General features: G+C 66.7%; 53 protein-coding genes (3 of these 53 only partly in view). 24 read left to right on the forward strand and 29 right to left on the reverse strand.

Annotated elements, in window-relative coordinates:
- Window positions 1-75, reverse strand: partial view of a Y-family DNA polymerase gene (locus tag AC4GYU_RS02570; protein WP_491085340.1) — the 5' portion only. It extends 1524 nt beyond the left edge of the window; 75 of the gene's 1599 nt are visible here — the first part of the coding sequence; it begins with the start codon at window positions 73-75; the stop codon falls past the left edge of the window.
- Window positions 1-664, reverse strand: the 5' portion of a protein-coding gene (locus AC4GYU_RS02575; protein WP_491085341.1) for an ImuA family protein. 2 nt of this gene lie to the left of the window's left edge; the window shows 664 of its 666 coding nt (coding positions 1-664); it begins with the start codon at window positions 662-664; its stop codon straddles the left edge of the window (only 1 of its three bases is visible, at window position 1). Before AC4GYU_RS02575 ends, AC4GYU_RS02570 begins: the two co-directional genes overlap by 77 nt.
- Window positions 665-830: 166 nt before the next feature.
- A complete protein-coding gene (locus AC4GYU_RS02580) occupies window positions 831-1355 on the reverse strand; it encodes a DUF305 domain-containing protein (RefSeq protein ID WP_491085342.1) in 525 nt (174 codons plus the stop codon).
- A gap of 151 nt (window positions 1356-1506) precedes the next feature.
- A complete protein-coding gene (gene fumC / locus AC4GYU_RS02585) occupies window positions 1507-2898 on the reverse strand; it encodes a class II fumarate hydratase (RefSeq protein ID WP_491085343.1) in 1392 nt (463 codons plus the stop codon).
- 187 nt (window positions 2899-3085) lie between these two features.
- Window positions 3086-3571: an SspB family protein gene (locus tag AC4GYU_RS02590; protein WP_491085344.1), complete on the reverse strand. Its 486-nt coding sequence runs from the start codon at window positions 3569-3571 to the stop codon at window positions 3086-3088.
- A gap of 51 nt (window positions 3572-3622) precedes the next feature.
- Between AC4GYU_RS02590 and AC4GYU_RS02595 the strand changes: the two genes are divergently transcribed.
- Both AC4GYU_RS02595 and AC4GYU_RS02600 read left to right on the forward strand, forming a co-directional pair.
- Complete coding sequence (locus AC4GYU_RS02595) at window positions 3623-4000, forward strand: HIT domain-containing protein (protein ID WP_491085345.1); 378 nt, start codon at window positions 3623-3625, stop codon at window positions 3998-4000.
- Between the two features lie 94 nt (window positions 4001-4094).
- Window positions 4095-5720, forward strand: a complete 1626-nt coding sequence (locus AC4GYU_RS02600; protein ID WP_491085346.1) for an amino acid permease — start codon at window positions 4095-4097, stop codon at window positions 5718-5720.
- A gap of 74 nt (window positions 5721-5794) precedes the next feature.
- Here the strand turns inward: AC4GYU_RS02600 and AC4GYU_RS02605 are convergent, their stop codons facing one another.
- Window positions 5795-6787, reverse strand: coding sequence for an adenosine kinase (locus tag AC4GYU_RS02605; protein WP_491085347.1), 993 nt, complete (start codon window positions 6785-6787; stop codon window positions 5795-5797).
- Between the two features lie 104 nt (window positions 6788-6891).
- Here AC4GYU_RS02605 and AC4GYU_RS02610 point away from each other — a divergent pair, with 104 nt between their 5' ends.
- Window positions 6892-7248 (forward strand): hypothetical protein, encoded by a 357-nt coding sequence (locus AC4GYU_RS02610; RefSeq protein ID WP_491085348.1) that lies wholly within the window; start codon window positions 6892-6894, stop codon window positions 7246-7248.
- Here AC4GYU_RS02610 and queG read toward each other — a convergent pair.
- On the reverse strand, window positions 7226-8284 hold the full coding sequence (queG, locus tag AC4GYU_RS02615; protein ID WP_491085349.1) for a tRNA epoxyqueuosine(34) reductase QueG: 1059 nt from the start codon (window positions 8282-8284) through the stop codon (window positions 7226-7228). The genes AC4GYU_RS02610 and queG overlap by 23 nt on opposite strands.
- A 56-nt stretch (window positions 8285-8340) precedes the next feature.
- Here queG and AC4GYU_RS02620 point away from each other — a divergent pair, with 56 nt between their 5' ends.
- Window positions 8341-9273, forward strand: a complete 933-nt coding sequence (locus tag AC4GYU_RS02620) for an ABC transporter ATP-binding protein (RefSeq protein ID WP_491086866.1) — start codon at window positions 8341-8343, stop codon at window positions 9271-9273.
- Entirely contained in the window at window positions 9270-10475 is a 1206-nt protein-coding gene (locus AC4GYU_RS02625; protein WP_491085350.1) for an ABC transporter permease, read from the forward strand. Before AC4GYU_RS02620 ends, AC4GYU_RS02625 begins: the two co-directional genes overlap by 4 nt.
- Here the strand turns inward: AC4GYU_RS02625 and AC4GYU_RS02630 are convergent.
- Complete coding sequence (locus tag AC4GYU_RS02630; RefSeq protein ID WP_491085351.1) at window positions 10472-11053, reverse strand: GGDEF domain-containing protein; 582 nt, start codon at window positions 11051-11053, stop codon at window positions 10472-10474. The genes AC4GYU_RS02625 and AC4GYU_RS02630 overlap by 4 nt on opposite strands.
- A gap of 123 nt (window positions 11054-11176) precedes the next feature.
- Here AC4GYU_RS02630 and purE point away from each other — a divergent pair, with 123 nt between their 5' ends.
- The 3 genes from purE to AC4GYU_RS02645 all read left to right on the forward strand — a co-directional run bounded on the left by purE (window position 11177) and on the right by AC4GYU_RS02645 (window position 13240).
- On the forward strand, window positions 11177-11650 hold the full coding sequence (gene purE, locus AC4GYU_RS02635) for a 5-(carboxyamino)imidazole ribonucleotide mutase (RefSeq protein WP_491085352.1): 474 nt from the start codon (window positions 11177-11179) through the stop codon (window positions 11648-11650).
- Window positions 11647-12702, forward strand: coding sequence for a 5-(carboxyamino)imidazole ribonucleotide synthase (locus AC4GYU_RS02640; RefSeq protein ID WP_491085353.1), 1056 nt, complete (start codon window positions 11647-11649; stop codon window positions 12700-12702). The genes purE and AC4GYU_RS02640 overlap by 4 nt, the downstream gene beginning before the upstream one ends.
- A gap of 85 nt (window positions 12703-12787) precedes the next feature.
- Entirely contained in the window at window positions 12788-13240 is a 453-nt protein-coding gene (locus AC4GYU_RS02645) for a hypothetical protein (protein ID WP_491085354.1), read from the forward strand.
- A gap of 60 nt (window positions 13241-13300) precedes the next feature.
- Here AC4GYU_RS02645 and AC4GYU_RS02650 read toward each other — a convergent pair whose 3' ends face one another.
- Window positions 13301-16105 (reverse strand): M16 family metallopeptidase, encoded by a 2805-nt coding sequence (locus AC4GYU_RS02650; RefSeq protein ID WP_491085355.1) that lies wholly within the window; start codon window positions 16103-16105, stop codon window positions 13301-13303.
- Window positions 16106-16271: 166 nt separating this feature from the next.
- Between AC4GYU_RS02650 and lepA the strand changes: the two genes are divergently transcribed.
- A complete protein-coding gene (gene lepA / locus AC4GYU_RS02655; protein ID WP_491085356.1) occupies window positions 16272-18095 on the forward strand; it encodes a translation elongation factor 4 in 1824 nt (607 codons plus the stop codon).
- A 30-nt stretch (window positions 18096-18125) separates the two neighbouring features.
- Here the strand turns inward: lepA and AC4GYU_RS02660 are convergent, their stop codons facing one another.
- The 5 genes from AC4GYU_RS02660 to AC4GYU_RS02680 form a co-directional block, all read right to left on the reverse strand.
- A complete protein-coding gene (locus tag AC4GYU_RS02660) occupies window positions 18126-20474 on the reverse strand; it encodes a DUF7933 domain-containing protein (protein ID WP_491085357.1) in 2349 nt (782 codons plus the stop codon).
- Between the two features lies 1 nt (window position 20475).
- Window positions 20476-25551, reverse strand: a complete 5076-nt coding sequence (locus tag AC4GYU_RS02665) for a hypothetical protein (RefSeq protein WP_491085358.1) — start codon at window positions 25549-25551, stop codon at window positions 20476-20478.
- Between the two features lie 83 nt (window positions 25552-25634).
- Window positions 25635-26714 (reverse strand): hypothetical protein, encoded by a 1080-nt coding sequence (locus AC4GYU_RS02670; protein ID WP_491085359.1) that lies wholly within the window; start codon window positions 26712-26714, stop codon window positions 25635-25637.
- 79 nt (window positions 26715-26793) lie between these two features.
- Complete coding sequence (locus tag AC4GYU_RS02675; protein WP_491085360.1) at window positions 26794-27249, reverse strand: hypothetical protein; 456 nt, start codon at window positions 27247-27249, stop codon at window positions 26794-26796.
- A gap of 18 nt (window positions 27250-27267) precedes the next feature.
- Window positions 27268-28263, reverse strand: a complete 996-nt coding sequence (locus AC4GYU_RS02680; RefSeq protein WP_491085361.1) for a DUF11 domain-containing protein — start codon at window positions 28261-28263, stop codon at window positions 27268-27270.
- A gap of 293 nt (window positions 28264-28556) precedes the next feature.
- On the opposite strand from AC4GYU_RS02680, the gene AC4GYU_RS02685 reads away from it, so the two are divergent.
- Window positions 28557-28733, forward strand: a complete 177-nt coding sequence (locus tag AC4GYU_RS02685) for a YegP family protein (protein WP_491085362.1) — start codon at window positions 28557-28559, stop codon at window positions 28731-28733.
- Here AC4GYU_RS02685 and AC4GYU_RS02690 read toward each other — a convergent pair.
- From AC4GYU_RS02690 to AC4GYU_RS02700, 3 genes are read right to left on the reverse strand one after another with little or no spacing between them, the layout of a single operon-like run.
- Window positions 28730-29110 (reverse strand): response regulator, encoded by a 381-nt coding sequence (locus tag AC4GYU_RS02690; RefSeq protein ID WP_491085363.1) that lies wholly within the window; start codon window positions 29108-29110, stop codon window positions 28730-28732. The two genes, AC4GYU_RS02685 and AC4GYU_RS02690, sit on opposite strands and share 4 nt — an antisense overlap.
- Window positions 29107-30669, reverse strand: a complete 1563-nt coding sequence (locus tag AC4GYU_RS02695) for a GAF domain-containing sensor histidine kinase (RefSeq protein ID WP_491085364.1) — start codon at window positions 30667-30669, stop codon at window positions 29107-29109. The genes AC4GYU_RS02690 and AC4GYU_RS02695 overlap by 4 nt, the downstream gene beginning before the upstream one ends.
- Window positions 30666-30944 (reverse strand): Hpt domain-containing protein, encoded by a 279-nt coding sequence (locus tag AC4GYU_RS02700; RefSeq protein WP_491085365.1) that lies wholly within the window; start codon window positions 30942-30944, stop codon window positions 30666-30668. The genes AC4GYU_RS02695 and AC4GYU_RS02700 overlap by 4 nt, the downstream gene beginning before the upstream one ends.
- Window positions 30945-31110: 166 nt before the next feature.
- Here AC4GYU_RS02700 and AC4GYU_RS02705 point away from each other — a divergent pair, with 166 nt between their 5' ends.
- The 5 genes from AC4GYU_RS02705 to AC4GYU_RS02725 all read left to right on the forward strand — a co-directional run bounded on the left by AC4GYU_RS02705 (window position 31111) and on the right by AC4GYU_RS02725 (window position 33845).
- On the forward strand, window positions 31111-31809 hold the full coding sequence (locus tag AC4GYU_RS02705) for a response regulator transcription factor (protein WP_491085366.1): 699 nt from the start codon (window positions 31111-31113) through the stop codon (window positions 31807-31809).
- Between the two features lie 165 nt (window positions 31810-31974).
- A complete protein-coding gene (locus AC4GYU_RS02710; RefSeq protein ID WP_491085367.1) occupies window positions 31975-32418 on the forward strand; it encodes a helix-turn-helix domain-containing protein in 444 nt (147 codons plus the stop codon).
- 50 nt (window positions 32419-32468) lie between these two features.
- Window positions 32469-32828, forward strand: coding sequence for a hypothetical protein (locus AC4GYU_RS02715; RefSeq protein WP_491085368.1), 360 nt, complete (start codon window positions 32469-32471; stop codon window positions 32826-32828).
- Between the two features lie 35 nt (window positions 32829-32863).
- On the forward strand, window positions 32864-33304 hold the full coding sequence (locus AC4GYU_RS02720; RefSeq protein WP_491085369.1) for a hypothetical protein: 441 nt from the start codon (window positions 32864-32866) through the stop codon (window positions 33302-33304).
- A 67-nt stretch (window positions 33305-33371) separates the two neighbouring features.
- Complete coding sequence (locus tag AC4GYU_RS02725; protein ID WP_491085370.1) at window positions 33372-33845, forward strand: hypothetical protein; 474 nt, start codon at window positions 33372-33374, stop codon at window positions 33843-33845.
- A gap of 8 nt (window positions 33846-33853) precedes the next feature.
- Here AC4GYU_RS02725 and AC4GYU_RS02730 read toward each other — a convergent pair whose 3' ends face one another.
- The 6 genes from AC4GYU_RS02730 to AC4GYU_RS02755 all read right to left on the reverse strand — a co-directional run bounded on the left by AC4GYU_RS02730 (window position 33854) and on the right by AC4GYU_RS02755 (window position 40624).
- Complete coding sequence (locus tag AC4GYU_RS02730; RefSeq protein WP_491085371.1) at window positions 33854-34033, reverse strand: hypothetical protein; 180 nt, start codon at window positions 34031-34033, stop codon at window positions 33854-33856.
- Window positions 34034-34170: 137 nt separating this feature from the next.
- Window positions 34171-34866 carry a 2,3-diphosphoglycerate-dependent phosphoglycerate mutase gene (gpmA, locus tag AC4GYU_RS02735; protein ID WP_491085372.1) on the reverse strand — a complete coding sequence of 232 codons (696 nt, stop codon included), beginning with the start codon at window positions 34864-34866 and terminating at the stop codon, window positions 34171-34173.
- Window positions 34867-34872: 6 nt separating this feature from the next.
- Complete coding sequence (locus tag AC4GYU_RS02740; RefSeq protein WP_491085373.1) at window positions 34873-36000, reverse strand: M14 family metallopeptidase; 1128 nt, start codon at window positions 35998-36000, stop codon at window positions 34873-34875.
- A gap of 18 nt (window positions 36001-36018) precedes the next feature.
- On the reverse strand, window positions 36019-37527 hold the full coding sequence (gene hutH, locus AC4GYU_RS02745; protein ID WP_491085374.1) for a histidine ammonia-lyase: 1509 nt from the start codon (window positions 37525-37527) through the stop codon (window positions 36019-36021).
- Window positions 37528-37583: 56 nt separating this feature from the next.
- Entirely contained in the window at window positions 37584-37910 is a 327-nt protein-coding gene (locus tag AC4GYU_RS02750) for a winged helix-turn-helix domain-containing protein (RefSeq protein WP_491085375.1), read from the reverse strand.
- A gap of 2 nt (window positions 37911-37912) precedes the next feature.
- Entirely contained in the window at window positions 37913-40624 is a 2712-nt protein-coding gene (locus AC4GYU_RS02755) for a TonB-dependent receptor (protein WP_491085376.1), read from the reverse strand.
- Between the two features lie 325 nt (window positions 40625-40949).
- Here AC4GYU_RS02755 and AC4GYU_RS02760 point away from each other — a divergent pair, with 325 nt between their 5' ends.
- The gene (locus AC4GYU_RS02760) at window positions 40950-43376 is read left to right on the forward strand and encodes a PAS domain S-box protein (protein WP_491085377.1); all 2427 of its coding nucleotides are present in this window, start codon (window positions 40950-40952) and stop codon (window positions 43374-43376) included.
- Here the strand turns inward: AC4GYU_RS02760 and hutU are convergent.
- From hutU to hutI, 3 genes are read right to left on the reverse strand one after another with little or no spacing between them, the layout of a single operon-like run.
- A complete protein-coding gene (gene hutU / locus AC4GYU_RS02765) occupies window positions 43373-45040 on the reverse strand; it encodes a urocanate hydratase (protein WP_491085378.1) in 1668 nt (555 codons plus the stop codon). The two genes, AC4GYU_RS02760 and hutU, sit on opposite strands and share 4 nt — an antisense overlap.
- 32 nt (window positions 45041-45072) lie before the next feature.
- Window positions 45073-45468, reverse strand: coding sequence for an MAPEG family protein (locus AC4GYU_RS02770; protein WP_491085379.1), 396 nt, complete (start codon window positions 45466-45468; stop codon window positions 45073-45075).
- Between the two features lie 18 nt (window positions 45469-45486).
- Window positions 45487-46701 (reverse strand): imidazolonepropionase, encoded by a 1215-nt coding sequence (gene hutI, locus AC4GYU_RS02775; RefSeq protein WP_491085380.1) that lies wholly within the window; start codon window positions 46699-46701, stop codon window positions 45487-45489.
- On the opposite strand from hutI, the gene AC4GYU_RS02780 reads away from it, so the two are divergent.
- Window positions 46700-47641, forward strand: coding sequence for an arginase family protein (locus tag AC4GYU_RS02780; RefSeq protein WP_491085381.1), 942 nt, complete (start codon window positions 46700-46702; stop codon window positions 47639-47641). The genes hutI and AC4GYU_RS02780 overlap by 2 nt on opposite strands.
- Here the strand turns inward: AC4GYU_RS02780 and AC4GYU_RS02785 are convergent.
- The 3 genes from AC4GYU_RS02785 to AC4GYU_RS02795 form a co-directional block, all read right to left on the reverse strand.
- On the reverse strand, window positions 47638-49209 hold the full coding sequence (locus tag AC4GYU_RS02785; protein WP_491085382.1) for an ATP-binding protein: 1572 nt from the start codon (window positions 49207-49209) through the stop codon (window positions 47638-47640). The genes AC4GYU_RS02780 and AC4GYU_RS02785 overlap by 4 nt on opposite strands.
- A 95-nt stretch (window positions 49210-49304) precedes the next feature.
- Window positions 49305-50321: an ATP-dependent DNA ligase gene (locus AC4GYU_RS02790; RefSeq protein ID WP_491085383.1), complete on the reverse strand. Its 1017-nt coding sequence runs from the start codon at window positions 50319-50321 to the stop codon at window positions 49305-49307.
- Window positions 50318-51088 carry an exodeoxyribonuclease III gene (locus AC4GYU_RS02795; RefSeq protein ID WP_491085384.1) on the reverse strand — a complete coding sequence of 257 codons (771 nt, stop codon included), beginning with the start codon at window positions 51086-51088 and terminating at the stop codon, window positions 50318-50320. The genes AC4GYU_RS02790 and AC4GYU_RS02795 overlap by 4 nt, the downstream gene beginning before the upstream one ends.
- A 109-nt stretch (window positions 51089-51197) precedes the next feature.
- Between AC4GYU_RS02795 and AC4GYU_RS02800 the strand changes: the two genes are divergently transcribed.
- The 7 genes in view from AC4GYU_RS02800 to AC4GYU_RS02830 are tightly spaced (at most 19 nt apart) and all read left to right on the forward strand, a layout consistent with a single transcriptional unit that may run on beyond the window.
- Window positions 51198-52199: an SPFH domain-containing protein gene (locus AC4GYU_RS02800; RefSeq protein ID WP_491085385.1), complete on the forward strand. Its 1002-nt coding sequence runs from the start codon at window positions 51198-51200 to the stop codon at window positions 52197-52199.
- A 1-nt stretch (window position 52200) separates the two neighbouring features.
- Window positions 52201-52857 carry a DUF4178 domain-containing protein gene (locus AC4GYU_RS02805; RefSeq protein ID WP_491085386.1) on the forward strand — a complete coding sequence of 219 codons (657 nt, stop codon included), beginning with the start codon at window positions 52201-52203 and terminating at the stop codon, window positions 52855-52857.
- Complete coding sequence (locus AC4GYU_RS02810; RefSeq protein WP_491085387.1) at window positions 52854-54224, forward strand: DUF4178 domain-containing protein; 1371 nt, start codon at window positions 52854-52856, stop codon at window positions 54222-54224. The genes AC4GYU_RS02805 and AC4GYU_RS02810 overlap by 4 nt, the downstream gene beginning before the upstream one ends.
- A gap of 19 nt (window positions 54225-54243) precedes the next feature.
- On the forward strand, window positions 54244-54387 hold the full coding sequence (locus AC4GYU_RS02815; RefSeq protein ID WP_491085388.1) for a hypothetical protein: 144 nt from the start codon (window positions 54244-54246) through the stop codon (window positions 54385-54387).
- Window positions 54388-54399: 12 nt separating this feature from the next.
- Window positions 54400-54609, forward strand: a complete 210-nt coding sequence (locus AC4GYU_RS02820) for a DUF350 domain-containing protein (protein ID WP_491085389.1) — start codon at window positions 54400-54402, stop codon at window positions 54607-54609.
- Window positions 54602-56140 (forward strand): polyamine aminopropyltransferase, encoded by a 1539-nt coding sequence (locus AC4GYU_RS02825; RefSeq protein ID WP_491085390.1) that lies wholly within the window; start codon window positions 54602-54604, stop codon window positions 56138-56140. Before AC4GYU_RS02820 ends, AC4GYU_RS02825 begins: the two co-directional genes overlap by 8 nt.
- Window positions 56130-56152: the start of an FAD-dependent oxidoreductase gene (locus tag AC4GYU_RS02830; protein WP_491085391.1), read on the forward strand. The gene runs 1597 nt beyond the window's last position; the window shows 23 of its 1620 coding nt (coding positions 1-23); it begins with the start codon at window positions 56130-56132; its stop codon lies off the right edge, out of view. The genes AC4GYU_RS02825 and AC4GYU_RS02830 overlap by 11 nt, the downstream gene beginning before the upstream one ends.

The following is a 56152-nucleotide window of genomic DNA, read 5'->3' on the forward strand; positions in this document are numbered from 1 at the left end:
AGGCGCGTCGCTGCCATTGGCCCACCGCTCGATCGCCAGGTTCGGCAGCCACAGGGAGCAGATCCGGCGCATCATCGCCGACCACCCACGTGCCCGGCAGCCGCCGACGCGAGCGGAACAGTTCGGCCTGCCAGCGTGGGGCTCCGGGCGCCTTGGGGTCGAACGGATGGGCAAGGCTCGGCGCGCTTCCCAGCCGCCAGCGCTCGCGCGCGCCGCTGAGGTTGGCTTGGCCCTGCAGCCGGACCAGCCAGCAGGCGACCCCGCTCCGTTCCGCCGCCACCGCCAGTCGCCGCGTCGCGGTGAAGTCGAGCGCTTGCGGGTCGCCCCACAATTCGCCGATCACCCCGCTTAAGGCCGGACATCGGAGGCCCTCCTCCATCGCCCACAGGGCCGCTTTGGCGTCGCGCGCCTCGACATGGATGAGGCCACGGCCGATCGCCCCCAGCCCCGCCGCATGGACCCGCCCGCCCTCGCGGATCGCCATTCGCTCCTGCACCCAGAGCAGGGGCCGCGCGGGGTCGAGCTGGCCGAGCACGAAGCCGGTCCAGCCCGCATCGCGCGGCGAGGCGGCGAAGAGTTCGGAGAGGATGGCCGCATTGTTCTCCGGAGAAAGCCGGAGCCCAGTGGCTGCTGGAGCAGTTCCCAGCGCAGCCGAAGGAGGCACTGGACCCCGGCCTTCGCCGGGGAACAGCCCTTCTTCAGCCGCACGGCTCCCGCCGCCGGCGACCAGGTGAAGACCTCGATCCACACGACTCGCAACGCTATTGTTCTTCTTTTGTTCTTATTCGCGCGAGTCCGCGAACGGAGTCAACGGGGCGACTCAGCGGCCCCTAGTGGAACAGGGCAAAGTGGCGGCGTTCGACGTCCGCGGCATTACGGGCGACCAGGCGCAAGGTGGGGCTGTCGCCGCGGGCTCCATAAGCGGCGTGCATTGCATAGCTGTTCTGGTGTACCTTGCGCATCAGCCGGAGGTAAGCGGCCTGCGAAGGCGCGGAGGCGAACTCGTCCAACCAGACCCGGTGATTGGGAAGCAAGGTCGCGGCGGGCAGCAGATTGAGCCGGCGGCCAGCCATCGACAATTGTCCGGCCAACCCACGATGCTCTTCGGCCAACGACTGCGGCAAACCATCGAATGCCGCATTCCCATCCAGGATCGGCACCTGTGCCGCCCGGATCACCAGCTGGTCGTAGGATGCGGCTCGCGCCAGGTAAGTCGCCGCGGTCGGCACCTCGACGTCGGGCTTCGGCAGCGGCGGTGCCGACCGAGCAGGCCGGCCACTCATGGAATTGGGATCGGGCTTCTGCGTCGCGCAGCCGGCGAGGAGCAGTGCGGAGAGAAAGACAATCTTACGCATCACGTCATCCCGGCCTTGAGCCGGGATCCCGCTGCTCGGTCCGGCCAAGCCAAGAAGGAAGAAGCTGGACCCCGGGTCAAGCCCGGGGTGACGAATGAACGATCCCTCGGGGTGACGGATAAAGATCGCCTAGGGTAACGACGCCTTGAGATCAGCGTCCGATCATCGCCTCGGGACGAACCACCCGGTCGAACGTCTCGGCGTCCACCAGCCCCAGCTCGAGCCCGGCTTCCTTCAGCGTCAGGCGCTTCTTGTGCGCATGCTTGGCGATCGCGGCGGCATTGTCGTAGCCGATCTCGGGCGCCAGCGCGGTCACCAGCATCAGGCTGCGGCCAACCAGCTCGGCGATATGCTCCTCATTGGCCTCGGTGCCCTCGACGCAACGTTCGGCGAAGCTGACCATGGACACCGACAGCAGCTCGACCGAGCGAAGCACGTTCGAGCCGATCAGCGGCATGAAGACGTTCAGTTCGAAATGACCCTGGAGGCCGCCAACGGTGACCGCCTGGCCGTTGCCGATGACCTGCGCGCAGACCATCGTCAGGCTCTCGACCTGGGTCGGGTTGACCTTGCCCGGCATGATCGAGCTGCCCGGCTCATTCTCGGGCAAGCTCAATTCACCGAGGCCCGAGCGCGGCCCGCTCCCGAGGAAGCGAATGTCGTTGCCGATCTTGGTCAGCGCGACGGCAAGCGTGTTGAGCGCGCCGTGGAAGAAGACGAGGCCGTCACGCGCCGCCATTTCCGCGAACTTGTTGGGCGCGGGATAGAAGGAGGAGCCGGCGATGTCGCTGATCGCCGCACACATGTCGTCGGCCCAACCCTCGGGCGCATTGAGGCCGGTGCCGACCGCGGTGCCGCCGATCGCCAGCTTGCGCAGATTGCCCTCGAGCGCGCCCTCGATCCGGGCGCGGCAGGCTTTGAGCTGCGCGGCATAGCCCGAGAATTCCTGGCCGAGCGTCAGCGGGGTCGCGTCCTGCGTATGGGTCCGGCCGATCTTGACGATATGGTCCCAAGCCTCGGCCTTGGCCTCGAGCGCCGCGGTCAGACGGTCGAGCGCGGGATAGAGCTGCTGCTCCGCCGCAAGGACCGCCGCGACGTGAAGCGCGCTGGGGAAGCTGTCGTTCGAGCTCTGGCTCTTGTTGACGTGATCGTTGGGGTGGACCGGGCTCTTGCCGCCGCGGGTGCCGGCCAGGGCCTCGTTCGCGATACCGGCGACGACCTCGTTGACGTTCATGTTGGTCTGGGTGCCGCTGCCGGTCTGCCAGATGGTCAAGGGAAACTGGTCGTCATGCTTGCCGGCGATGATCGCCGCCGCGGCCGCTTCCATGGCATCGGCGAGCTTGGCGTCGAGGCCGTGCTTGCGATTCACCCGGGCCGCGGCCTGCTTGACGATCGCCTGGGCGTGGACCAGCCGGATCGGCATCCGCTCGCGTTCGCCGAAGGGGAAATTGCCGAGGCTGCGCTGGGTCTGGGCGCCCCAGTAGCAATCGCCGGGCACCTCGATCGGGCCAAAGCTGTCGGTTTCGGTGCGGGTGTTGGTCATGCGCTTCCTTCCGTCATCCCGGCCTCGAGCCGGGATCCGCCTCATTCTTCAAGGCGCGTCAAAAGGAAGGCGGACCCATGGTCAAGCCGGAAAAGGTAAAACTCTTTCCCGCAGAGCTTCAGTCATGTCCGGGGGACATGACTGCCTTTGCCGGGCATGACCATCAAGCCCGGGATGACGCGCCGCGTCACTTCTTGCGAGTGAAGTCCACCGACACGACGTTCGAGCCGTCCTCGACCGAGACCGCGGCCGGGGCGTCATTCTCCGCCACGTCATGGTCCTCGTGCCCATCGTTCTCGGCGCCATTGGCCTGGAACTTGAGGCTGAAGTCGACCGCCGGATCGACGAAGTCGGTGACCGCTGCGAACGGCACGCGAAGGGTCGCGGGGACCCCGCCGAAGCTCAGGCCGACGGTGAAGAAATCGGGCGCGACATGCAGGTCCCAGAAGCGGTGCTGGATGACGATCGTCATCTCGTCCGGGAAGCGCTGCGCAAGATGCTTCGGGATTTCCACTCCCGCCATGCGCGTGCGGAAGGTGATGTAGAAGTGGTGCCCACCGGGCAACCCGCCGCCCTTCTCGACCGAGGTCAGCACGCGGCCGACCACGTCGCGCAGGGCTTCCTGCACGATCTCGTCGTAGGGAATCAGGCTTTCCGGAGTCTCGTCGGCCATGCGGCAAACTGGTAGCGGGACGGACTTGAGGGTCAACCGGGAAACGCCATCATGCCAATTGATCACAAGCAAAGTTACGACGAGACCAATATCTTCGCGCGCATCCTGCGTGGCGAAATCCCGGCCAAGAAGGTGCTCGAGACCGAGCACAGCATTGCCATCCACGACATCAACCCGGCGGCCGCGATCCACGTGCTGGTCCTGCCCAAGGGCGCCTACGTCAGCTGGGAAGATTTCTCGGCGCATGCCAACGAAGGGGAAATCGCGGATTTTGTCCGGGCGATCGGCGAGACCGCGCGGATCGTCGGCGCCGAGCCGCAGGGCTACCGGCTGCTCGCCAACGTCGGCAAGCGCGCCGGCCAGGAGATCGGCCACCTCCATGTCCACCTGTTCGGCGGTCAGCCGCTCGGCCCGATGCTCGCGCGCTGAGCCATCGGCAGGCAGGTGACGAGAGGCATTGCGCGGTGGGAACTAGCCGCTACGCTCCCCCGCCACGAATTCCTTGGAGGGGATCAATATAGTTATGGCAACATCGGCACCCAATGAGGGGCTGTTCGGGCGGGTCAAACCGCTCGATGCAATTCTCCGGACCGCGGAGAAGAAGTCGCTCCACCGTACGCTTGGCGCGTTCCAGCTGACGCTCTTCGGCATCGGCTGCGTCATCGGCACGGGTATCTTCGTGCTGACGGCCGCAGGTGCGCAGAAGGCCGGACCCGGCCTGATGCTGGCCTTTGCCATCGCCGGTGCGATCTGCATCGTCGCCGCGCTCTGCTATGCCGAGATCGCGGCCATGCTGCCGGTCGCGGGCTCCGCCTATACCTACACCTACACGACCATGGGCGAGGTCCTCGCCTGGACGGTCGGTTGGGCCCTCATCCTCGAATATGCGGTTGCGGCGAGCGCCGTGTCAGTCGGCTGGTCCGGCTTCTTCTCCGGAACGGTCCTCAAGGAATTCCTGGGCGTACAATTGCCGACCTGGCTGTCGGGCGCCCCGCTCGCGCTGGGCGGGATCGAGGGCGGGTTCATCAACCTGCCGGCGGTCTTCATCGCGCTCGTCATCACCTGGCTGCTGATGATCGGCACCACCGAAAGCGCCCGCGTCAACGCGGTGCTGGTGGCGATTAAGGTCACCGCGCTGACGGCCTTCATCGGCATCACGCTGACCAGCTCCTACTTCGACCCGGACAAGTTCAATCCGTTCCTGCCCGCGGGCGTGTTCGGCGGCTTCGGCTCGGGTCTCGGCGCGGTCGGCGCGGCGGCGACCATCTTCTTCGCCTATGTCGGCTTCGACGCGGTCTCGACTGCGGCCGAGGAAACCAAGAACCCGCAGCGCAACGTGCCGATCGGCCTCGTCGGTTCGCTCCTGTTCTGCACCGTCTTCTATATCCTGGTCGCCGCCGGCGCGATCGGCACCATGGGCGGCCAGCCGATCATGGGCCCGAACGGCGTGCCCTTCCCGGCCGGCTCGGAAGAGCTTGCCCGCCAGTGCGCCACCTTCGCCGCCGACCAGCTACCGCTGGTCTGCTCGAACGAGGCGCTGGCGCACGTCCTGCGCCAGATCGGCTGGTCGGGTGTCGGCAACGCGCTGGGCATCGCGGCCTCGCTCGCGCTGCCGTCGGTCATCCTCATCCTGATGTTCGGCCAGACCCGCATCTTCTTCGTGATGAGCCGTGACGGCCTGCTCCCCGAGAAGCTCTCGGCGGTGCACCCGAAGTGGAAGACGCCGTATATCGTGACCGCCATGACCGGTGGCGCGGTGGCCTTCGCCGCAGCCTTCCTGCCGGTCGGCAAGCTCGCCGACATCGCCAATGCCGGCACGCTCTATGCCTTCATGATGGTCGCCATCGCGGTCATGATGCTGCGCAAGTCCGCCGCGGACCGAGAGCGCAGCTTCCGCACCCCGGCGCTGTGGCTGCTCGGGCCGCTGACCATCGCGGGCTGTATCTTCCTCTTCTTCAACCTGCCGGTCGACGCGATGCTCGTCCTCCCCATCTGGGGTGCGGTCGGGATGCTGGTCTATTTCGGTTACAGCCGGAAGGCGAGCCATCTGGGTCGTGGCATCGTCGAGGTACCGGAGGCCGAGGTTGACGAGCTCAATCCGCAGGTCGCCGGCGTTGGCGGTGAAGGTAACCCGGCCGATCGTCCCTGATCTTCCGGGCACAAACGAAGAGGGCCGGTGCATCGCTGCACCGGCCCTTTTTCTTTGTCCTGAAGACGCTCGTCTTAAAGGAGGTCGGCGGTAAGTTCCTTGAGGTCGGCCTCGGGACGGGCGCCATAATGCTGGATGACCTCCGCCGCAGCGATCGCGCCGAGGCGGAGCGAGGCTTCGAGCCCGAGCCCGCGGACCTCGCCAGCGAGGAAGCCCGCGGCAAACAGGTCGCCCGCGCCGGTCGTGTCGACCAGCTGCTCGATCGGCTCGGCGGGCACGCTCGCCCGCTCGTCACCGCGAACGGCGACCGCACCCTTTTCGCCATGGGTCGCGACCAGCAGCGGCACGCGCGGCGCGATCGCCGCCACCGCGGCCTCGAAGTCGGTCGCCCCCGAGAGCGAGAGAAGCTCGGCCTCGTTGCCGAACAGGATGTCGAGCTGCCCTTCGTCGAGCAGGCGCTGGAAGTCCGCGCCGTGACGATCGACCACGAAGGTGTCGGACAGGGTCAGCGCGACCTTGCGACCGGCGGCGCGGGCGGCGGCGATCGCCTCGACCATCGCGGCGCGCGGCGCTTCCGGATCCCACAGATAGCCCTCGAGGTAGAGGATGCTCGCCTCGGCCGCGATCGCCGGATCGAAGTGGCCAAGTTCGAGCCGCTGGGTCGCACCGAGGAAGGTGTTCATCGTCCGCTGCGCATCGGGCGTGACGAGGATCAGGCTGGTCGCGGTCGCACCGATGCCGTTGCGGGGGGCGACGATGAAGTCGATGCCCTGCGCCTTGATGTCGTGGACATAGATGGCGCCGAGCTGGTCGTCGGCGACCTGCCCGGCATAGGCGACCTTGAGACCGAGCGCGGCAAGGCCCGCGGCCGTGTTGCCGGCCGAACCGCCGCTGATCTCGCGGCCCGCGTTCATGTGCGAATAGAGCCGGGTCGATTCTTCCTCATCGATCAGGCGCATCGACCCCTTCACCAGGCCTTCGGCCTCGAGGAAGGCGTCGTCGGCGTCGGCGATCACGTCGACGATGGCATTGCCGATCGCGAGCACGTCGTAGCGGGTCTGGGTCATCAAAGGTCCTGACTGAGCAAGGGAAAGATCGCCGGGGCGGGTAGCGGCGGCACTCGGGCGCGTCCAGCCTTGCCCCCGCCGCCGGGGAGCGCCATCAGCGGGCGATGCGCCGCCTTGTCCCCTTCGCCGCTCTCGTCATCGCCGCCTGCGCGACCACCCCGCCGCCGGTGAAGACGACCACCCCGAAACCGACGCCGGGCCCGGTCGCGACGCGCAGCGGGATCTCGGGCCTCACCCAGGATGAGCTTGCGTTGCGCTTCGGCGCGCCCTCCTTTCAGGTCCGCGAAGGGAGTGCGCTGAAACTTCAGTGGCAGAATGCGACTTGCGTGCTCGATGCCTATCTCTACCCACCCGCGAGCGGCACCGGCGCATCGACTATCCTCCACAGCGACGCCCGCCGGCCGGGCAGCGGTGACTCCTACCCGGTCGAAAGCTGCATCACGGCGCTCGGTCAGCGCTGAGCAGGCGGCCCCGTGCCCAGTCGGCGGCTTCGGCGACGACCGGGTCCTCGTCGGCCCGCAGAGCTTCCACCTTCGCTAGCAGCGTCGCATCGCCGCTATTGCCCGCCGCAATCAGGCAATTGCGGAGCCAGCGCTTGATCCCGATCCGCTTGATCGGGCTTCCGGCGAAGAGCGTCCGGAACGCTGCATCGTCGAGCGTGAGGAGATCCGCGAGCCGCGGCGCGACCAGTTCGGCCCGCGGCATGAAGGCGCGATTGGCCTGCGCCTGCTCGGCGAAGCGGTTCCACGGACAGGCGGCGAGGCAGTCGTCGCAGCCATAGATGCGGTTTCCCATCGGCACGCGAAGGTCGACGGGGATCGGCCCGGCATGTTCGATGGTCAAATAGGAGATGCACTTGCGGGCATCGATCCGGCGCGGACCGTCGATGGCGCCGGTCGGGCAGGCCGCGATGCAGGCGGTGCAACTGCCGCAATGTTCCGAGGCGGGCGCATCGGGCTCGAGCTCCAGTTCGGTGAAGATGACGCCGAGAAAGAGCCAGTTGCCGTGGTTGCGCGAAAGAAGATTGGTGTGCTTGCCCTGCCAGCCGATCCCGGCCGCTGCAGACAGCGGCTTCTCCATCACGGGCGCGGTGTCGACGAACACCTTCAGCTCCGACGGGACCGCGTCGACGATGAAGCGGGCGAGTGCCTTCAGCGCCTTCTTGACCGTCTTGTGATAGTCGCCACCCTGCGCATAGACGCTGACGCGGCCCCGGTCGGGGGCATCGGCGAGGGCGCGTGGGTCCTGTCCCGGCGCATAGCTCATTCCGAGCGCGATCACGCTTCTGGCTTCGGGCCAGAGGGCCTGCGGGCGGGCTCGCTGGCCGGCGCGCTCCTCCATCCAGCCCATGCTGCCGTGGCGGCCCTCGGCGAGCCATTGCCGGAGTGCTTCCCCGGCCTCGGGGACCGCGTCGGCCCTGGCGAAGCCACAGGTGACGAATCCCAGGCGCTCGGCCTCGGCTCGTATCCTTTCCTTAAGGCTTGCGGGTTCAAGCACTTCGCCTCACTACATCAGGGACGAGCGGGGAGGCCAGACGAGTGCTGCAGCAAGTCATGAACGAGGGCGCTGCCGTCTCCGCGCACGACCTCGTCAAGACCTTTGCCGACAAGCGCGCCGTCGACGGGGTCAGCCTGTCGGTGCCGAGCGGAAGCATCTTTGGACTGCTCGGCCCCAACGGAGCGGGCAAGACCACCACCTTGCGGATGCTCCTCGGGATCATCGATCCCGACAGCGGAGAGCGCTCGCTGCTAGGTCATTCGCGCCCGCTCGAGGCGGCCAACGAGGTCGGTTACCTTCCCGAGGAGCGCGGCCTCTATCCCGCCATGGTGGCGCGCGAGGCGATCGCCTTCATGGGCGCCCTGCGGGGCCTCCCGCTCCGCGAGGGACGGCGCCGGGCAGTCGAGATGCTGGCCGAGCGCGGACTGTCCGAATGGGAGAACAAGCCGATCCGGACCCTGTCGAAGGGAATGGCGCAGACGGTGCAGCTACTCGGCACCCTCGTCCATCACCCACGGCTGATCGTGCTCGACGAGCCTTTCTCCGGCCTCGATGCGATCAATCAGGAGAAGCTCGAGTCATTGATTCGCGCCGAGGCTGCCGCCGGCGCCACGGTGATCTTCTCGACCCATGTCATCGCGCATGCCGAGAGGCTGTGCGAGCGGATCGCGATCATCGCTGGAGGCAAGGTTGCCTTCTCCGGCGCCGTCGACGCCGCGCGCGACCGGCTCCGCCCCATCGTCCGCCTTCAGACACGCGAGCAGGAGGGACCCTGGCAGGCCGCGCTTCCGCCCGAGGCGCGATGGACCGGCCGGGAATGGCGCTTCGAACTTCCGCCGGAGGGACCGGAGCCTCTGCTCCGCGCGCTGCTCGAACATGATGCGGGCATCGAGACGCTTTCAATCGAGCGGCCCGGCCTCCACGACGCCTTCGTCGCGATCGCCGGCTCCGCCGCGGCCGAGGCGATGGGCAAGGGAGTGTCGGCATGACCCGGCGGCTCAATCGACTACAGGCCGCGCTCGTCATCGCCCGCCGCGATTATACCGCAACGGTGCTCAGCCGGACCTTCCTCTTCTTCCTGATCGGCCCGCTTTTCCCGGTGCTGATCGGCCTGCTCTTCGCCGGGATCGGTGCCCGCGTCGCACAGGAAGAAGCGCGTCCGCGGATCGCCGTCATCGCGTCGCCTGCCGAGCTTGCCCGCCTTCAGGAAGCGCGCGACGAGCTCGACGATCTGCCGGGTATCAGCCGCTTCCCGAAACTGGTCGCCGCGACCCCGGGCGCTACCCCGGAAGCCCTGCTTGCCGACCGCAAGAATCCGGTGGTCGCGGTTCTCAAGGATCCGTTCGGCGAGCCCTGGATCATCGGCGCGATAGACCAGCAGAATGGCCTTGCCGGACAGGCGATCCTCATCATGTCGCGCGCCGCGCCCGACCATAAGCCTATGCCCGGGATCCTGATCAAGCGGGTGGCGACCACCTCCGGGTCGATCGAAGCCGCGCGCTCGACCACGGCCCGCGCCGGCCAGGCCCTGCTCTTCTTCCTGACCCTGCTTCTCTCCGGCATGCTCCTTTCCCAGTTCATCGAGGAGAAGTCGAACAAGGTCATCGAAGTGCTCGCCGCCGCGGTGCCAGTCGAAACCGTCTTCCTCGGCAAGCTCTTCGCCATGCTGAGCGTAAGCCTGACCGGAATCGCCGTCTGGACGACCGCCGGCCTTGCCAGCGCCGCGTTGCTGCTCGATCCCGGCAAGATCGCCAGCCTGCCCCAGCCCGCCGTCGGTTGGCCGGTCTTCGCCCTCCTCGGCTGCGCCTATTTCGCGATGAGCTATCTGCTGATCGGCGCGGCCTTCCTCGGGATCGGCGCGCAGGCAAGCAGCGCGCGCGAAGTGCAGACGCTGTCGATGCCGGTGACCATGGCGCAGGTCGCGCTGTTCGCGCTCGCGAATTTCGCGCTGAGCGAACCGCATGGCCCGCTCGGACTCCTGGCCGCAGCCTTCCCCCTCTCGTCGCCCTTCGCGATGATGGCCCGGGCCGCGCTCGATCCCGCAATCCTGCCCCACCTTGCCGCGCTGGCGTGGCAGATGCTGTGGGTTGCGATCATCCTGAAGTTCGCCGCGGCCTGGTTCCGCCGCTCGGTGCTCAGCGGCAAGAGCGGTCGGCGCGGCTGGTGGAAGCGTCAGATGGCGAAGGCCTAGGCCGCCGCCTTCTGTTCGTACATGGCAAGGTCGGCCCGGACGAGCACGTCCTCGGGTCGGTCTCCTGCCCGGATTTCGGCAATCCCGATGGCCGCGGAGAGCGGGATGGCGACCCCGGCATGAACGAAGGTGGTGCCGGCGATGAGGTCGGTCAGCCGCGCCGCGGTTTCCATCGCCTGCGCTAGGTCGACCCGCTCGAGCAGGACCGCAAACTCGTCCCCGCCGAAGCGCGACACGCAATCGCTTTGCCGGACGCCGCCGGTCAGCAGCTCGGCGACATGGATGAGCGCGGCATCGCCCGCTTCATGACCAAAGCTGTCGTTGACGACCTTGAGGCCGTCGACGTCCACGAACAGCAGCGCGCTGCCATCACCATAGCGTTCGCAGCGGTCGATCAGTGCAGAGAGCTGCCGCTCGAACCCGCGGCGATTCGGCAGCGGTACCAGCGAATCATGATGGGCCAGGCGGTCGAGCTCGCCGACCTGCCGCTCCAGCCGCGCGACGGTGGCGCGCAGCCGTGCGATCTCGGCCCGCAAGGCAAGCGGATCCTCGTCGACCATGCTGCGCTCGTCAGTCATGCTAGGCCCCACTCCCGCCGGGGCGGAGCTTCATAACGCATGTTGTGACGCTTGGGGAGCGGGTGACATGTCGCCGGCCTGCCACTAGACAGCAGGCCCTGAGGCGGAGGGCACGACCGGGCAATGAACGTCGGAATCATCATGGGCAGTCAGTCCGATTGGGAGACGATGCGGCATGCCGCCGCGATCCTCGAGGAGCTTGCCATTCCCCATGAGGCAAAGGTCGTCTCGGCGCACCGCACTCCGCAGCGACTGTACGATTATGCGACAGGCGCGCGGGATCGCGGGCTGAAGGTCATCATCGCCGGCGCCGGCGGTGCGGCGCACCTCCCCGGGATGGCGGCCTCGATGACCAGCCTTCCGGTTCTCGGCGTCCCGGTCGAGAGCAAAGCCCTGTCCGGCATGGACAGCCTGCTCAGCATTGCGCAGATGCCCGGCGGCATCCCCGTCGGGACGCTGGCGATCGGCAAGGCTGGTGCGATCAATGCCGGCCTGCTTGCCGCCTCGATTCTTGCGCTCGGGGACGAAGCCCTTGCGGCCCGGCTCGACGCCTGGCGTCAGCGGCAGACCGACAGTGTGGTCGAGCAGCCCGAGTGATCGGCCCGGGCGGAACGATCGGGATCATTGGCGGCGGTCAGCTCGGCCGGATGCTGGCCATGGCCGCAGCGCCGCTTGGCCTTCGCTGCCACATCTTCGATCCGCACGAGCGCCCCTGCGCTGCGGACGTCGCGGCGGACTTCACCCGGGCGGCCTTTGACGATGTCGCCGCCCTCGAGCGCTTCGCCGCGAAGTGCGATGTCGTCACCTACGAGTTCGAGAATCTTCCGGTCGGCCCCCTCGCGACCATTGCCGACAAGCTCAGGCCCGGGACCGAAAGCCTTCGCATCGCGCAGGACCGCGCGGCCGAGAAAGCCTTTGTCGAGGAAGCAGGCGGCCGTCCGGCCGCGTGGCGGACGGTCGACAATGCCGAGGATCTCGAACAGGCGATCGCGGCGCTCGGCCTTCCGCTCGTCCTGAAGACACGGCGTGACGGCTATGACGGCAAGGGACAGGCCTGGGTCCGTTCACCTGATGAAGCCGCGGCAGCGCTCGCGTCGCTGGGCGGGCAATCGCTGGTCGCCGAGCAGGGCATTGCCTTCGAGGCGGAATTTTCGGTCGTCCTTGCGCGCGGCGAAGACGGCGACATCGAATTCTTCGACTGTGCGCGCAACATCCACGAGGACGGAATCCTCCGCCGCTCGCTCATCCCCGCCGGAGACTCGATCGACCGGCATGTCGCCGAGGCCCGCCGCCAGGCCGGAGCGATCGCGGCCAAGCTAGGGCATATCGGTGTGCTGACGGTCGAATTCTTCGCCTGCGCCGACGGCCCGATGGTCAACGAGATCGCGCCCCGGGTGCACAACAGCGGCCACTGGACGATCGAGGGCGCGCAGACTTCCCAGTTCGCCCAGCATATCCGCGCAATCTGTGGGCTTCCATTAGGCAGTCCGGAACGTCGCGGCGCTGCGGCGGAGATGGAGAATTTGATTGGCGACGATGTCGAGCGCTGGCCGGAACTCCTCGCCGAACGAGATGCGGCCTTGCACCTCTACGGGAAGGGCGAGGCCCGCCCCGGTCGCAAGATGGGGCATGTGACCCGGCTTGGCTGAGCCTTCGGACACGAACCCCCCTTTCGGCGTTGAGGCGCCGATCCCCTTCGTCGGAGCCACGTTCTTGCGCCGATTGCTTGCGCCCATGATCCTGATCTTGTGCGGCGGAACGAGCGCTGCGGCACCGAAGCCGCCGCCCGGCGCCGTCCTGCGCTTCATGAAGGGCGAATGCGACCGACTTGCCCTCCCCGGGCGGTCGCGGGCGGGTTGTCGGCCCCAGCTCATCAACCTCGTCTATGCGACGGGCGGGGTGTCGTTCGTCTTCGCGGGCACCGACGGCCGCCTGATCAGCTTTCGCAGCCGCGTTGACCGGCAGACCGGCGACCAGACCAGGCTGGCGGTGGATCAGGTTACGATCGTCAGTCGCGGCGGCCAGCGCTACGACGTTCGCCCGGCACGCGGATCGTGCCTGCTGATACCCTTTGCGATGAATCGCAGCCGGCTCGAATGCACCGCCCGTGCCGGCGCGCACCGGTTCAGTGCCCTGTTCCGGACCAGCGACGACGCGCCCAAGTTGCTCGCGCTCGCCGGCGACTGACGGGAAAAAGGGCCCCGGAATTGCTGCCGAGGCCCTTTCCTACGCCAAATTGACCGAGGCTTACTTCGCCTCGATGACCTGGACCGGATAGCCGAGCTTATCGAGCTGCGGCTTCACCTTGGCGGCATCGCCGACCACGACCCAGGTGAAGCCCTTCGGATCGATTGCCGACCGCAGCGCGGTGTCGATGCCCGCCTGGTTGAGCGCGCGATACTTGTCGGCAAGCCGCACCTGATAGTCGTCCGGACGGCCGAGCAGGCTGTTGGACAGCATCGCGTTGAGCACCGCGCTCGAGGTCTCGAAACGGCCCGGCAGGGTATTGATGTTGTTCGCCAGGACGCGCTGCAGCTCCTCGCTGGTGATGCCCTTGCTGCTGACCATGTCGGTGACCTGGCCGTTCAGCGCGACGAGCGAGTCGCCGGTGCGGTCGGCCTGGACCGGGGCCGCTATCGTGTAGGGCACGCCATTGCGATTGAGGCTGAAGTTACCGCTGACGCCATAGGACCAGCCCTTGGCCTCGCGCAGGTCCATGTTGATGCGCGACAGGAAGTTGCCGCCGAGGACTTCCGAACCTGCCTGCGACGCGATCACGTCGCCACGCGGATCGACCGGGGTCACCTGGGCGGCGACCACGACCGACTGCGGGGCATTCGGAACGTTGACGAGATAGACGGTCGGGCTGGCCGGGCGGGCCGGGGGCGCGGTGAAGGTCTTCACGCCCTTGGCGACGCCGGCCGGGACCGCCCAGCTGCCGAAGCGCTTCTCGAGCTGCGGGGTGAGCTGCGCCAGCGGCAGGTTGGAGACCACGAAGATCTCGGCATTGTCCGGGCGGAGCCACTTTTGCTGGAAGGCGACGATGTCGTCGCGGGTGAAGCTCTTCACCGCGTTCGGATCACCCGCGCCGACCACCGCATAAGGGTGGTTCGCGCCCCAGATCAGCGACGGGACGACGCGGCCAACGATGCCGTTCGGGTCCCGCTGCTGCTGGGCGATGCCGGTCAGCGCCTGGGTGCGGACGCGCTCCAGTTCGGTCGAGGCGAAGGTCGGCTGCTCGACCATCGTCTCGAGCAGGTCGAGGCTCGGCGCGAGATTGGCCGACAGCGCCGACAGGACGACGGTGCTGCGGTCGAGGCTCGAGCTGGTGCTGATGTCGGCCCCAAGCTCTTCCTGGCGCTCGGCGATCTGCTGTGCCGAGAGATTGCCCGCGCCTTCCTCGATCAGACCGAGGGTCATCGACTGCAGGCCGCGCTGGTTGGCGGCATCGGCGGCCTGGCCGGCATCGAACGCCAGCGCCATCGTCGTCACCGGGACGGCCTTGCGCTGGGCGTAAGTGATCTTCATCCCGTTCGACAGCGTCGCGCGCTGGATGGTCGGGAAGTCGAGCGCGGCGAACTGGCCGACCGGCGGAATGGCCCGCTTGGTCGGGGTCGGCGGCGTGCCGGCCTGCGGCGCGGCCGAACCACCCTTGGCTTCCTGGTAGGGCGGACGCTCACCGGGCTCGAGCCGGATCTTGAGCGCAGGGCGACTCAGATACTGGCGGAAGGCGGCCTGGACCTGCGCCGGGGTGACCCGGGCATATTCGTCCAGCTGCTTTTTGAACCAGTTGGGGTCGTTGGCGTAGAGCTGGCCCTGGGCCAGCGCGACGGCCTTGCCGCCGAAGCCGCCGACCTGCTCGAGGCCCTTGATGGTCCCGGCGACTTCTTGGGTCGCGGCGCGCTTGAGTTCCTCGCGGGTCGGACCCTTGGCGATGAAGTCGGCCATGATCTCGTCGAGGCGCTTCTCGACCTGCGCCGGATCGACGCCCGGGCGGACGGTCGCCTGGATCGAGAAGAGGCCGACGCGATGCTGCGGCTGCGCGCTGGCCGACACCGACACGGCGAGCTTCTCGTTGCGCACGAGGGCATTGTCGAGGCGCGAGGAGGCAAGGCCGCCGAGCACCGAACCGCCAAGCTCGAGCGCCGCCGTCTGCTTGTCGAGCATGCCCGGGATCGCCCAGGTGCGGTTGAGAATGGTCGCGGCGACGCGATCCTTCATCACGATGGTCTTGCCGTTGGCAGCCGGCACGGCGGCCTGGGCGGGGACATTCACCGGACCGCGCTTGATGCTGCCGAAATACTTCTCGACCAGCGGACGGGCCTCAGCAGCATTGATGTCGCCGGCAAGCACCAGCACCGCATTGTTCGGGCCGTAATTGTCGCGGAACCAGGCCTGGACGTCTGCGAGGCTGGCGGCGTCGAGGTCGGCCATCGAGCCGATCGGGGTGTGGTGATAGGGGTGGCCGGCCGGGAAGAGGTTGCCGAAGATCTCATACTGAATGAGGCCGCCGGGGCGATTGTCGCCCTGACGCTTCTCGTTCTGGACGACGCCGCGCTGGTTATCCAGCTTCTGCTGGGTCACCGCGCCGAGCAGATAGCCCATGCGATCCGATTCCATGAACAGGGCGCGCTCGAGCGCGGCCTTGGGCACGGTCTGGAAATAGTTGGTCCGGTCGAAGCTGGTCGTGCCGTTGAGGTCGGTCGCGCCGATCTCGGTGGTATATTTGAAATAGTCCTCAGGCAGGTTCTCCGACCCGTTGAACATCAGATGCTCGAACAGATGGGCGAAGCCGGTCTTGCCCTGCGGCTCGTCCTTGGAGCCGACATTGTACCAGACGCTTACCGCGACCACCGGCGCCTTGCGGTCCTCGTGAACGACCACGGTCAGGCCGTTTGCAAGCTTGAAGCTTTGGTTCGGGATCTTCACTTCGCTGACGAGGCTCGGAAGCGGCGCCGGGGCCTGGCTCTGCGCGACGGCCGCGCCCGGAACAGCGAGAACGGGCAGCGATGCGCCGGCCAGAAGGGCGGCAAGGCGTAGGGATGAGCGCATGAGTCTGAAGCTCCAGTGAGAATTCGGTGGGCACCGAGTGGGGCCTTTCGCGCGCGAGCCGACGCTGCCGTCGACGAACGGTTGCACCTCTTCGACCAATGGTGGGAACGCAGGGCCAAGGTCCACGGCTGACATCAGACGCGGACCCTGCTAGCGGCGCCTCCAAATGACTGACCTTTCCCGCATCCGCAATTTCTCGATCATCGCGCACATCGACCATGGCAAGTCGACGCTGGCCGACCGTCTCATCCTGCGCTGCGGCGGCCTTACCGAGCGCGAGATGACCCATGGCCAGGTGCTCGACAATATGGAGATCGAGCAAGAGCGCGGGATCACCATCAAGGCCCAGACCGTCCGCCTCAACTACAAGGCCGGCGACGGAGAGACCTACACGCTGAACCTGATGGACACGCCGGGCCACGTCGACTTCGCCTATGAAGTCAGCCGGAGCCTTGCCGCGTGCGAAGGTGCGCTGCTCGTCGTCGATGCGGCGCAAGGCGTGGAAGCGCAGACCCTTGCCAACGTCTACCAGTCGATCGAGCACGACCATGAGATCGTGCCCGTCATCAACAAGATCGACCTTCCCGCGGCCGAGCCCGAAAAGGTGAAGGCCGAAATCGAGGAAGTGATCGGGCTCGACGCCAGCGACGCGGTCCTGACCAGCGCCAAGAGCGGGATCGGCATCGACGAGGTGCTCGAGGCGATCGTCACCAAGATTCCGCCGCCCAAGGGCGACCGCGATGCGCCGCTGAAGGCAATGCTCGTCGACAGCTGGTACGACCCCTACCTCGGCGTCGTCATCCTGATCCGCGTCATCGACGGCGCGATCCGCAAGGGCCAGGAAATCGCTTTCATGGCCGCCGGGACCAAGCATCTGGTCGACCGGGTCGGGTGCCTTCGTCCCAAGCTCGAACTCCTGCCCGAACTCGGGCCGGGCGAAATCGGCATTATCACCGCACAGATCAAGGAAGTCGCGCAGACCCGCGTCGGCGACACGATCACCGACGCTAAGAAGCCGGCCGCGGCGCCGCTGCCGGGCTTCAAGGAAGTCCAGCCGGTGGTTTTCTGCGGCCTCTTCCCGGTCGACGCCGCCGACTTCGAGAAACTCCGCGAGAGCATCAGCAAGCTCCGGCTCAACGATGCGAGCTTCAGCTTCGAGACCGAAAGCAGCGCTGCGCTGGGCTTCGGTTTCCGCTGCGGCTTCCTCGGGCTCCTTCACCTCGAGATCATCCAGGAGCGACTGACCCGCGAATATGACCTCGACCTCATCACGACCGCGCCAAGCGTCGTCTACACGATGCACCTGACGCATTCGAAGAATGAGGAAGCCAAGACCATCTACCTCCACAACCCGGCCGACATGCCCGATCCCAACCGGATCGAGAGCATCGAGGAGCCGTGGATCGAGGCGACCATCTACGTCCCCGACGAATATCTCGGCCCCATTCTCAAGCTCTGCCAGGATCGCCGCGGCATCCAGAAGAACCTGACCTATGTCGGCGGCCGCGCGCAGCTCACTTACGAACTGCCGCTCAACGAGGTGGTGTTCGACTTCTACGACCGCCTCAAGAGCATGTCGAAGGGCTATGCGAGCTTCGACTATCACCAGATCGGGACGCGCGAGGGCGATCTCGTCAAGATGAGCATCCTCGTCAACGAGGAGCCGGTCGACGCCCTCTCGATGATCGTCCACCGCGGCACCGCCGAGCAGCGCGGCCGCGGCATGGTCGAGCGCCTCAAGGAGCTGATCCCGAGGCACATGTTCAAGATCCCGATCCAGGCCGCGATCGGCGGCAAGGTCATCGCCCGCGAGACGATCAGCGCACTGCGCAAGGACGTCACCGCCAAATGCTATGGCGGCGACGCCACCCGCAAGCGCAAGCTTCTCGAGAAGCAGAAGAAGGGCAAGGCCCGGATGCGCGAATATGGCAATGTCAGCATCCCGCAGGAGGCGTTCATCGCCGCACTCCGGATGGGCGACGAGAACTGATGCCGTCGGGGCGCCCGCGCGGCGCCCCGCTTACTGGACCTTGGCGCGGAACCGGATGCTGAAGCTGCCGCTGGTCGCCAGCCGGTTCTTCAGCTTGACCCGGAAGAAGGTCACTGCCGGATCGATCCCGTCGGCATTGGCGGTCGGCACATAGGCCCAGTCACTCGCGGTGGGAGCCGCCGACGTGGTGAATTCGAGATCATCGGCGCTGCTGGCCAGTCCTGCATAGCTGTAGGTCAGCCCGCTCGCGGGGCTTCCGTCGACGAAGGCCACCGGGCCGCTCCCGGCACTGCCGAAGTCGCTCACCACCATCTTCGTGTTCGCCGGGATGGCGTCGCTCAGCACCACGCTGTTGTTGTCGGTCTGCTGCCCGCTCGGGTTGGTGACGGTGATGGTGTAGGTCACCGTCGCGCCGGGGATGTTCTTGGGATTGGTAAAGAGATTGACCGGGTCCCAGTAGACCTCGCCGCTCTTGGTCGCCGACAGCGGCGCGAGCACCTTCAGCGTTGCGCTGGCCGCACCGAGCGACGTGACCGTCTGCGTCCCGTAGGCGACGGTCAGCCCTCCCGCCGGAATCGTATTCACGGCATCGCCCGCGGTCTTGCCGGTCACGTCCGCCGAAACCGTGCAGGAGGAGGCCGCCGCGACACTGCCACCGCTTAGCGCCAGCGATGGGCCATTGCCGGCCGCAGTCGCGGTGCCGCCGCACGCCGTCGTGGCATTGGGGATGGCCGCGTTCGTGATGCTGGTCGGATAGGTGTCGGTGAAGGCGACCGCGGTCATCGCCAGCGTCGGGTTCCGGTTCTGGACCGTGACGGTCAGCCGCGAGGTCTGCCCGATCCCAATCGTCGACGCCGAGAAGGCCTTGCTGATGACCGGCGTGCATTCGGCGCCCGAGGACAGGCCCGGAACGGCCGAGGTGACGATCGATGCGCCAGCGCCGCCGTTTCCGCCCGCGGCCCCGTAGGTCGCGCCGAAGCTCCCGCCATTGACCGTCGTCCCGGCCGTCCCGCCCGCGACGTTGGCCGAGACGGTGAAGCTGCTCGCGACGAAGCCGCCGCCGCCGCCGCCACCCGGCCCATGCGCCGCACCGCCGCCGCTGTTGGTTCCACCATTGCCGCCATTGGCATTGACGACGAGGCTTGCGCCGGTCGCATCGAGCGCGCTGACCAATACGCTGCCGCCGGCCCCGCCGCCGCCAGTCGCGTCATTCTGGACCGTGCTGTTGGCGTTTGCGCCGGCCGCGCTGATTGTCCCGCTTCCACGCAGCTTGTCGGTCCGGACGATGACGATCCCGCCCCCGTCGGTGCCGCTCGAAGCGAAGCCGTTGGCGGGCGTCCCTGTACCGTTGTTGGTGGTGCCGGCGCCGCCGCCACCGCCCATGATCAGGCGATCGACCCCGAGCGCTGTGACTCCGCGTCCGCCGACCCCGCCGGTTTGCGGGCAGCCGACCGGCTGGGTGGCGCACCAGGCGTAGCCGCCCTGCCCGCCCGCCCCATAGCCCGCACCGCCGCCGCCGCCGGTATTCTGGTCGTTGGCGACCGGATTGCCGTCGGTCCCGCCGCCGCCGCCAGTCGCGGGTGCGCCGCGGCCGTAGCTGCCATTGGCATAACCTTCGATGCCCATGTCGAGCAGGCTGCCATTGTCGTTCAGGTAGCGCGGCGTGCCGGCGATTCCCTCGCCCTTGCTTGCATTGGTCGCAGCGGTGGCGAGCGTGCGATAGTCGGTGTTGAGACCCGTCGCGCCCGCCAGGGCCCGTCCGCCGCCACCGCGGAAACCGAGCGCGCTGGCGCTGATCGTCCCGCCATTGAGGTTGAGCGTCCCGGCGACATCGAGCGCGACGATCCCGCCTGACGTCCCGTTCCAGTCGCTTCCGGTGACGGTCCCGCCGAGCGTCAGGTCGGCATATTGCGGGACCCGGACGACCTGGAAGCGGCGCTGGCCGGCCGTGCCAAAGGCCGCGTTGGTATAGGCGAAGCTGAGGCCTGCGCCGGCCCCGCCCACCAGCGACAGCGTGCCTCCGGTCAATGGCACGGCATTGGCGGCGCGGACGAACTCGTAGCGGCCGCTGTTGTTGAGGTTCGTGGTCGTCCCGTAAGTCGCGCTATTGCTCGTATCGATCGTCGCATCCTGCATCTGGATGACGAGCAGGAGGTCGCCGGCGCTGATCGGTGTTGCCGCTCCGGTCGCCGCGCCAAGGGAGATACTGACTGCGCCCTGCGCAGCCGACGCAGTGCCCGGATAATAAGTGTTCACGATCCCGCTCAGACCGGCGACCGAGCCCGCCCGCGAGGGCACGGCGCACTGATTGGCGAAAGCCGCACTGCCGAAGGTCAGCGAGGCCGCCATGACGAAGGCAGCGAAGAACTTCCTGATCACGTCACTTGCCCCCGGCCCGGCCGAACAAGGCAGCGGGCGTATCCTGGTCGAACTTGAAGCGCATGGTCACATAGGGTCCGGCGCGGGTGTAGCGGGCATCGGCGAAGTCGCGATCTCGAAAGCCCTTGATGTTGTAGCCGATGCTCAGCCAGCTGTTCCTGATCGGCGACACCCCGACCGACGGGCCAAGCAGATAGTCGAGCGTGCCGGTCGAGGAAACGTGCCGCACGGCGGCGTTGATGCTGAGGTCGAGCCGATCGCTGATGTCGCGGCGAGCCTCAAGTCCCAGCATGTTGGTCAGTCCGGACACGTCGTCGGGGCCGAAGCTGTCGAGCACATATTTGGCGCCCCAATAGAGCGAGAACTGCGAGCGCTCGTAGGCCTGCTCGGAAGTGTCCCGGTCGTCGATACCGGATGCACCGACGAGATTGACGGATAGGTTGTTGACGATGCGCCGGGTGCGGGCGTCACCGACCACCGACAGGCCATCGAAGCCGAGCGAGGCGTCGGCGCGTCCCTTGCCCCCGCTGAGCTCGTCCCAGCGCAGCTCGAGCTTGTCGAGCACCGCCCAGCGCGACCAAAGCGGCCGCCAGGCCAATGACGCATTGGCGAGACCGAGCGTCGCAATCGAGCCATCGGCATTGTCGATCCGGCTGAAGCGCGCGGCCGCGGCCATGCTGATCCCGCTCTGCGTCTGCCGCAGCACGGCGGTGGAGAGGGCGATCCGGCGGTCGAGATCGCCTTCACGATATTCGGCGCGGCCGGTCCAGCTGAGCACCGGCGTCCGGTAGGTCGCCCCTGCGCTCACGGCCCAGAAGTCGTCGCTGATCGTCTTGCCTTCGTCGAGATAGCCGCCGGCCGCGACCGGATGGTTGATGTTGACGATCTGGTCGGCGGTAATCGCCCCCTTGAGGGTCCGGCTGCCGTCGACGGAGACGTCGAGGCTCCAGCGCGGATTGAGCGCAAACGCCTGACTGGCGCCGTAGAGCGCATAGGTGCGGTCGCCATATTCGCTCATGCCCTGCTGGTTGAGCGTGGTTGCGAGGCGCGCACCGCGCCACGGGGCGGCCTCGATCCCGATGCTGGTGGTCGCCGTGTCGACCTTGGCGCCGTCGGTGATCTCGTGACTTGCCAGCAGCCGGACATCGGAGAGCACTGCCCATGTCAGGCCAACCCGATAACGATTGGGGAAGTCGAGGCTTTCGCCCTTGGTGCCGAGACCGATCGCGGCGTCCGCATCGAGCTGGAGACGGTTGCCGAACAGCTGCTGCGAGGCGCCGAAGGTCGCCTGCTGGCTCATCAGCGTCTCGCCCGAGGGCACCTGATCGCGGGCGAACTGGTAGCCGGCGCGAAGATTGGTGCGGGCGGCACGATAGTCGAGCTGGGTGCGCAGCGCGTCGCGGCTCGCGCCCGTGGCGAGCATGTCCTCGTGCCAGCCGCTCACCGTCAGCGACAGGCCCTGCGCCTGACCGATCCGGAGGTCTGCGCCATATTTGCGCGTGCCGCTTTCGGAGCGATTGAGCTGGCCCAGCCCGAAGCCGACGTCCTGCTGCCGGAAATAGGCAAGGGCATCGACCCGTTCGCCGCGATGCTCGACCTCGAGCAGATAGGCTTCGCCCGAAGTCTTCTTGCCACCCGCGTCGGTGCGACTGGCGGCCACTTCGGCACGGACTTCGGTCGATGCACCGACGCGGATCCGGGCGTCGGCGGCGACGAGATCGCTGGTCTGGACCGGATCGGAATCGCGGACCATAGTCGCACCGACCTCGGCCTTGCCGCCGGCGAGGCGGGCGACGGCGCGAAGCCCTCCGTTCCAGCGCTTGGTGCCGTCCCCGCGGGTCTCATATTCGACCACGATGAAGATCGGATTGCCCTGGGCATCGCGGCTGGTGACCGGCTGGCGGAAGTCGATGTTGCCCGCTTCGTAGCTGATATCGTAATCGACGTGCCGGGTCAGCGTCCGAGCCGACAGGATGATGTTCGAGCGCAGGCGGTCGCGCGTTTCGATCCTGACCTTGTCCGAATTGATGACGATGTCGCTGCGGCTCAGACGGTAAAGCGAGGCAAGCCCCGAACCCTGGATTTCGTCGCGGGCGAAACGGAAGCCGGTATCGGCTGCGAATGCCTGCACGGCGATACGGTCCGAACGATATTCGCTCTTCAGGCCGGTAAGGCTGCGACTGTAACGCGCCAGCTGCGTGTCGTTGAAGCCGGTTTCGAGATCGCCGAACAGCGCATAGAATTGCGGGCGCTCGAGACGGAGATAGATCTTGCGCGCGCTCGCCGCGTCATAGGCCTGCTCGGACCCATCGGCGTAGATGTCGTAGTAGCGCTGTGGGTCGATGACTTGGCCGAGCGGACGCCGGGCGTCGCGACCGGTCTTCTTGTCGCTGTCATAGGCAACCGTCAGCAGCCACTTGCCGAGGATCCGTCCCTTGGCGAAGAACGCCAGCTGCCCGTCGGTAAAGCGCTTCGGATCGCCGCGCTCGCCCAGCTTCTCCTGGTGATCGTTGAGCGTGTTGAAGCCTGCGGTGCCCGCGGCGAAGCCGACGACGACCCACGGCTGGTCGCCGGGCTGCATCCACGCGCGCAGGGTTTCCCGCACTTGCCTGCGTTCGATCTGGTGGGTGAAGTTAAGCTCGAGCGAGCCCGCCTGCGTGGTCGGCGCAAGTTCAATCAGCGCGTCACCGTCGTCGCCGGTGACCTGCCAGGTCGGCTGGGTGCGCTCGCCGCCGGCCAGCTGACGGGCCTGCTCGAGGTCTAGGTCGCTCGCAGCGCGATAGGGCGCGCTCAGCTGGAAGGTCCCGGTGACGCCCTGGCGAACGGGCTTTCCGGCGCGATCGGTGAGGCGGACCGCGACGACGGCGCGGGTCCGGCCGTCGGCGATCAGGCGCGACTTGGCGGTGACCAGCTCGGCATGCGCGACACTGTTTGCATAATGGAGATCGCGTCCGAACTTCGCGAGGACTTCGCCCCCCGCGCCGCGCACCTCGATGTCGAGGCGGTTGTCGCCTTCGCCAAGGGCGAGGCCCTGATATTGGGTGACGAGGAAGCTTTTGTCCGGGCTGGCCTGGACGACATCGAGATTGATGTTGGGAACCGCGACCCCGTTTACCCACGCCTTCACGACGCTTCCGGCGACATGCTTGACGACCACCCGGATCGCCGGGGAGGCCGGGTTAAAGCCGTCGCCCGGAAACAGCAGTGCATTGCCTGCCTGCTGCCCCGCAAACCAGTCAGTCGTGGTGGCTCCGCTCTTCGGCGATGCGGGCGTAGCGACGAGCGCGGCCACGGCGGCCGAGGTCCGGCGAAGGTGGAAGTTGGTCCGCCACAGAGTCCCGCCGCGGACCTCGACGAACTGCGAGAAAGCGCTGCCGCCGTGCCGCGTGTCGCGGATGCATTGCGCAGCTTCATAGCCGTCGGGCAGGCTGGCGACATCGAGCTGCACCACGTGGGTACCGGGGCGGACGCCCTCGAAATGGAACAGGCCGTCACGGTCGGAGAGGACGTAAGTGCCATCCTCAAGCAGGATGCGGACGCCCGGAACGCCGGCCATCCGGATCTCCGGCGCATCGCAGCCGCCGTCGAACACGCGGCCGATAAGGGTCGCGGCGTCGCTCATCAGCAGCGGGCGGATGAAGATCGCGGCCTTCGCCTCGTTGCTGACGGGCTCACCGCCGACCTCGAGCTTGGCATTGTTGATGGCATCGCCCGGCCGTGCCGCGCTGGTCACCTGGACGACATAGGTGATCGTCACCGTGGCTTTGGCCGGAATGGTCCCGAGGACGACGCGGAAGCCGCTGCTCGACGCCGTGATGGCGCTGCTCGCGACGGCCACTCCATCGACCCGGAGGGTATCGGGCTTGAGGCGCAGGCCGGCGCTCATGCTGTCAATCAGCACAGCTCCGTTCATCGCCATGGTCCCGTTGTTGTTCTCGACGGTCACCCGATACTGGACGAAGTCGCCGGCGCTCGCCTCGCTGACCGACGCGGTCTTGCGCAGTTGAAGCGGCATCCGCTTGGGATCGAGGGGCACGTCGATCCGGAAGAGGGTCGCACCATTGACCAGGAAGGGCAGCAGGAACGAGCCCTGGGGATCGATCTGGAAGGGGCCGGCCGGACCGCTGAGGCGGCGGAGGTCCGCCGCGGCGACCTGGCTTGCCGCGCTGTAGCCGGCCGGCGGGACGACCTTGATCTGATATTTGCCAGGCGCGACCACCGGGAAGCGGAAGCCGCCCGACGGCATGCTGTAGCTGCGGCCGGACTCGTCGCGGACCGTGCCGCCGCTCACGACCGTGGCGGGAAAGCGGCTCTTGCCATCGTCGCCGAAAACCAACGCCGGCTTGCCGGTAGCCAGATCGACGAGGGTCAGCTCCGCCCCGTCGAGGAGCGCGCCGGTCTGGCTATCGAACACATATTGGACGGGATCGGCGACGACTGAGGCGCTCGACTGGTCGGACGGATAATGCGCGTCCGTGTAGGTCACATTGATCGAGCCGCCGGTCCCGACCGACAGGCGGCAGTCGAAGCTTTCCGCTGCCGGGGGAACGCTTGCGGTCTCCACCTCGCCAGCGAAGATGCCAGTGTCCGGCCCGGTCTCGAGCAACCGCAGCACTTCTTCGTCGCCGTCGCTGCTGGTCAGCGTCACCTCCACGAACTCGCGCACCGATGACTGGCTGTTGCGGTTGGCGTCGGTCAGGCGGACGATGACGAGATCGCCCGAGTGGACGGCGGTAGTGCCGACCGCATTGCTCTGCTGCTCTCCGGCAACGAGGGCGCTGCTCCGCATCGGCGAGCTCGCCATGAAGGCCCCGTTGGGCTCGCGGCATTGGCCGCCGCTGCTCGGAACGGGAACGCCGTCGCTGGCGACCGGGCGCATGAACATCACCGAGGAAGGCGATGGCGGCAGCAGCCGGTCGGCGATCACGGTGTTGGAATAATAGGTCTGGCGCGCCCCGCCGAGCTTGATGCTGAGGCTGGCGCGGTTCTCGATCGGCTCAGCCCCGGCCCGGCCGCCCAGGCCCAGCACCGCCGCGAGGGCGATCCAGCAGGTCAGGACGAAGCGAAAGAAGGGCATCAAGTCACGGATCCGAGAAGGAGGAGGAAGGAAGGTCCCGCCGGACGCTGGTCAGGAGCAGCGTCCGGCGGGAGCCGGGTGGCTTAGTTGATGGTCACCCGGAAGCGGATCGCGCTCGACGCCCCGGCGGCGATCACGCCGAGGTTCGAGGTCACCGTGTTCGACGCGAACGAGCTCTGGTCGCCGTCCGCGGCGTCGGTCTGGCTAGTGCCGTCGCTGTTGCAAACGCCGCCGCTGACCGTGACGCCGGTGGCGATGGAGTTCGCATTGTAGGTCACGCCCAGAACCGAGGCGAGGCTGTCGCTGATCACCGTCCCGTTGGCCGGACCGGCACCGGTGTTGGTGGCGACGATGCAATATTCGACGATCGCACCGGGGATCCGCTTGGGATTGTTGGTGAGGTTGAACGGATCCGAGATGATCTTGCTGCTCTTCACCAGCGACAGCGTCGGAGCGACGACCTTGTAGGTGTCTTCGGCCGACGACTTGCCGTCGCGCAGCGCATCGGTCTTGCCCGCGATGTCGGCGAAGACGATGTCCACGACACCCGGATTGTCGGCGCCGTTGCTCTGGACGAGGTCCGCGCCGAGCGCCGCTGCGCCGCCGCCTGCCGCCGCGGTGGCGGTGAGGATGACACCGGCGTAGCTCGCGTCGGCCTGGCCGGCGGGCGTGTCGGAGACGATGAAGACGGTGCGGATGCCGTCCGCCGCCAGCTCGTCGATGTAGGTCCCGACGTCGACGCCCGCGTCGTAGATGCCATTGTTGTTGCTATCGACGAAGATGCGCAGGTTGTTCTGGTTGTAATTGTCGGTCCCGCCGAAGGCGACCGTCTGGCCGGTGGCGACCTGAACCGCGCTGAGCGCGAAGTCGAGCGTCGCGTTGGACGAGTTGGTGACCGTGAAGGTGGTCACGAAATTGACCCCGCCCGGGGTCACCGTGGTCGCCGCGCCGCCGACTTCGGCGACAGTCAGGTTGACCTTTTCGTCGACCTTGAAGGTGGCGGTGTTCGAGGTGACGTTGGCCTGCGCGACGCCGCCCGACGAATAGGCGATCGTTGCGGTGTTGTTGACGTCGGTGCCGGCCGGCGTTGCCGCCGCCATTGCCGAGCTGGCGAACGACAGGGCCGAAGCCGTGCCGAGCGCCATGACGAGTATCTTCTTCATGTTCTAAAATCCCCGCTGTCGAGATGAGGGTTGGGAGGAGGGTGCCGGAGAAGCGTTGGGAGCCGGTCCGGCGAACCGGCTATTTGAGGCGCGCCTTGAAGAGCACGTGGCCGCTCGCGCCCGGGGCGATCGAGGCGATGCTCCAGCGAAGGTGCGTGACATCCTTGGCGACCGCTGCGCGCTGCGTGCCGTCGGCGTTGGCAACCTTGAGCGTCGTCAGCGTGGCGAAAGTCTTGCCGCCGTCGACCGATACAAGGGCACCGTCGGCCGAGACATATTCGAGGGTTGCCGGGACCGGGTTGGTCAGGATGACCTGCTCGGCCGCCTTGCCGCCCTTGTTGGCGTAGCTGAGGTCATAGATGACCTCCTGGCCGGGGGTGATGGTGCCGACCGGAAGGAGGACGACACGCTTGGTGCCCGCTTCCTCGATCGTCTTTTCCTGCAGCACATGGGCCGTCAGCGAGACGCCCTCGGCCTGCGCGGCGGTCGCGAGCAGGCCGCTCGCGATCATCGAATAGAATAGCTTCTTCAACATGATCCAACTCTCCTGAGCTTAGTTGTTCACACGCACTTGAAAGGTGACGACGGCCTTGCCGCCGTTCGAAAGGCTGCCGATCGCGACCCGCACGCCGGCGCTTCCGGCCTGGCCCTGGTCGCCATCGGGGAGGTCGCTGAGGCTGATGCCATTGAGCTTGAGGGATCCGGGCACGTAGCTGGTGCCCGCGGGGATCGGGTCCTCGACCAGGCCGGCGCTGGTCGGCACCGAGCCCGAATAGGTGGCGCTCAGCGTATAGGTGATGATGGCGCCGGGAAGCGCCGAGCCGCCGCCGTTGGGGTCAACGACCTCCTGCGACTTAATCAGCTTGGGCACGACCAGACTGGCAACATAACTGCCGGTGGACTGGGCCGTGGCGGTGGTTGCGCCGACCACGGCGTCGGTCCCGCGCTCGCCCTTGCCCGCAAAGGTCGTGCCGGGCGCGCCGCTTCCGGTCACCGCGGTCGCTCGAAGTGCTGCGAGACCCAGCGCGGCGTCGGCGAGGCCACCCGGCATGGTTCCGATCACGAACACCGTGATGCTGCCATCCGCGGCAAGCAGGGGATCGTCGATACCGGCGCGATAGGGCTGGTCGACGCCCGGATCGAACAGACCGTTGCCGTTGCTGTCGAGCGCGAGCCCGCTCACCGCAGGGTCGAACTGATCGCCGCTGATGGTGCCGATGGCGCTCAGGCGAAAGGCTTCGGGCGCATTGCCGGCGTTGACGACGCGGAACGAGAGCGCCCGCCCCTGCTCGCCGGAATTGACCGGAAGGCTCCCCCCATCGAGCCAGGCGACGGCGACATCGATCCGCTCGTCGACCCGCAATGAGACGCTGTTCGAATCGAGTGAACGGGTCTCGCTCCCGTCGACCCAGGTCAGGCGCGCGACATTGACGATGTCGGTGCCGGCGGGCGTACCATCGGCGAACGCGGGCGACAGCGGCGCGCAGACGGTCAGCGCCAGGGCCGCTGCCCCCCGCCATCCCATCCATGCCGCCGATGCCGTCTTCATGTCGCGCAATCCTCGAAAAGGTTTGCGCAGAACCGGCTGTGAGGCCGTGCTTTGCCACGGTCGGCAGTCGGCGATCAGGGGTATCGCCTTCGTGTCGACGCGGTGGCTGGCTGGTGCCTCGGGGAAAGCAGCCGGCTCTGCGCGACACCTCCACTAGCGGCAGGATCGCGTTAACCGGCATCAACTCATGTAAAATGAACGGCTCGATGGCCCGGCGTTACCGCTGTTTACATTTGGCCGTTTTACAGCTGTTTACGACGTGCTCGGCCCAACTCCCGCTACAAGGCGAGTCTATGGTGTTCGAAGTGTTTCTTGACCGGGAGGACCGGTATCGATGGCAGTTGCGCGATCACGTCGGCAAGCTGATCGCCGTTGCCGCCGAAGCGCACGAAGACCTCGATGAAGCGATGCGCAGCCTTGCTGCGGTCCGCGACAGTGACCGCGCCGAGATCCGCGCGCTGCAGGACTAGGCGCGGGCGAAGCGTTCCCGCAGGTCATCAGCCAGGGTCATCGGATCGAAGGGCTTGGCGATGACGTCGAGTGCGCCCGATTCCTTCAGCGCCTTGATCCGCTCCGGCATCAGGCTGGCGGTCATGAAGATCGCAGGGACGGTTGCCGTCCTCGGCTCGGCGCGAAGCTCGCGCAGCAGCTCCTCCCCGGTCATCTCGGGCAAGCGATAGTCGAGCAGGAACAGGTCCGGTACCGCGAACTCGCCGGCATCAAGCAATTCGCGGGCCGAGGCATAATGCCGCACCGTGAGGCCACCGATGTCCGCCAGCGCGAGCTGCGTCAGGATGGCAATGTCGGGATCGTCCTCGACCAGGATGACGTTACGCAATTCACTCATTGTATCGGCAACTCGATCCAGAAACAGGAGCCGCCGTCCTCGCGCGGCTCATAGCCAATCTTCCCGCCATGCTGCTCGACGATCGCCCGGCTGATCGCAAGCCCAAGGCCTGTTCCGCCATGCCCGCGGCGCTTCGTATCGGGTGCCTGCGAGAAACGTTCGAACAGGCGGCTGACGAAATGCTCGGGGACACCGTCGCCTCGATCGCGGACCTCGACCCGGGCCCGGTTGCCGGAGCGGCAGCCCTTCACCTCGACCACCGATCCGGCCGGACTGTGTCGTACGGCATTCGAGAGGAGATTGGTGAGGACCTGCATCAGCCGGCCCGGATCACCGCGCAGCGGCAGGGATTCGTCGGCAATACCCTCGAGGCGGATATTGAGGCTCTCGGCGAAGGGCTCGTTCTGCTGCACCGAATCGGCAATGACCTCGCGAAGGTCGAGCGAGACGAGCACATAGCCCGTCTGCCCCCGGGTCAGCCGTTCGATATCGAGAATGTCGTCGATCAGGCTGTTGAGGCGCACCGCATTCTTCTGCGCCATCTCGAGCATCTGCTTGCTGCGCTCGTTCAGATCATCCTTCTGCGCCGCACCGAGCAGGGCAAGGGCGCCGCGAATGGCGGTCAGCGGGGTCCGCAGTTCGTGGCTGACGGTCGACACGAACTCGTCTTTGACACGGTTTGCACTGCGCTCGGTGGTTAGGTCGCGGACGGCGACGATAAAGCCCTGCCCGCCATCGATCTGCAGGCGAACCGAATGAAGCGTGCGGCCTTCCCGTGTGTCGATCACCGTTTCCGATTGGGCGGTCGAGCGGATGATCTCGATCATCTTCGGCACATGCGCTTCGGTGACCTCGTCACCAAACAGGCCCCAGCGGACGCTCGCGCGAAGCATCTCCTCGGCATTCAGCCCGCGCCGCTTCATGTCGTCGCCGAAGCCATGCAGTTCGAAGAAGCGGTCGTTCCACAGCGACAGCTTCAGGTCGCCGTCGAAGTAAGCGATGCCCTGGTCGACGCTGTCGAGCATGACCCGCATCAATCGTGTCTGCTGCTGAAGTTCGAGCCCGCGGTTCTCCGCAACGATCGTGCCGAGCCGCGTCTCGATGAGATTGGCCGCGGTGACAGCCAGCTTGGCGAGGAGCGCCCGATCGCCTTCCGTGAAGGCCCGGGGCTTTCTGTCGAGGACGCACAGCGAGCCGATCGCCACACCGCCGAGCATGATCGGGGCCCCGGCATAGAAACGGATGAAAGGCTCGCCCACGACCAGGTCGTGATCGGAAAACCGGTCGTCCTCGAGGGTATCCTCGACGACCATCACGTCCTGCTGCCGCACGGTATAGCTGCAGAAGGCGCTTTCACGCGACGTGCCATCGCCGTCGAGGCCGCAGACACCCTGGAAGATCTGCCGGTCCCGGCGAAGAATGGACAGGAGCGCCATCGGCACGCCGAAGATGCCCGCCACCACGTCGCTCAACTGATTGAACGCAGCCTCATCGCTTTCGCCAAGGCGATATTTGCTGATGATCCGCTGGCGCAGATCTTCCTGAAGGTCGGCAATCATGCCGAAAGCTCCCGCAAATCGCGGATCAACCGGTCTCTCGCTTCGATCATTGCGGCCCCACCTTGGTCGCACGACTGCTCCAGCGCCTGGGCGGAATGCGCCGCCTCACCGAACGAGAAGCTGCCCAAAGTCCCGGTCAGCCGATGGCCGCAGGCACGCAGGTCGTCGGCACTTACATCGGCGCTCGCGAGCCAATCCGCAGTCTCCTGCATTCGCGCGACGCAGCGTCGGCGAGCCTCGTCGAGACGGCCCTTTAGCATCTGATCCTGGTGCATCGGCATCCCATAGAAGGTCCGACCTTTCCGGAAAGTCCGCTTCTGCCAAACCGTTCGCATTGTGTTGAGAAGAACACAGTTACGGCCAAGCGATAGCCCGGATCGACGGACGGCATAGAACCGAAGTGGTTGTTTGTTACGGGCGATCGGAGAGAAGGAGTTTCGATTGCGTATCGCGTTGCTCGAAGACGACGCATCCCTTGCCGAGCTGATCCAGCTGACGCTCGAGGATGCCGGTCATCGTGTCCATCATTATCCCGATTGTCGTTCGGCGAAGGTTGCCTTCCGGCAGGAGAGCTTCGACCTTCTTCTGATGGACTGGCAGCTCCCCGACGGGGAAGGGATCGAGGTGCTCCGCTGGGCACGCGAGAACCTCGACCCCTGTCCGCCGGTCATCATGGTGACCAGCAACGCCAATGACACGGCCATCGTCAGCGCACTTGAGGCGGGCGCCGATGATTATGTCGTGAAGCCCATCGTGACGGCGGTGCTCTTGGCCCGGATCGGGGCGCTGCTCCGACGGACCTATCCTGCTGCCGACAGTGCCGGCGGGTCCGAAACCCATCATGGGGCTACATTCGACCACCAGAAATGCTCGGTCACGATCAACGGCCGCGCGGTTGAGCTCACCGGGAAGGAGTTCGGCCTCGCGCTGGTGCTCTTCCAGAACATGCATCGCGCGCTCAGCCGCACTCATCTCCTCGAGGCGGTGTGGGGTCGCAATCCCGATCTCGCGACCCGTACGCTCGACGTCCACATCTCGCGGTTGCGATCCCGGCTCGGGCTGGCCGACGCGGGCTTCAAGCTGACCTCGATCCACAGCTTCGGCTATCGTCTGGAGCTGCTGGTCTCAGGCGGGGAATGAACACAATCGCCGAAATGCCGTGGGGCATCGACGGGAGTCGTGGCGCCAGCGGTGCGCAAACGTTAATATGTGCGGGCGGGGATGCGTTCTGCCTCGTGAAACAATGTCCGCAAGCCGACATTGGTGTCTTATGTTCGCCCCACGTTGACCCATGAGCCGAGTACCTTGGACCGTTCACCAACGACCCTATCCGAACGCCAGAAGCTCTGCCTCCGCCTCGTCGGGCAGGGTCTTACCTCCAAGGAAATTGCCCTCGAGACCGGGCTGACCCCGCAGACTGTCGACACCTACATCAAGAGCGCGATGGCTAAGCTCGCGGCGAGCAATCGCCGCGACGCGGCCCGTGCGCTGGCGCAATATGAGGTACCCCAACAATCGGGATCACCATCGGGAGCGGTTGCCACTGCCCCCCGATTCCTCGACCTCGACGGGGCAGCCGGACGGAAGGGGCTGACGAGGTTGCTCGTCCCCCCGCCGATCGGCGGAAGGACCAACGACCTCTCTGGAGCACAGCGCACCAGCGCAATCCTACGTGTCGCCGTTACGGCGGCCGTAGTCGTCGCCGCGCTCATGCTGTTCCTTGCCGGAGTGTTGATGACCTTTCGCTGAGCCCGCTGCCGGTGCGTCCCCGTGGGCCGCTGAACAGGCTGAGGTAGTACATGATTGAACTGAACGCAGGCGCAGGAACGGTGGTCGCCGCCGACGTGCGCACGGCTTTTGCATCGGTGGACGAGAGCCTGCTCAACCAGGCACGGATGACCGTTTCGGTGCTTGAGGCGACGCAGGGCGCCGACATTCCCGCCGGCCAGAAGCAGAAGCTTCTCCGCTCGCTTGCCGACAGCATGACGGCGATGGTCGAGGGCCGCTCGAGCATCTGCACCGCGCTCGGCGAGATGCTCAAGATCAAGCAGCACAGCAATCTTTCACCGGTCAGCTACGGCTGCCCGATCGGCTGGGAAGATCTCAAGGCCAGTGCCGCGCCCGCGGCCATGCCGGTCGTCGAGAAGACACTGGCCTGACGTCGGGCGGGCGGCGGCAAGGGGGAGGATCTGTCATGCTGGTGGGATTGGCTTTCTGGATCCTCACTTTGTTCACCTGCGCCTACGCCTGGGTACGGGGGGGTCAGGACGGACGCATCGCTGCGGCGATGATCATGGGGGCGTCCGTCCTGAGTATCCCCGCCGCGCTTGCCGGCGCGCACTGGGAGCATACCGAGGCAGCGATGCTCTCGGTGGACCTGCTGCTCCTGTTTGGCCTGTATATGCTGGCGCTTCGGAGCCAGCGTTACTTCGTCATCTGGTTGGTAGGCCTCCACCTGGTCGCGGTCGTCAGCCATCTCAGCACAATCGTCGCGCCCGACTTCACGCCGCGAATCTATCGCGCCCTGAGCAGCTTCTGGGCGCTTCCCATGGCCCTCGTCATGTTCTTCGGCATCCGCGCCGACGAGCGGGCGGGCCTCATCCGACATGCCAATGAAAGGCGAGACTTTGCCTGATAACAGCAAGGCCCGCGAAATTGCCAATGCCCTCGCAGGTCGCCTGGACGCCCCCTTATCCGATGCCGTGGTCAAGCAGTTGATCGGGCTCCTCCAGTCGATCACCGCAACCCAGGCCCGTGCCCTTCCCCACGAGCTGATGTCCCCGGCCGAGCGACGCCTGCGCACGCTCGCGATGGTGCGGGACGAACGACGCGACCGCCGGGAACGGCGCGAGCATTTCTCGCCGGCGATGTTTGGCGAACCCGCCTGGGACCTGCTTCTGCTCGCCTACATCCACAATGCGGAGGACGAGCCGCTCGCGCTCTCTCAGGCGGCGGACCTAATCGGCCACCCGCTGACCACGACGATCCGCTGGGTCGAATATCTCGAGCAATGCGGGCTGATGCAGCGCCAGCGCCTCGAAGGCGACCGCAGGGTCGTAGTCATCTCGCCGACGATGCGGGCGCTGACAAAGGTCGAGGATTACTTTTGGCGCGACGGGACCGCAGCCTCGATCGACAATGTCATGGGTCGATCGGCGCTCGACGGCGCCCACTGATAAAGCCGCTACTCGGCCTTGCCGATGAGTTCATGCATCCGTTGCGACACTTCCTCGAGGCGCGCGGCAATATCGGCGGGGGCAGCAGCTTGGTCGAGCAGCAGGATAGCTTGCGCGACAAGCGCGGCGGCTTGCGAGATGAGTTTTGAATCGAGCGGCATGGCGTTCGGCAACAGTCCCTTGATCAAGCGGCGCGCCCTAGCTCCGGCCACTGCCGACGCCCATGGGGTTGCGCGAAGCTGTCGCAAGATGGGACGCGAAGCTACAAAATTCTGTCTGACCTTAAGTCAGTAGGAACTTAACAGCCGCTCTGTTGCCGCAACGCTTAGTGTTCGCGACCCGACAGATAGTAACGGTCGGTCGCCCGCAGACTATCGTCAAGCTCATAGACGATCGGCTGACCCGTCGGGATTTCGAGCCCGATTATGTCCGAGTCCGAGATGCCCGAAAGATGCTTCTCGAGCGCGCGGAGGGAATTGCCATGCGCCGCGACGAGGACTCGCTCGCCCCGGCGCAGCCGAGGCGCGATCTGCTCCTCGAAATAGGGCAGGACGCGCGCGATCGTGTCCTTCAGGCTCTCGGTCCGCGGCACGGTGATGCCCGCGTAGCGCCGATCGTCCTGCAGGCTCGCATAATCGCTGTCCGCGTCGAGGGGCGGCGGGGGAATGTCGAAGCTGCGGCGCCAGATCTTGACCTGTTCCTCGCCGACCTTGGCCACGGTCTCGGCCTTGTTAAGCCCGGTCAGCCCGCCATAGTGGCGCTCGTTGAGGTGCCAGTCCTTGGTCATGGGCAGCCAGAGGCGGTCCATCTCCTCCAGCGCCAGATTGGCCGTCCGGATCGCCCGCTTCTGGACCGACGTGAAGACTTGGTCGAAGTCCATGCCCCTTGCGGCCAGCAGGCGACCGGCTTCGCGCGCTTCGTCTTCACCCTGCGCGGTAAGGTCGACGTCCCACCAGCCGGTGAAACGATTCTCGAGATTCCACTGGCTCTGGCCGTGGCGGAGCAGGACGAGCGTCGGCATGGTCGCTTACTTCTGCTCGAGCTCGGGAAGGATCTGGTGAAGCGCGTCGAGGCACGAATGCGCCAGCGCCTTCGACCGCTCCGGGCTCCACCCGTGCACCGGATCGGCCAACGGCGCGTGATCCTTGAACGGCATCTCCAGCGTCATCGACACGCAGCCGTAGCGCTCTGCGAGCTGGGTCGTGCTCATCGAGAGGTTGGCCTCCCCCGGCCGCGCCAGCTCATAGCCTTCGGCGGTCTGGAAGTCGGGGCAGATGCGCTCGAGCGTATTGGCGAAGAGATGATAAAGCTCGGACTGGCGCTCGGTCAGGCTCGGAATGCCTTCGAAGCCGGCGAGGAAATTGGCGGCGATCGCCTCGTCGCCATGGATGTCCATCGCGAACACCGGCGGGGCCGAGTCCATCGCCTCGCGGACGCAGAGCACTTCGGGGCTCCGCTCCTTGCTCGGCGCATGCCATTCGCGGTTGAGGTTCACCCCCGCCGCATTGGTGCGCAGATGGCCACGATACGAGCCGTCCGGGTTCATGTTCGGCACGCAGTGGAAGGTGCAGCGCTGACGCAGTGAGCGCGCGACCGGGTCGTCATAGTCGACGAGCTTCTCGAGCGCGCCTTCCATCCACCATTCGGCCATGCTCTCGCCCGGATGCTGCCGTGCGTAGATCCAGACCGTCAGGGGTCCCTCGCCAATGGTCAGGCAATCGATCGGCTGCCCGTCGATGCTTTGTCCGAGCGTACGGTGCGAAACGTCGGTCAACTCGGCCATGGTGGCGACGAGGTCGTGATGACGCTCCATCGAATAAGGGGCGAAATAGGCCACCCACAGGAGGTCGGTCTCGGGCGTCGCGCGGATCGTCAGTACGCCGTCGGCATATTCGGTCTCGGCCAGCACCCAGGTCTCGCGGTCGGTCGAGACGCGCGCCTGGTAGCCCGGCCAGCCGAGCGGATAGGCCGAGCCCGCGCAATTGGTGATGCGCATGACGAGGTCCTGGTCCCGCACGCCGGCGACCCGGAAGTGGAACCACTGGCGGAATTCGCCACCGGCATCGTCCTTGATCTCGAGATCGAGCGTGCTGCCCTCGATCTTGCTGACGCTGATGTTGCCGCTGTCGAAGGCGCTGTGCACGGTAATGGTCATGGCCGGGCCTGTAAGGGGTCAGAGGGGAAGAAGGAAGTCGCCGCCGAATCGTCCGTCGAGGATCGCGGCCTGGAGGGCGCCGATCTCGTCGGCAAGCATCCGGTCGGCGTCGAGATGCGGACTCATCGCCCGGACCTGCGCATGCACGGCCTGCAGGCGCCCCGACGTCTGGAGCGGCGCATGATAATCGATGCCCTGGGCGGAGGCGATGTATTCGATCGCCACGATCGCCGCGCAATTGCGGGCGACACGAATCGCCTTGTGACCGCTGATCGGGGCCATGGAGACATGATCCTCCTGCCCGGCCGACGTCGGAATGGAGTCGACCGAGGCGGGGAAGGCGTTTGCGCGATTTTCCGCCACCAGCGCTGCGGCGGTGACCTGCGGAATCATCAGGCCCGAGTTCACGCCGCCATCCTCGATCAGGAAGGCAGGCAACCCGCTCATCTTGGGATCGACGAGGACGGAGATCCGGCGCTCCGAAAGCGAGCCGATCTCGCACAGGGCCATGGTGATGAGGTCGGCGGCGAAGGCCACTGGCTGGGCGTGGAAGTTGCCGCCCGAGATGGCCTCGTCCGTATCAGGAAAGAGGATCGGATTGTCGGTGACCGCACCAGCCTCAATCTCGAGAGTACGAGCCGCGGTCCGGAGGAGGTCGAGGCTGGCGCCTAGCACCTGCGGCATGCAGCGGAAGCTGTAGGGGTCCTGCACCCGGCCGCAGCGATGATGCGAGGCGATGATCGCGCTGCCCTCGAGCAGATCGGAAATCATTGCCGCGACGGTTATCTGCCCGGGCTGCCCCCGGAGCGCCGACAGGCGCGGATCGAACGGCTTGGCGCTGCCCTTCAACGCATCGACCGACAACGCCCCGGCGTGGAGCGCAGCGCCGAGCACGCGCTCGGCCTGGAACAGCGCGTATAGCGCCGCGGCGGTCGAATATTGGGTGCCGTTGATGAGCGCGAGCCCCTCCTTGGGGCCGAGCTCGAGCGGCGCAAGGTCGAGGCGGCCGAGGACCTCGGCGGCCGGCAGCACCTCGCTCTCGAAGGCAATCCGCCCATGGCCCATCAGCGCCGCGGTCATGTGCGCAAGCGGCGCCAGGTCCCCCGAGGCGCCGACGCTTCCCTGGCTCGGGACGACCGGAAGAGCATCGGCGTCGAGCAAGCGCTGGAGCCCGTCGATCACGCTTCGGCGAACGCCGCTGTGGCCCCGGCCGAGGCCGAGCAGCTTGAGCTGCATCATCAGCCGGACGACGGCGGCCGGCGCGGGCTCGCCCACTCCGCAGCTGTGCGACAGGATGAGATTGCGCTGCAGTTCGCTCAACCGCTCGGGCGGAATCCGCTCCTGTGCGAGCAGCCCGAAGCCGGTGTTGATGCCATAGACCGTCTCGCCCCCGGCGACGATCCGCGCGACCGAGGCCGCCGCCTCGTCGACCCGCGCCCGCGCCGCGTCGCAAAGCCTTGCCGGCGCGCCTTCCCAGAGCTGGCGAAGGGTAGCGAGGTCGATGGCTTCGGGGTCGAGATTGAGCATGGGCCGGGGCCTTAGCCGCTTCCGGCGCTGAACGGGAGCCTTGCGGCGAGCGCGTCTCAGTCAGGCGGCAAGAAGGTATAGCCCTGCCCGCGGACGGCCTGCAGGCATCCCTCGCATTCGAGTGCCAGCAGGGGTCTCCGCAGCCGCGAGATGGCAGCGGTCAGCGCACGCTCGCTGCCGCCCCCGCACGGCAGGAGCTGGTCGAGTTCGGACCTCGAGAAGATCCGCCCCGGACGGGTCATCATCGCCTCGAGCAGCTTCGCCTCCGTCAGCGTCAGTTCCTGCGAACGACCGTCCCGACGGAGGCGATAGGCATAGAGGTCGAGCCGGAGCGGTCCGCAGTCGACGAACGGAAACGCCCCTCCTTCGACTGCGGACGCCATGGTCAGAAGCGGACCGTGCCTTCGAGGCCGAAGGTCCGTGGCATGTTGAAGTTGCCATAGTCGCCGAGAATGCCGCCGTTGTTCCCGATCAGCAGGATGTTGGGAACGCCGGTGACCGGCGAGGTCTGCACTGCCGGAAGGCTGTTCGACGGGTCGCGGCGGTAGACATATTGCTCGTTGAAGAGGTTGCGCGACCAGAGGCTCAGCGTCAGCTGGCTCGACGGGGTCACCGCAATGTCGGCGAGCGACACGCGCCCGTTGACGATGAACGAGCTGTCCGCCTTGGTCGCGAACTGGTCGAAGGCCTGCGTCGCCTGCGCGTAATTGGCGTCGAGGTGGAATTTCAGCGCCGACTCCCGCCACTGCAGCGGAAGCTTGTAGTCGATCGACGCGCTAGCCGCGTTGCGCGGCGTGAAGACGATGTAGAAGCGCTGCGGAACCGTGGTCGAATTCAGCACCTGGCCGGCGCCCGTGCAGGCCGTCGAGGGCGTAGCGACACCGGTGCAGAAAGCGTTGTAGGTGACCGGCACCTCGGGGATCTTGGTGTACGTGTAGGCGTAGGACGCGCCGATCTGCAGGCCTTCCACCGGGTTGACCGTAATGTCGGCCTCAATGCCCCGAATCTTGGTCGTCCCGGGGGCATTGAAGGTGATCAGGTTGTTGAAGTTGCCGGTCGCGGTGGGCTGGATCGAGCTCAGGTCGACCTGGCTGTCCTTCCGGTCCATGACGTAGCCCGCGATGTTGAAGCGGACCCGGCGATTGAATAGCTCGGTCTTGAGGCCGGCCTCGTAGCTGGTCACATCCTCCGGATCGAAGGCGCGATAGTCGGACGTGCGCGAGCTCGCCCCGCCGGCGCGATAGCCGGTCGCATATTTGACGTAGCCGTGGATCCGCGGGGTGAAGTCGTAGGCGACGATCGCCAGCGGGTTGAAGCGGCTCCAAGTTTCGTCGAGCGGCTTGTAGCCATTGGCGGCCGCAACCGTCGGGTTGGTCTGGTAATTGATGTTGCGCGAGAAGAGGAGTTCGCCTTCCTTCTTGTCGCGGGTGTAGCGCCCGCCGACCGTCAGGTGCAGCTGGTCGGTCGCATTCCAGGTGACCTGCCCATAGGCGGCATAGCTGCGCGAGCGGACCCGCGAAGCACGGTCGATGGCGCAGCCGTTTACCGCCTTGCCGAGGAACTGCGGGGTGTTCGCGGTGCAGAAGGGAATCTGCACATAATTGGCGCCGACGACCTGATTGGCGCTGTTGAGGACGGCCACCGCACCCATCGAGTTTGGCGTCGCCGCATCATCGCTGACGCGCTCGTTGAAGTAGAACAGACCGGCGACATAATCGACCGAGCCGACGGTGCCGACCGCCTGGAGTTCCTGGCTGAACTGGCGCTGCGTCAGGTCGGCGAGGCTGTAGCGGCTGAAGGCGCAGGGCGCCGCGGCGGTGCAGGACGCAGTCAGGTTGACCACCGGGACGCGATGCGCGCCGCCGCTATTGTCCCACTGCTCGACGTCGACACCGCGCCAGGCCGTGATCGAGCGCAGTTCGAGCTCGGGAATGACCGACCAGCGCAGGGTGTTGGTATAGCCGAAGGTCTTGTCGCTGCTTTTCTTCTGGGGAACGCCGATGTCGGCCACTCGCATCAGCGTGTCGCCGTTGACCACCACGCCCGGCAGCAGCGGCCGAACCGTGCCCTGGCTGCCGGTGAAGGCCGTACCGGGGGTCACGCAGGCGCTGCCGGCGGGTATCGGAAGCGGCGCGGTGTTGCTGCCCCCGCTGAGGCAGCCGTTCGGATTGTAGTTGAGCAGCTGGCTGTAGAAGGGCGTGTTCTTGTCGACGCCGTAGTCATAGCTGAAGTCGTTGGTGATCCCCGCGACCGGGCGGTAGCGGAACGAGGCACGGATTCCCTGGCGATCGAAGTAACCCCAGCCGGCCTGGCCAGGCAGCGGGTTCTTGGTGATCGCTTCCTGATGCTGGAGGATGCCGTCCAGCTTGAAGCTGATGTTGGCGAATTCCGGCAGGTTCAGGTGGAGATAGCTGTTGTAGGCACCGAAGTTGCCGATGCCCGCCGTGACATTACCGTCGAGGCGGCCGGTTGGGGCCTTGGTGACGATGCTGAGCGCGCCGCCTTCGGTGTTGCGGCCGAACAGGGTTCCCTGCGGCCCCTTCAGCACCTCGATCCGCTCGACGTCGAACAGCGCCGCGTTGAGGCCATGCTGCCGGCCGAGATAGACACCGTCGACATAGACGCCGACGCCCTGTTCCCGGGCGGGCTGGTTGGCGTCGAGCGGAACGATTCCGCGAATGCCGATCGTGAGCGCCGACTGACGCGCCTCGAAGGTCGCGATTCGGAGCGAAGGAACGCCGCCGTCAGCGAGATCGAGCAGGCTTTGCACCCGGCGCTCGCGGATCGTGTCCGCGCCGACGACCGAGATCGAGATCGGGGTCTTCTGGAGGTTGGTCTCGCGCTTGGTCGCGGTCACCACCACGTCGGCGACCTCCACATCGCTGCCGGTCGGCTGGGCGGTATCCGTGGCAGCAGCGACAGCGCCATCGGCCGGTGCCGCGACATCGGCGATAACGGTGGCCGTGGCGGTGTCGCCCTGCGTCGTCGCCGAATTGGCCACCAGCGGAAGGCTGGCCTGCGCAAGCGCGGGCGTCGCCACGCCGCAGCACAGGATGGTCGCGATCGTCTTCAGCGTTGCGCCGAGTTCGGTGTTCATTGCTGTTTCCTTGTCCCCCCGGCCATGGTCTCGCCGGCTTCGTCGCGGGCTCTAGGCGGAGGAGGCGACAGCTTCGTTGCGCGAGTTATTCGGCTGGGTTTCGGGCACGTGGCAAAGCCATGGCGGCTTTTGGGACAGTCCGTGACAGGATTCTGACCATATCATGTCACCGTCGGCCCTTTGCACGGCCACGCCAACTCACTACCTTGGCGTAACCACTTCACGACGAAGCGGTTCTGGAGAGTCGCTCATCGCAACCCGGCAGGCCTCAGGCGCATCGGACGGCCACCGGCAGGCGCTCAGCTTTCTTTCCGGTGGCGGCGACATGGGCGCACGAATCCGTGCGATAGACTGGGCTTCGACGCCGATGGGCGATCCGCTCGGCTGGCCCCAGTCGCTCCGGTCGGCGCTGTCGATCTGCCTCAACTCGAGCCATCCGACCGCAATCTACTGGGGTGCGGAGCATATCCTGCTCTACAATGACGCCTGGTCGCCGATCCCGGCCGACCGGCACCCCTGGGCCCTCGGCCAGCCGGGCGCCACGGTCTGGTCAGACATCTGGGAAGTCGTCGGCCCGCAATTCGCCCGGGCGTTCGAGACCGGCGAAGGCACGTCGACCTTCGACCAGATGCTGCCGATGGTGCGCAACGGGGTCCCTCAGGAAACCTACTGGAATTACAGCCTCAGCCCCATCCGCGGCGAGGATGGCTCGATCGTCGGCATCTTCAACCAGGGCCACGAGACCACCGATCGGGTGCTTGGGGAGCGCCGGTCCGCGGCGGACCTCGGCCGGCTCAACGACATGTTCGATCAGGCGCCGGGCTTCATGGCGCTGCTGCGCGGGCCCGAGCATCGCTTCGAACTGACGAATCCGGCCTATCGCCAGCTGATCGGTCACCGCGACGTGCTGGGCAAGACCGTCCGCGAAGGGCTCCCTGACGTCGAGGGGCAAGGCTTCTTCGAAATCCTCGACGACGTCTTCAAGAGCGGCAAGGCCTTTGTCGCCGAGGGACTGGCGGTCGATCTCCAGCATCATCCGGGCGCCCCGCATCAGCGGCGTTTCGTCGATCTCGTCTACCAGCCGATCGTCAACGACGCAGGCCATGTCAGCGGCATTTTCGCGCAAGGTAGCGACGTCACCGCCCGGATCCTCGCCGAGGCCGAGCTCCGCGAGAGCGAGGCGCAGTTCCGGCGCCTGATCGAGCATGCGCCCGACAAGATGTGGGTGAACCAGGCTGACGGCTCGGTCGCCTATTTCAATGCGGCGTGGCGCTCCTACACTGGGCAGGCGGTAACCCCCGACGGCATCGAATGGACCCACGCCTTCCACGACGAGGATCGGGCGGCCCTCGTCGAGACCCGCAATCGCAGCGTGGACGCAGGTATCGGCTACACCGTCGAATGCCGGATGAAACGGGAAGAGGATGGTGCATGGCGCTGGCACATGTGCCGCGTCGCGCCGGTCAGGCGTGGTGAAGAGATTTCCGCCTGGGTCGGCATGGCGGCCGACGTCCATGACCTGCGCGAGACCCAGGACGAACTCGCCTCGCTCAACCGCACGCTCGAAACCCGGGTCATCGAACGGACGGAAGCGCTGGCCGCGGCGCATGAGCAGCTTCGCCAGTCTCAGAAGATGGAAGCGATCGGCCAGCTGACGGGCGGGCTCGCCCACGACCTCAACAACATGCTCACCGTCGTCAGTGGCAATCTCGATCTGGCCCGCCGCAATATCGGGCGCGAGGACACGCTTCGGCTGAGCCGGTCAATCGATCATGCCATCAAGGGCGCCGAGAGCGCGGCCGCGCTGACCAAGCGACTGCTCGCCTTTGCCCGCCGCCAGCCGCTGGATCCGCGGATCCTCGATGCCGGACAGCTCGTGACCGACATGACCGAGCTCCTCCGTCGTGCGCTCGGCGAACGCATCGCGCTGTCGGTCCGGATCGCCGACGATCTCCCGCCCATTCATGTCGATGGCAATGCGCTCGAGAACGCCATCCTCAACCTTGCGGTCAATGCCCGCGACGCGATGGACGACGGCGGAAGGCTGTCGCTCGAACTCGACCAGCGGACCATTGACGGCAATCAGGCGCGCGCCCTCGACGTGGCCCCTGGCACCTATGTCGAGGTCAAGGTTGGCGACACCGGGTCCGGAATGCCGGCCGACGTCCTTGCCCGGGCCTTCGACCCTTTCTTCACGACGAAGGAGCAGGGCAAGGGCACCGGGCTCGGCCTCAGCATGGTCTATGGCTTCGTGAAGCAAAGCCTCGGCACCGTCGCGATCGAGAGCGTCGAAGGCACCGGCACTACCGTCCGCCTGCTCTTCCCGCGCTCAACGACCTCGTCGGCTGACGCCGACACCGCCGAAGCCGAAGCCGAGGGCCGAAGCGGGTCGGAGACGATCTTCATCGTCGAGGATCAGGACGATGTCGCCGAGCTTGCCGCGACGATCCTCACGGAGGCGGGTTACAATGTCATCCGCGCGCCGTCGGGCGAAGAGGCGATGGCGATGCTCGACGACCTGCCCGAGATTGCCTTGCTCTTCTCCGATGTCGTCATGCCGGGGAATGTCAGCGGGATCATGCTGGCACGCGAGCTTCGTCGTCGGCGCCCCGGGATCCGCATCCTCCTCACCACCGGCTATTCCGCCGAGGCGATCGAACGAGCCGGCGAATTCGACTATCTCGGGAAGCCCTATCGGCTGAGCGAATTGCTCGACCGCGTCGGCCAGGCGCTCGAGGCCCTGCCCGCCTAGCGCAGCGAGGGGAGGTCGAGCCCCTGCTCGCGGGCGCAGGCGACCGCCTCTTCATAGCCGGCGTCGGCGTGGCGCATGACCCCGGTGCCGGGATCGTTCCAGAGCACGCGTTCGAGCCTCCGCGCCGCCTCGTCGGTGCCATCGGCGACGATCACCATGCCCGAATGCTGACTATACCCCATGCCGACGCCGCCGCCGTGATGCAGCGACACCCAGGTCGCGCCCGACGCGGTGTTGAGCAGCGCATTGAGCAAGGGCCAGTCCGACACTGCGTCCGACCCGTCCTTCATCGCCTCGGTCTCGCGGTTGGGCGACGCCACGCTGCCGCTGTCGAGATGGTCGCGGCCGATGACGATGGGCGCGCTGACCTCGCCGTTCTTCACCATCTCGTTGAAGGCGAGCCCGAGCCGGTGCCGCTGGCCGAGGCCGACCCAGCAGATGCGCGCGGGGAGACCCTGGAAGGCGATGCGCTCACGCGCCATGTCGAGCCAGCGATGAAGATGCGGATCGTCCGGAATCAGCTCCTTCACCCGCTGGTCGGTGCGGTAGATGTCCTCCGGATCACCCGACAGCGCCACCCAGCGGAACGGCCCGACCCCGCGGCAGAAGAGCGGACGGATGTAGGCCGGCACAAACCCCGGAAAATCGAAAGCATTGGTGACGCCGGTGTCGAGCGCCTCCTGGCGGATGTTGTTGCCATAATCGAAGACGGGAATGCCTTCGGCCTTGTAGCTCAGCAGCGCCTCGACGTGGCGGGCCATGGAGATGCGGGCGGCCGCGGCGGTCCCCTCGGGGTCGGTCTCGCGGCGTTCGATCCACTGGGCGACGGTCCAGCCCATGGGCAGGTAACCGTTGACCGGATCGTGCGCGCTGGTCTGGTCGGTGATCGCATCCGGCCGGACTCCGCGCGCGAGCATCTCGGGGACGATCTCGGCGGCATTGCCGAGGAGGCCGACACTGGTCGGCTCGGTGGCGGTGCGGATGATCTCGAGCGCTTCGTCGATGGTCGCCGCACGCCGGTCGAGGTAGCGGGTTTCGAGGCGCTTCTCGATGCGGCTCTCCTGGCATTCGATGGCGATGCAGTGCGCGCCGGCCATGACCGCGGCCAGCGGCTGCGCCCCGCCCATGCCGCCAAGACCGGCCGTCAGGATCCATTTGCCGTTGAGGTCGCCACCGAAATGCTGGCGTCCCATTTCCGCAAAGGTCTCGTAGGTGCCCTGCACGATGCCTTGGGTGCCGATGTAAATCCAGCTCCCCGCGGTCATCTGGCCGTACATCATCAGTCCGGCCCGATCGAGCACGTGGAAATGCTCCCAGGTCGCCCATTTGGGGACGAGGTTCGAATTGGCGAGGAGTACCCGCGGCGCGTCGGCATGGGTGCGGAAGACGCCGACCGGCTTGCCTGACTGGACGAGCAGGGTCTGGTCGTCCTCGAGCCGCTCGAGCGTCGCGACGATCCGGTCGAACGCCTCCCAGTTGCGCGCGGCGCGACCGATCCCGCCATAGACGACGAGGCTTTGCGGATCCTCGGCAACCTCGTCGTCGAGATTGTTCATGAGCATCCGCACCGCCGCCTCGGTCTGCCAGCTTTTGGCGACGAGATCAGCACCGGTGCGCGCCTTGATGCGGCGGCTGTTGTCGAGGCGAGCGTTCCTGTCGGTCATGCCGCGGGCTTAGCGACCCTCGGGCGCCGCAGCTAGCCGAACAGCAGCGCCCACCAGGTCATCACGAGCCCGACGAGCGAGATGGCGAAGACGACGGTGCGGATCTTCGGAATCCCGGCGGCGTAGAGCGGCAGGTAGACGATCCGCCCCACCACATAGATGATCGATCCCCAATGCGTGAGCGGGCCAAGGTGACCTGCAGCCGCGGCGCCTAGCAGGGCGGCCACGAACAGCGGCAGCGTCTCGAACAGATTGGCCTGGGCGCGGAGGAGCCGCGCGGGGAATGGATGAAGCGGCGGCACCTGCTCGTCGCGCGCACCCATGTTCCATTCGGGCCCATATTGCTTGGTCCGGGCCGCGCCCGCCCAAAGGATGTTGATCAGCGCCAGCAGGATCAGAAGGGCGAGCATCAAATATTCGGTCGGCATCGGGCGGCCTCGGCTGCTTCAGGGTTTGGGGTGACTGTCCTGCCCGCCGAAAATGCGCCGCTCGGGTAGGAGGCCAAGCCAATAGCCGAGCTCGGCCGGTTCGGCGATCCGCCATACCGCAAGGTCCGCCGCCTTGCCGGCCTCGATCGATCCGATCTCGTCGGCCCGGCCTAGCGCCCGCGCGGCATTGACGGTCATGCCGGCAATCGCCTCCTCCGGCGTGAGCCCGAACAGGTTGCACGCCATGTTCATCGCAATCTGCGGCACGAGGGCCGGGGAGGTTCCGGGATTGCAGTCCGATGCGACCGCCATCGCCACGCCGTGCTTGCGTAGCAGTTCGACCGGTGGGACCCGCGTCTCCCGAAGCGTGTAGAAGGCGCCGGGCAGGAGCACTGCCACCGTCCCCGCCGCCGCCATGGCCGCCGCGCCCGCCTCGTCCAGATGCTCGAGATGATCGGCGGAGAGCGCCCGATGACGGGCCGCGAGGGCCGCGCCGTTGCTGTTCGACAATTGCTCGGCGTGGAGCCGCACGGGCAGGCCATGCGCCGCGGCCGCGTCGAACAGGCGCTCGGTCTCGGCCGGCGTGAAGGCGATGCCCTCGCAAAAGGCATCGACGCTGGTGGCAAGACCGAGCCGCGCCACGGTCGGGAGCAATTCCTCGGTCATGCGCTCGACGAAGGTCTCGCGGTCAGCCCCCTTCGGCAGCGCATGAAGCGCGAGAAGGGTCGGCTCGATCCGGACAGGCTCGGACCGGGCGAGCGTCCGGATGACGTTGAGCAGGCGCAGCTCGGACGCCGGGTCGAGGCCGTAGCCCGACTTGATCTCGACCGTGGTGACCCCGCCCCGCATGATCGCGTGCAGGCGGGCGCGGCTCTGGTCGAGCAGTTCGGTGACGCTGGCCGCGGCGGTTGCCTGCACGGTCGAGGCGATCCCCCCGCCGGCCGCCGCAATCTCCTCGTAGCTCGCGCCGGCGCGGCGCATGGCATGTTCGGTCGCCCTGGTGCCCCCGAAGACGAGATGCGTATGGCAGTCGATGAGGCCTGGCGTAACGAACGCCCCGCCAAGCGGGACGACCTCGGTCGCCCGGGTTCCGGCGAGATCCGTCCGCCGCCCGACGCGGACGATCCGTCCCTCATGGATTCCGATCGCGGCGTTACGAATGAGGCCGAGCGGATCGCCGGGCCGGGGGACCATCGTCAGGACGTGGCAATCGGTGATCAGGCGGTCCCACATGAGACAAGGCCTTAAGCGGCTGCTAGTGTCGGAGGCAATGTCCAGCAATTGGCCCAACCTCTCCGACCTCCTGCGCGCGCCCGGGGGCGACACGCCCATCGGCCTGATCGGCGCCCCCCTCGGCACCGGCTCGGTCAGCGCGGGACGCTGCGACCTCGCGCCGGAGAAGCTTCGCGCCGTGCTCCGCCGGGTCGGGCGCTATGACATCGATACGCACCGCGAACTGTCAGCCGCCATCGGCGACTATGGCGATCTCCCGCTCGCCGACCTCTCGATCGAGGATTGCACCGGCCCCATCCGCGATGCTGTGAAGAACAGCGTCGCAGCCCATTCGCTGACCCTGCTCGTCGGCGGCAACAACGCCGTCACCCGCCCCGGCCTCCTCGGCATGGCGGACGCGCTCGGCCTCCCGCTCGATCGCTGCGGCCTCGTCACCCTCGATGCGCACTTCGACATGCGTGACCTCGAGGACGGCCTGTCCAACGGCAATCCCGTCCGCGCGCTGCGCGAGGACGGGTTACCGGGTGCAAACGTTGTGCAGATCGGCCTTGCCCCCTTCGCCAACAGCAAGGCGATGCACGACGACGCGGAAGCCGGCGGCCACCTCGTCATCACCGCCCGCAACGTTCGCGACCAAGGCATCAGCGACGCCGTCGATCGGGCCCTCGATCGCCTTGAGGGTCTCGAGGCGATCCTCCTCGACTGCGACATCGACGTGATCGACCGAAGCCAGTTCCCGGGTGCGCCGGGTGCTCGTCCGGGCGGCATGCGGTCGGCGGACTTTTTCACCGCGGTCCGGCGGTTTGCCGCGGCGCCGGCGGTGCGGGTAATCGACCTTGCCGAGTGGGACCCGCCGCTCGATCCGACCGACCTCAGCGCGCTCACCGCCGGCCGCTGGTTGGCGGAAGTCGTGGCCGGCTTCGAACGCCGCGTGCGCTAGCCGAGCACGCCTTCCACCGCTTCGAACAGGCTCGTCGCGCCGATCGGCTTGCGGAGGACCCGCGCCCGGCCATCGACCGCCAGATCGATCGCATCGCTGTCGGCATAGCCGCTGAGGAACAACAGCTTGAGATCGGGCCGCCGCTCAAGCGCCTGCGCAGCCACCTGGGCACCATTCATGCCCGGCATCGCATAGTCGAGGATCATCAGCGCAAAGTCGCCACGTTCCACTTCGAGGAGGGCCTGCGGCCCGTTGTCGGCCTCGGTCACGCGGTGGCCGCGGCTGCGCAGCATGTCCGCCACGGCCGAGCGCACTTCCGGATCGTCGTCGACGAGCAGGATCGACCCAGCGCTGGCCGGCCCATTGTCTTCCGGAATTGCGACGTCCGCAGCTTGTCCGGACTCGGCGCCCTCGATGCGCGGCAGAAGTAGCGTGACGACGGTGCCCTCCCCGGGCGTGCTGTCGATCAGCAGGTCGCCGCCGGCCGCCTTCGCCACGCCGTATGCCATGGAAAGGCCAAGCCCGGTTCCGCGCCCCGGCCCCTTGGTGGTGAAGAAAGGCTCGAGCGCCCGCTCGACGATGTCGGGCGACATGCCGACGCCGCGGTCGATGACGTCGATCGCCACCCTTTCGGCATCATGAACCCGAGCATGGACCCGCAGCTCGCCTCCCGACGGCATGGCATCGCGCCCATTGATCGCGAGGTTGAGTACGGCCAGCTCGAGCTGGGTCTGGTCCGACCTGGTCGCGCCGAGACCCGGATCGACCTCCACCTTGAGATCGACCTTCGGCCCCACGGAATTGCGAAGAAGCTCGGTCATGCCGCTGATGGTCGCCGCGAGGTCGACCGTCTCGGCTTCGAGCCGCTGGCGTCGCGAGAAGGTCAGGAGCTGGCTGGTGAGCTTGGTCCCGCGCTCGGTAGCCTGGATCGCATTGCCAGCCCAGCGCGCGACCTTCTCCGCATTGGTCGGCGCGAGCTGGATCAGCTCGAGATTGCCGGAAATAGCCTGAAGCAGATTGTTGAAATCGTGCGCGATCCCGCCCGTCAGCTGACCGACCGCCTCCATCTTGTTGCTCTGCACCAAGGCGGCCTCGGCCCGCTCGCGCTGGGTGATTTCGAGCCGCAGTTGCTCGAGCGCGACGTCCCGTTCGGCCAGCGCCGCGGCAAGCTCGTCATTCTTCCGCTGCAGCATGGACGGACTAGGGATGGCGAGCGCCTTGGGAACCAGCGGCCACAAAAGAATTGCCGTCGGCACGCTGGCGGCCGCGGTCACCGCCTTGATCACGCCCTCCAGCGCATAATCCCCATGCCACAGGTTCCAGATTCCCATCACATGCGTCAGCCCGCAGGAGAGGATGAACAGCGAGAAGAGCCAGAACATAGCGCCGAATTCGACATCGCGCCGCTTCCGGACAAAGCTCACCAGAGCCAGCGGAATGGCGAAATAGGCCGCTGCAATGAGCGCGTCGGAAATGACGTAGGTCCAGACGAGCGCCGGTTGCCACAACAGGCAGTAGCCATGCGGGGCATATTGCCCGGAAAAGAAATGCGACAGGGCATCGAGCATAAGTAACTTCCGCCAGGCGACCGAGCCGGGCGAAGGTAAATCGCCGCGAACCACTTGCCAATCACGCGGAAATCAAGCGGCACGGCCGCTTCTTCTCAGGTTGCGCCTTTCATCAGATCGGCGAGCTCGATCGGTGACAGCGCATGCGCCAGCTGTTCGCATCCGCACTGCCCCGGGGCTTTGTCCGGCCGGCGCCGCAACAGGTGCGTTCCATGCCGGAACCGTCCGGCCGTTACCTGGTCGTAGAGCACCTCCACCACGAGCACCGGTTTGAGCGGCTGCCACTCGCTCGTCCGCTCGCTTGCCCAGCGGCTCGCGCGGTCGGGCCGATCGCCGGTGAACCCCGGCGGCGCCACGAGGGGCTCGAGCTCGGCCTCCCAGGCGCGCCGCTCCGCCGCCTTGAACGATGCGCAGAAGCCGACGTGGTTCAGCTTCCCCGCCCCATCATACAGGCCGAGCAGCAGCGACGCGACGCCATCGCCACTCTTGTCGTAGCGAAACCCGCCGACCACGCAGTCGGCCGTGCGGTGGCGCTTCACCTTCAGCATGGCCCGCTCGCCGGCGCGGTAAGGATCGTCGGCTTGCTTGGCGACAACGCCGTCGAGCGCGGTGCCTGACCGTTCAAGCCAGAATGTGGCGCACTTCCGCTCCGCCGTCTGGGGCGACAGCAGCAGCCCCTTGAGCGGCCGACCGAAGCGCCGCTCGAGCGACCGTCGGCGCAGCGACAATGGCTCGGCGCGAAGATCGTCCCCGCCGTCCATGAGCAGGTCGAAGAGGATATATTGCGCCGGGGTTTCCACCGCCAATCTGCGAATCCGGCTTTCGGCGGGATGTAGCCGCTGCGACAAGGCATCGAAGCTGAGACCCTGCTCCGCCTCGATGACCAGCTCGCCGTCGAGGAGAAAATCTCCCCCGGGTAGGTCGGCGAGAATTTCCACGACTTCCGGGAAATAGCGCGCCAGCGGCTTGCCAGAGCGCGACCACAAGAGGACCTCGCCCTCTTTCCGTTCGGCAAGGCAGCGGAAGCCATCCCATTTGGGTTCGAACAGCCACCCCGGCTCTTCCGGCAATTCCTCGACGAGCAATGCCTCCATCGTCTGCGGCGCGGTCATCGAAGCTCGATCCAGGTCGGGGCATGGTCGCTGGTCTTCGGCAGTGCCCGCACCGAGCGGTCGACCCCCGCCCTTCGCAGCCGCTTCTTCGCCGCCGCATTGAGCAGCAGATGATCGATCCGAAGCCCGGCATCGCGCGCGAACGCATTCCGGAAATAGTCCCAGAAGGTGTAGATCTGCTCGTTCGGATGCAGCGACCGCAGCGCGTCGGTCCAGCCCTCTCCGGCAAGGCGCGCGAAGGCGCCCCGCACCTCGGGCGCGAACAGGGCATCGTCGAGCCAGCGTTCGGGCTTGTAGACGTCGGCCTCGGTCGGGATGATGTTATAGTCGCCCGCCAGGACCACCGGCTCTTTCAGCTCGATCAGCCCCGCCGCATGCGCTTCGAACGCCTCGATCCAGCGCAGCTTGTAGTCGAATTTCGGCCCCGGCCGCGGATTGCCGTTGGGCAGGTAGAGGCATCCCACCAGCAGGCCGTCGATCGCGGCCTCGATGTAGCAGCTCTGCGACTCGTCAGGATCAGCGGGAAGCCCCCGCCTTGTCTCGTGGGGCGCCTTGCCGCGGGCAAGGATCGCGACCCCGTTCCAGCTCTTTTGTCCGTGCCAGATCGCCCCGTAGCCTGCGTCCTCGATCGCCTGGGCGGGAAACTTCTCGTCGGGCGCCTTCAGTTCTTGCAGGCAGACGATGTCGGGGGTGGTCGTCGTCAGCCACTCGATCAGCACCGGGAGCCGCCCGTTGATGCCGTTCACGTTGTAGGTTGCGATACGCACGCCACACCAACCGCCAACCGGGCGCTAGGCTCCGACGAAGCTTCTTGCCGCTCACGAAGAAAGCGGCGATTGTCGTCCCGGGCCGCAAGTCATGCGGGGGAGTGTACAAATGGTCCTCGATTTTCTTCGCAAGCAATTCATCGACGTCATTCAGTGGCAGGAAGAACCCGGCGAGCTCGCCTGGCGCGTCTACTTTCCCGACCAGGAAATCCAGAATGGCGCGCAGCTCACGGTTCGCGAAGGCCAGACCGCGGCCTTCTTCGATGAAGGCAAGCTGGTCGAATTCTTCCGGCCAGGCCTGCACACGCTCGACACTGCGAACTTTCCCTTCATCACCAGCCTGCGCAACTGGGACAAGGCGTTCGAGAGCCCGCACAAGTCGGACATCATCTTCTTCTCGCTGAAGGAGCAGACGGGCCTCAAATGGGGAACCCCGCAGCCGATCACGGTTCGCGATCCCGAATTCGGCGCCCTCCGCATTCGCGCCTTCGGCAGCTATTCGATCGCGATCAGCGACGTCCAGGAATTCGCCTACAATCTCCTCGGCACCCTTCCGGGCCTGTCGGTCGGGAACATCGAGCAGACCCTGCGCGGTGCCATCCAGACCGCGATCGCGACCGGCATCGCCAACAGCGGCGTGCCCTTCCTCGACCTGGCGGCCAACCAGCAGAAGCTGTCCGACACGCTTCGCGGCGCCGTCGAGGAGAGCTTCAAGCGCTGGGGCATCGGCTGCCTCAGCTTCTTCGTCGAAAGCGTCTCGCTTCCGGAAGAAGTCCAGCGGCACCTCGACAAGGGCAGCTCGATGCGCGTCATCGGCGACCTCGACCGCTACGCCAAGTTCCAGTCGGCCGAGGCGCTCGAGAAGGCGGCGGGCCAGGAAGGCGGCCTTGCCGGCATGGGCGCGGGCATGGGTGCGGCCGCGGCGATCGGCGCGACCATGGCGCAGGGTCTTGGCCAGGGTCAGGCAGCGGCGCCGGCGGCGGGCGGCGGCGCCCCAGCGGGTGATCCCTTCGAGCTGATCGAGAAGCTGCACCGGCTGCTGACCGCCGGGGCCATCACCCAGGAAGAGTTCGACAGCAAGAAGACCGAGCTGCTGGCCCGACTGAAGTAACATGGCCGCCCTCTCGTGCCCCGCTTGCGGCGCCGAGGTGCCGCTGCGCTCGGCCGCCATGCCTTATGCGGTATGCGGCTACTGCCATTCCGTCCTGCTCCGGCAGGGCGAGGGTCTGAGCGACATCGGTAAGTCGTCGGTCCTGCCCTTCGACGTCTCGCCCCTGCAGCTCGGCACGAGCGGCACCGTCGACGGCCTTACCTTCGAGGTCGTCGGTCGGGTCCGCTGGGGCTGGCAGGACGGGAGCTGGAATGAGTGGCTCCTTTCCTGCGGCGACGGCAAGGCGCGGTGGCTCGGTGAGGCCATGGGCCAGTATATGCTCCTCAGCGAACGCCCGGACCTCGACAGTCATCCCCTGATCGATCGCTTTTCGCGCGGCGAAGCCTTCGCGGTCGGCGACCAGGTCGACGACTTCAGCGTAACCGACGTCAAGGAAGTCCGCTGCCTCGGAGGCGAAGGGGACCTTCCATTCCCGACCCCGCCTGACTGGACCATGGCAAGCATCGACTTTCGTGACAGCGAGGGCGGCGCGCTCAGCGTCCAGCGCGACGCGCAAGGCGTCACCGCTTATTCGGGGCGTTATTATTCTCTGGCTGACCTCAAGCCCCGCAATCTGCGGGCGATCGAGGGCTGGCCGCTGCCGGCGGACTATCGATGAGCGCGGCCCGGCTCATCAATTGCCCCAATTGCGGCGGCTCGATCGCGATCAAGGCGGCGGGCTATTCGACCACCGTCGCCTGCCAATATTGCGGCTCGGAGCTCGACGTCGCCAGTCCCGACGTCCGGCTGATCACCGAATATCACAGAGCAGCGTCGGCCGGGGACATTGCGCTCGGCGCCCGCGGGATCGTGGCCGGCGTCGAGTGGGAGGTGATCGGCCGCCTCGATCGCTCGGACGACGGCGCCTCCTGGACCGAATATCTGCTGTTCAATCCCTATGCGGGTTATCGCTGGCTGATCCAGGCCGACGACGAATGGTCGTTCGGCATGCCGCTCAACCGCAATCCCGTCACCGAAAGCGACGAGGTCGTGTCGCTCGACGGGCAGCGCTACTTCCTCGACTATGACCCCGTCACGACCCGCACCAATTCGGTGGTCGGGGAATTCTACTGGCGGGTCCGCGCGGGCGATGAGGTCGCGGCAACCACATTCTCCACTGGCGGCACGTCCCTCTCGTGGGAGCGGAGCGCGGACGAGATCAACTGGACGCTCGTCGAGTCCCTCCCCGACGGCGACGCCGTGCGCGCGGCATTCAACGATCCGGCGCCAGTTGCACCGTCCTCGTCGCCCGCTGGCGGGGGACCGCGACAGTTCGGCCGAAAGGCGACCTCGGGTCCGGCGAAGACCTTTGCAGCCTCCCATTCTCCGAAGGCGCGAGGCCTCGAGCCCCTCCGCCTTGCGGACGTCAATGAAGACCTGTCCAAGATGGTCGGCCTTGCGATCGCGACCAGCTTCCTCCTGCTGGTGCTCGGACTGCTCTTCGGCACCGGGCGGGCGGCGCTCAATAGCAGCATGACCGTCTATGCCGGCCAGCCCGCCCAGACGGTGCTGCTCGGCACGGTAACGCTCAAACGGCCCTACCAGGCCGTCACGATCAAGGCGCACGGCTCGCCCTTCGTGAACAAGTGGATCGACCTCGACTACAGCCTCGTCGACCGCCGCACGCAGCGCTCGATCGACGCCTACGGGATCGTCGAATATTATTCGGGCCGCGACAGCGACGGCGCCTGGACCGAGGGGAGCCGGACCGAGACGACCAAGTTCGCCGGGATCCCGGCCGGGACCTACGATGTGATGGTCGACGTGGCGGCGCAGAAATGGGTGAACCCCCGCGACTATGGCGCAAGCTATTCGGGCAGAGGCTGGTCGGACCCGGATCCGGAGGGCATCAACATGCGCTTCGAAGTCAGGCCGAACGGCGTCTTCTTCAGCAACGTCCTCATGTTCATCCTGCTGACCTTTGCCCCCATTGCGATCTGGATGGCGCGGCGCGTCCACGCCGCAAGCGGAGGTTATCGGCCATGATCGCGCAGACGGCCGCCCGATGAGCGCGCGCCTCTTCCTCTTCGCCCTCTGGTGCCTGGGCATGCTCATGGCCTCGGTCGCCGCGAGCTATTACGCCTGGTCCCCCTTCGCCGACGGGTCGCGCAGCGCCGGCGCCTCCGTCTACGGCCCCACCCACAAATAAGGAGCAAGCGTCATGCTGACCCTCAACACCTTCCTCGCCACCCTGCTCTACGCCGGCATGGGCATCGTCATCTTCGTCTTCAGCTTCGTGCTGGTCGACAAGCTCACCCCCGGTGACCTCTGGCGCGAGATCATCGAGCGCAAGAACATGGCCGTTGCCCTCCTCGCCGGCGCCGTCGCGATCGGCATATCCACGATCATTGCCGCGGCGGTTCATGGCTGACATTCCCGAGGGGCAGGTCGAGCGCGGACATCCGCAACTTGCCCTGATCCTGCTCTTCTCCGTGTTCGTGGTCGCGACCTGCGGCCTCATCTACGAACTGCTGGCCGGCACGCTCGCGAGCTATCTGCTCGGGGACAGCGTCACCCAGTTTTCGACCGTCATCGGCACCTATCTGTTCGCGATGGGCATCGGCAGCTGGCTCTCCCGCTACATCCGCGAGGACGAGCTGCTGGCCTTCGTCCGGGTCGAACTGCTGCTTGCGCTGGTCGGCGGATGGCTGGCGGCAGTCCTCTTTTTGCTCTTCCCCTACGCCAGCGATTTCCGCGTGGCCCTCTACGGACTGGTCCTGCTGATCGGAATCCTGGTCGGGCTCGAGATACCGCTCCTGATCCGTATCCTTCGCCACCGCTTCGCGCTCCGCGAGCTGGTCTCGACCGTCCTCACCTATGACTATGTGGGCGCGCTGATCGCCAGCCTGCTCTTCCCGCTCTTGCTGGTCCCGCGCCTCGGCCTCATCCGCACCGGCTTCCTGTTCGGGCTGCTCAACGTCGCGGTGGCGATCGCCTTGCTCCTCGCGCTGCGGAAGGAGAAAAGGATGCGGGTGGAGCTCGTCGCGGCCCTGCTCAGCGCCGCCAGCCTGCTTGCAGGGATCGCATGGTCCGAGCGAATCCAGCGCTGGTCGGAGGTCGCCTTCTACAACGAGCCGGTGATCTACGCGAAGTCGACGCCCTTCCAGCGGATTGTTCTGACCCGCCGCGGCGGCGACCTTCGTCTCTACCTCAACGGCAATCTGCAATTCTCCTCGCGCGACGAATATCGCTATCACGAAGCCCTGGTCTGGCCGGTGCTCGGCCGTGTCGCCGAGCCGCGCAACGTCCTCATCCTCGGCGGCGGTGATGGCCTCGCGGCCCGCGAGGTGCTTCGCCATTCGTCGGTCCAGAAGGTGACCCTGGTCGACCTCGATCCCGCGATGACCGTGCTCTTCCGCGAAACGCCGCAGCTCGCGGCGCTCAACGGTCGATCGCTCACCTCCCCCCGTCTTCACGTGATCAATGCCGACGCCTTCCGCTGGGTTCGCGAGGCACGCGGCCGCTACGATGCGATCCTCGTCGATTTCCCCGATCCCACCGAGTTCGCGCTCGGCAAGCTCTATACCGAAAGCTTCTACCGTGAGGTCGGACGGCTGCTCGCGCCGTCGGGGATGATGGCGGTCCAATCCACCTCGCCGCTGGTCGCGCCTCGCAGCTACTGGACCGTCGCCACCACGCTCGAGGCCGCCGGCCTTAATGCGCGCGGCTATCACGCTTATGTCCCGAGCTTCGGCGAATGGGGCTTCACCATGGCCGCGCACCGCCCGATCGGCGATGGGGTGCGCCTGCCTAAGGGCCTTCGTTACCTGACCCCGGCGAGCGAGCGGGCGATGTTCGACTTCGCCCTCGACATGGCGCGGGTCGCCACCCCAGTGAACCGCCTCGACAATCAGGCGCTCGTCCGCTCCTTCGCCGAGGAATGGGGCCGCTATGAAGGCTGAGATCAGCCGGCG

It is taken from the genome of Sphingomonas sp. SP2, from assembly GCF_058313385.1.

Coding starts and splice junctions, on each gene's coding strand:
- AC4GYU_RS02580 (WP_491085342.1), bottom strand. CDS start 1,355: ATGCGTAAGATTGTCTTTCTCTCCGCACTGCTCCTCGCCGGCTGCGCG.
- fumC (WP_491085343.1), bottom strand. CDS start 2,898: ATGACCAACACCCGCACCGAAACCGACAGCTTTGGCCCGATCGAGGTG.
- AC4GYU_RS02590 (WP_491085344.1), bottom strand. CDS start 3,571: ATGGCCGACGAGACTCCGGAAAGCCTGATTCCCTACGACGAGATCGTG.
- AC4GYU_RS02595 (WP_491085345.1), top strand. CDS start 3,623: ATGCCAATTGATCACAAGCAAAGTTACGACGAGACCAATATCTTCGCG.
- AC4GYU_RS02600 (WP_491085346.1), top strand. CDS start 4,095: ATGGCAACATCGGCACCCAATGAGGGGCTGTTCGGGCGGGTCAAACCG.
- AC4GYU_RS02605 (WP_491085347.1), bottom strand. CDS start 6,787: ATGACCCAGACCCGCTACGACGTGCTCGCGATCGGCAATGCCATCGTC.
- AC4GYU_RS02610 (WP_491085348.1), top strand. CDS start 6,892: ATGCGCCGCCTTGTCCCCTTCGCCGCTCTCGTCATCGCCGCCTGCGCG.
- AC4GYU_RS02620 (WP_491086866.1), top strand. CDS start 8,341: ATGAACGAGGGCGCTGCCGTCTCCGCGCACGACCTCGTCAAGACCTTT.
- AC4GYU_RS02625 (WP_491085350.1), top strand. CDS start 9,270: ATGACCCGGCGGCTCAATCGACTACAGGCCGCGCTCGTCATCGCCCGC.
- AC4GYU_RS02630 (WP_491085351.1), bottom strand. CDS start 11,053: ATGACTGACGAGCGCAGCATGGTCGACGAGGATCCGCTTGCCTTGCGG.
- purE (WP_491085352.1), top strand. CDS start 11,177: ATGAACGTCGGAATCATCATGGGCAGTCAGTCCGATTGGGAGACGATG.
- AC4GYU_RS02645 (WP_491085354.1), top strand. CDS start 12,788: ATGATCCTGATCTTGTGCGGCGGAACGAGCGCTGCGGCACCGAAGCCG.
- AC4GYU_RS02650 (WP_491085355.1), bottom strand. CDS start 16,105: ATGCGCTCATCCCTACGCCTTGCCGCCCTTCTGGCCGGCGCATCGCTG.
- lepA (WP_491085356.1), top strand. CDS start 16,272: ATGACTGACCTTTCCCGCATCCGCAATTTCTCGATCATCGCGCACATC.
- AC4GYU_RS02665 (WP_491085358.1), bottom strand. CDS start 25,551: ATGCCCTTCTTTCGCTTCGTCCTGACCTGCTGGATCGCCCTCGCGGCG.
- AC4GYU_RS02670 (WP_491085359.1), bottom strand. CDS start 26,714: ATGAAGAAGATACTCGTCATGGCGCTCGGCACGGCTTCGGCCCTGTCG.
- AC4GYU_RS02675 (WP_491085360.1), bottom strand. CDS start 27,249: ATGTTGAAGAAGCTATTCTATTCGATGATCGCGAGCGGCCTGCTCGCG.
- AC4GYU_RS02680 (WP_491085361.1), bottom strand. CDS start 28,263: ATGAAGACGGCATCGGCGGCATGGATGGGATGGCGGGGGGCAGCGGCC.
- AC4GYU_RS02685 (WP_491085362.1), top strand. CDS start 28,557: ATGGTGTTCGAAGTGTTTCTTGACCGGGAGGACCGGTATCGATGGCAG.
- AC4GYU_RS02690 (WP_491085363.1), bottom strand. CDS start 29,110: ATGAGTGAATTGCGTAACGTCATCCTGGTCGAGGACGATCCCGACATT.
- AC4GYU_RS02695 (WP_491085364.1), bottom strand. CDS start 30,669: ATGATTGCCGACCTTCAGGAAGATCTGCGCCAGCGGATCATCAGCAAA.
- AC4GYU_RS02700 (WP_491085365.1), bottom strand. CDS start 30,944: ATGCACCAGGATCAGATGCTAAAGGGCCGTCTCGACGAGGCTCGCCGA.
- AC4GYU_RS02715 (WP_491085368.1), top strand. CDS start 32,469: ATGATTGAACTGAACGCAGGCGCAGGAACGGTGGTCGCCGCCGACGTG.
- AC4GYU_RS02720 (WP_491085369.1), top strand. CDS start 32,864: ATGCTGGTGGGATTGGCTTTCTGGATCCTCACTTTGTTCACCTGCGCC.
- gpmA (WP_491085372.1), bottom strand. CDS start 34,866: ATGCCGACGCTCGTCCTGCTCCGCCACGGCCAGAGCCAGTGGAATCTC.
- AC4GYU_RS02740 (WP_491085373.1), bottom strand. CDS start 36,000: ATGACCATTACCGTGCACAGCGCCTTCGACAGCGGCAACATCAGCGTC.
- hutH (WP_491085374.1), bottom strand. CDS start 37,527: ATGCTCAATCTCGACCCCGAAGCCATCGACCTCGCTACCCTTCGCCAG.
- AC4GYU_RS02750 (WP_491085375.1), bottom strand. CDS start 37,910: ATGGCGTCCGCAGTCGAAGGAGGGGCGTTTCCGTTCGTCGACTGCGGA.
- AC4GYU_RS02755 (WP_491085376.1), bottom strand. CDS start 40,624: ATGAACACCGAACTCGGCGCAACGCTGAAGACGATCGCGACCATCCTG.
- AC4GYU_RS02760 (WP_491085377.1), top strand. CDS start 40,950: ATGGGCGCACGAATCCGTGCGATAGACTGGGCTTCGACGCCGATGGGC.
- hutU (WP_491085378.1), bottom strand. CDS start 45,040: ATGACCGACAGGAACGCTCGCCTCGACAACAGCCGCCGCATCAAGGCG.
- AC4GYU_RS02770 (WP_491085379.1), bottom strand. CDS start 45,468: ATGCCGACCGAATATTTGATGCTCGCCCTTCTGATCCTGCTGGCGCTG.
- AC4GYU_RS02780 (WP_491085381.1), top strand. CDS start 46,700: ATGAGACAAGGCCTTAAGCGGCTGCTAGTGTCGGAGGCAATGTCCAGC.
- hutI (WP_491085380.1), bottom strand. CDS start 46,701: ATGTGGGACCGCCTGATCACCGATTGCCACGTCCTGACGATGGTCCCC.
- AC4GYU_RS02785 (WP_491085382.1), bottom strand. CDS start 49,209: ATGCTCGATGCCCTGTCGCATTTCTTTTCCGGGCAATATGCCCCGCAT.
- AC4GYU_RS02790 (WP_491085383.1), bottom strand. CDS start 50,321: ATGACCGCGCCGCAGACGATGGAGGCATTGCTCGTCGAGGAATTGCCG.
- AC4GYU_RS02800 (WP_491085385.1), top strand. CDS start 51,198: ATGGTCCTCGATTTTCTTCGCAAGCAATTCATCGACGTCATTCAGTGG.
- AC4GYU_RS02805 (WP_491085386.1), top strand. CDS start 52,201: ATGGCCGCCCTCTCGTGCCCCGCTTGCGGCGCCGAGGTGCCGCTGCGC.
- AC4GYU_RS02810 (WP_491085387.1), top strand. CDS start 52,854: ATGAGCGCGGCCCGGCTCATCAATTGCCCCAATTGCGGCGGCTCGATC.
- AC4GYU_RS02815 (WP_491085388.1), top strand. CDS start 54,244: ATGAGCGCGCGCCTCTTCCTCTTCGCCCTCTGGTGCCTGGGCATGCTC.
- AC4GYU_RS02820 (WP_491085389.1), top strand. CDS start 54,400: ATGCTGACCCTCAACACCTTCCTCGCCACCCTGCTCTACGCCGGCATG.
- AC4GYU_RS02825 (WP_491085390.1), top strand. CDS start 54,602: ATGGCTGACATTCCCGAGGGGCAGGTCGAGCGCGGACATCCGCAACTT.